At 66.6% G+C, this 57,131-nt stretch carries 49 protein-coding genes (1 of these 49 running past the window's edge); 39 read left to right on the top strand and 10 right to left on the bottom strand.

The features are described 5' to 3' along the window. From H3O04_RS07360 to H3O04_RS07345, 4 genes are all read left to right on the top strand, one after another. On the top strand, positions 1-590 hold the 3' portion of the coding sequence (locus H3O04_RS07360) for a MarR family winged helix-turn-helix transcriptional regulator (protein ID WP_043887672.1). It extends 49 nt beyond the left edge of the window; the window shows 590 of its 639 coding nt (coding positions 50-639); the start codon falls outside the window, past its left edge; its stop codon occupies positions 588-590. Positions 591-618: 28 nt separating this feature from the next. Continuing rightward, the gene (locus H3O04_RS07355; RefSeq protein WP_124555741.1) at positions 619-1,329 is read left to right on the top strand and encodes a glutamine amidotransferase; all 711 of its coding nucleotides are present in this window, start codon (positions 619-621) and stop codon (positions 1,327-1,329) included. Between the two features lie 228 nt (positions 1,330-1,557). Continuing rightward, complete coding sequence (locus tag H3O04_RS07350; protein ID WP_012327592.1) at positions 1,558-2,670, top strand: NADH:flavin oxidoreductase/NADH oxidase; 1,113 nt, start codon at positions 1,558-1,560, stop codon at positions 2,668-2,670. A gap of 177 nt (positions 2,671-2,847) precedes the next feature. Then, complete coding sequence (locus tag H3O04_RS07345; protein WP_011546821.1) at positions 2,848-3,378, top strand: SET domain-containing protein; 531 nt, start codon at positions 2,848-2,850, stop codon at positions 3,376-3,378. Positions 3,379-3,531: 153 nt separating this feature from the next. Here H3O04_RS07345 and H3O04_RS07340 read toward each other — a convergent pair whose 3' ends face one another. Both H3O04_RS07340 and H3O04_RS07335 read right to left on the bottom strand, forming a co-directional pair. Further along, complete coding sequence (locus H3O04_RS07340; protein WP_043887671.1) at positions 3,532-5,016, bottom strand: sensor histidine kinase; 1,485 nt, start codon at positions 5,014-5,016, stop codon at positions 3,532-3,534. A gap of 121 nt (positions 5,017-5,137) precedes the next feature. Further along, positions 5,138-5,830 carry a response regulator gene (locus H3O04_RS07335; RefSeq protein WP_006401494.1) on the bottom strand — a complete coding sequence of 231 codons (693 nt, stop codon included), beginning with the start codon at positions 5,828-5,830 and terminating at the stop codon, positions 5,138-5,140. Positions 5,831-5,952: 122 nt separating this feature from the next. Here H3O04_RS07335 and H3O04_RS07330 point away from each other — a divergent pair, with 122 nt between their 5' ends. Continuing rightward, the gene (locus H3O04_RS07330) at positions 5,953-6,183 is read left to right on the top strand and encodes a DUF3717 domain-containing protein (protein ID WP_006401493.1); all 231 of its coding nucleotides are present in this window, start codon (positions 5,953-5,955) and stop codon (positions 6,181-6,183) included. Positions 6,184-6,282: 99 nt separating this feature from the next. Here H3O04_RS07330 and H3O04_RS07325 read toward each other — a convergent pair whose 3' ends face one another. Beyond that, a complete protein-coding gene (locus tag H3O04_RS07325; protein WP_260430006.1) occupies positions 6,283-6,660 on the bottom strand; it encodes a 4a-hydroxytetrahydrobiopterin dehydratase in 378 nt (125 codons plus the stop codon). Positions 6,661-6,722: 62 nt separating this feature from the next. Continuing rightward, entirely contained in the window at positions 6,723-7,616 is an 894-nt protein-coding gene (gene phhA / locus H3O04_RS07320; protein ID WP_237666213.1) for a phenylalanine 4-monooxygenase, read from the bottom strand. Between the two features lie 138 nt (positions 7,617-7,754). Between phhA and H3O04_RS07315 the strand changes: the two genes are divergently transcribed. Then, a complete protein-coding gene (locus H3O04_RS07315) occupies positions 7,755-8,240 on the top strand; it encodes an Lrp/AsnC family transcriptional regulator (protein ID WP_006408082.1) in 486 nt (161 codons plus the stop codon). A 66-nt stretch (positions 8,241-8,306) separates the two neighbouring features. Here the strand turns inward: H3O04_RS07315 and H3O04_RS07310 are convergent, their stop codons facing one another. Together H3O04_RS07310 and H3O04_RS07305 are read right to left on the bottom strand one after the other, a co-directional pair. Next, positions 8,307-8,840 carry a class IV adenylate cyclase gene (locus H3O04_RS07310; protein WP_202587425.1) on the bottom strand — a complete coding sequence of 178 codons (534 nt, stop codon included), beginning with the start codon at positions 8,838-8,840 and terminating at the stop codon, positions 8,307-8,309. 203 nt (positions 8,841-9,043) lie between these two features. Further along, complete coding sequence (locus tag H3O04_RS07305; protein ID WP_041489277.1) at positions 9,044-9,943, bottom strand: LysR family transcriptional regulator; 900 nt, start codon at positions 9,941-9,943, stop codon at positions 9,044-9,046. Between the two features lie 282 nt (positions 9,944-10,225). On the opposite strand from H3O04_RS07305, the gene H3O04_RS07300 reads away from it, so the two are divergent. From H3O04_RS07300 to H3O04_RS07180, 25 genes are all read left to right on the top strand, one after another. Further along, positions 10,226-11,911 carry a choline dehydrogenase gene (locus H3O04_RS07300; RefSeq protein ID WP_202587424.1) on the top strand — a complete coding sequence of 562 codons (1,686 nt, stop codon included), beginning with the start codon at positions 10,226-10,228 and terminating at the stop codon, positions 11,909-11,911. A 432-nt stretch (positions 11,912-12,343) separates the two neighbouring features. Further along, positions 12,344-13,123, top strand: coding sequence for an ABC transporter ATP-binding protein (locus tag H3O04_RS07295; RefSeq protein WP_006477266.1), 780 nt, complete (start codon positions 12,344-12,346; stop codon positions 13,121-13,123). Then, positions 13,120-13,875 (top strand): ABC transporter ATP-binding protein, encoded by a 756-nt coding sequence (locus H3O04_RS07290; protein WP_200160972.1) that lies wholly within the window; start codon positions 13,120-13,122, stop codon positions 13,873-13,875. The genes H3O04_RS07295 and H3O04_RS07290 overlap by 4 nt, the downstream gene beginning before the upstream one ends. A 77-nt stretch (positions 13,876-13,952) precedes the next feature. Then, on the top strand, positions 13,953-15,152 hold the full coding sequence (locus tag H3O04_RS07285) for an ABC transporter substrate-binding protein (protein ID WP_006496321.1): 1,200 nt from the start codon (positions 13,953-13,955) through the stop codon (positions 15,150-15,152). A 128-nt stretch (positions 15,153-15,280) separates the two neighbouring features. Continuing rightward, a complete protein-coding gene (locus H3O04_RS07280; protein WP_202587423.1) occupies positions 15,281-16,165 on the top strand; it encodes a branched-chain amino acid ABC transporter permease in 885 nt (294 codons plus the stop codon). After that, positions 16,165-17,142 (top strand): branched-chain amino acid ABC transporter permease, encoded by a 978-nt coding sequence (locus H3O04_RS07275; protein WP_023476551.1) that lies wholly within the window; start codon positions 16,165-16,167, stop codon positions 17,140-17,142. The genes H3O04_RS07280 and H3O04_RS07275 overlap by 1 nt, the downstream gene beginning before the upstream one ends. Positions 17,143-18,208: 1,066 nt before the next feature. After that, positions 18,209-19,366: an ABC transporter substrate-binding protein gene (locus H3O04_RS07270; RefSeq protein WP_011546810.1), complete on the top strand. Its 1,158-nt coding sequence runs from the start codon at positions 18,209-18,211 to the stop codon at positions 19,364-19,366. Between the two features lie 200 nt (positions 19,367-19,566). Beyond that, positions 19,567-20,622, top strand: coding sequence for a branched-chain amino acid ABC transporter permease (locus H3O04_RS07265; RefSeq protein WP_006477272.1), 1,056 nt, complete (start codon positions 19,567-19,569; stop codon positions 20,620-20,622). 4 nt (positions 20,623-20,626) lie between these two features. Then, positions 20,627-22,411, top strand: a complete 1,785-nt coding sequence (locus H3O04_RS07260) for a branched-chain amino acid ABC transporter ATP-binding protein/permease (RefSeq protein ID WP_011694017.1) — start codon at positions 20,627-20,629, stop codon at positions 22,409-22,411. Beyond that, positions 22,411-23,166 carry an ABC transporter ATP-binding protein gene (locus tag H3O04_RS07255; protein ID WP_011546807.1) on the top strand — a complete coding sequence of 252 codons (756 nt, stop codon included), beginning with the start codon at positions 22,411-22,413 and terminating at the stop codon, positions 23,164-23,166. The genes H3O04_RS07260 and H3O04_RS07255 overlap by 1 nt, the downstream gene beginning before the upstream one ends. A 533-nt stretch (positions 23,167-23,699) precedes the next feature. Then, positions 23,700-25,679: a tRNA uridine-5-carboxymethylaminomethyl(34) synthesis enzyme MnmG gene (gene mnmG, locus H3O04_RS07250; protein WP_202587422.1), complete on the top strand. Its 1,980-nt coding sequence runs from the start codon at positions 23,700-23,702 to the stop codon at positions 25,677-25,679. Further along, positions 25,676-26,362: a 16S rRNA (guanine(527)-N(7))-methyltransferase RsmG gene (gene rsmG, locus H3O04_RS07245; protein WP_027808854.1), complete on the top strand. Its 687-nt coding sequence runs from the start codon at positions 25,676-25,678 to the stop codon at positions 26,360-26,362. Before mnmG ends, rsmG begins: the two co-directional genes overlap by 4 nt. Positions 26,363-26,413: 51 nt before the next feature. Further along, complete coding sequence (locus H3O04_RS07240) at positions 26,414-27,193, top strand: ParA family protein (protein WP_011546804.1); 780 nt, start codon at positions 26,414-26,416, stop codon at positions 27,191-27,193. Between the two features lie 31 nt (positions 27,194-27,224). Then, positions 27,225-28,118 (top strand): ParB/RepB/Spo0J family partition protein, encoded by an 894-nt coding sequence (locus H3O04_RS07235; RefSeq protein ID WP_011546803.1) that lies wholly within the window; start codon positions 27,225-27,227, stop codon positions 28,116-28,118. 10 nt (positions 28,119-28,128) lie between these two features. Then, positions 28,129-29,259, top strand: a complete 1,131-nt coding sequence (locus H3O04_RS07230; protein ID WP_023476545.1) for an SLC13 family permease — start codon at positions 28,129-28,131, stop codon at positions 29,257-29,259. A gap of 565 nt (positions 29,260-29,824) precedes the next feature. Beyond that, positions 29,825-30,349: an ATP synthase subunit I gene (locus H3O04_RS07225; protein ID WP_006477280.1), complete on the top strand. Its 525-nt coding sequence runs from the start codon at positions 29,825-29,827 to the stop codon at positions 30,347-30,349. 110 nt (positions 30,350-30,459) lie between these two features. Then, positions 30,460-31,311: a F0F1 ATP synthase subunit A gene (gene atpB / locus H3O04_RS07220; protein WP_006477281.1), complete on the top strand. Its 852-nt coding sequence runs from the start codon at positions 30,460-30,462 to the stop codon at positions 31,309-31,311. A 75-nt stretch (positions 31,312-31,386) separates the two neighbouring features. Continuing rightward, complete coding sequence (gene atpE, locus H3O04_RS07215; RefSeq protein WP_006482730.1) at positions 31,387-31,656, top strand: F0F1 ATP synthase subunit C; 270 nt, start codon at positions 31,387-31,389, stop codon at positions 31,654-31,656. A gap of 129 nt (positions 31,657-31,785) precedes the next feature. After that, a complete protein-coding gene (locus H3O04_RS07210; protein ID WP_006477283.1) occupies positions 31,786-32,256 on the top strand; it encodes a F0F1 ATP synthase subunit B in 471 nt (156 codons plus the stop codon). 2 nt (positions 32,257-32,258) lie between these two features. Then, positions 32,259-32,798 carry a F0F1 ATP synthase subunit delta gene (locus tag H3O04_RS07205; protein WP_006477284.1) on the top strand — a complete coding sequence of 180 codons (540 nt, stop codon included), beginning with the start codon at positions 32,259-32,261 and terminating at the stop codon, positions 32,796-32,798. 44 nt (positions 32,799-32,842) lie between these two features. Beyond that, entirely contained in the window at positions 32,843-34,384 is a 1,542-nt protein-coding gene (atpA, locus tag H3O04_RS07200; RefSeq protein ID WP_006477285.1) for a F0F1 ATP synthase subunit alpha, read from the top strand. A 69-nt stretch (positions 34,385-34,453) separates the two neighbouring features. Next, positions 34,454-35,329, top strand: a complete 876-nt coding sequence (gene atpG, locus H3O04_RS07195; protein WP_006482709.1) for a F0F1 ATP synthase subunit gamma — start codon at positions 34,454-34,456, stop codon at positions 35,327-35,329. A 66-nt stretch (positions 35,330-35,395) separates the two neighbouring features. Beyond that, the gene (atpD, locus tag H3O04_RS07190) at positions 35,396-36,790 is read left to right on the top strand and encodes a F0F1 ATP synthase subunit beta (RefSeq protein ID WP_006477287.1); all 1,395 of its coding nucleotides are present in this window, start codon (positions 35,396-35,398) and stop codon (positions 36,788-36,790) included. Positions 36,791-36,910: 120 nt separating this feature from the next. Next, positions 36,911-37,336 carry a F0F1 ATP synthase subunit epsilon gene (locus H3O04_RS07185; RefSeq protein ID WP_006477288.1) on the top strand — a complete coding sequence of 142 codons (426 nt, stop codon included), beginning with the start codon at positions 36,911-36,913 and terminating at the stop codon, positions 37,334-37,336. Positions 37,337-37,599: 263 nt separating this feature from the next. Beyond that, on the top strand, positions 37,600-39,327 hold the full coding sequence (locus H3O04_RS07180; protein ID WP_202587421.1) for an AMP-binding protein: 1,728 nt from the start codon (positions 37,600-37,602) through the stop codon (positions 39,325-39,327). A 295-nt stretch (positions 39,328-39,622) separates the two neighbouring features. On the opposite strand, the gene H3O04_RS07175 is transcribed toward H3O04_RS07180, so the two are convergent. After that, positions 39,623-40,000 (bottom strand): hypothetical protein, encoded by a 378-nt coding sequence (locus H3O04_RS07175; RefSeq protein WP_202587420.1) that lies wholly within the window; start codon positions 39,998-40,000, stop codon positions 39,623-39,625. Positions 40,001-40,026: 26 nt separating this feature from the next. Next, complete coding sequence (locus tag H3O04_RS07170) at positions 40,027-40,839, bottom strand: transporter substrate-binding domain-containing protein (protein WP_012327606.1); 813 nt, start codon at positions 40,837-40,839, stop codon at positions 40,027-40,029. A 149-nt stretch (positions 40,840-40,988) separates the two neighbouring features. Here H3O04_RS07170 and hemE point away from each other — a divergent pair, with 149 nt between their 5' ends. The 4 genes from hemE to H3O04_RS07150 all read left to right on the top strand — a co-directional run bounded on the left by hemE (position 40,989) and on the right by H3O04_RS07150 (position 50,379). Further along, positions 40,989-42,083 (top strand): uroporphyrinogen decarboxylase, encoded by a 1,095-nt coding sequence (gene hemE / locus H3O04_RS07165; RefSeq protein WP_279609113.1) that lies wholly within the window; start codon positions 40,989-40,991, stop codon positions 42,081-42,083. A 451-nt stretch (positions 42,084-42,534) separates the two neighbouring features. Further along, positions 42,535-44,796 (top strand): primosomal protein N', encoded by a 2,262-nt coding sequence (locus tag H3O04_RS07160; protein WP_202587419.1) that lies wholly within the window; start codon positions 42,535-42,537, stop codon positions 44,794-44,796. A gap of 426 nt (positions 44,797-45,222) precedes the next feature. Then, complete coding sequence (putA, locus tag H3O04_RS07155; protein WP_202587418.1) at positions 45,223-49,155, top strand: trifunctional transcriptional regulator/proline dehydrogenase/L-glutamate gamma-semialdehyde dehydrogenase; 3,933 nt, start codon at positions 45,223-45,225, stop codon at positions 49,153-49,155. Positions 49,156-49,239: 84 nt separating this feature from the next. Then, positions 49,240-50,379, top strand: coding sequence for a branched-chain amino acid ABC transporter substrate-binding protein (locus tag H3O04_RS07150; protein WP_011546793.1), 1,140 nt, complete (start codon positions 49,240-49,242; stop codon positions 50,377-50,379). 117 nt (positions 50,380-50,496) lie between these two features. On the opposite strand, the gene H3O04_RS07145 is transcribed toward H3O04_RS07150, so the two are convergent. Next, positions 50,497-52,005 (bottom strand): class I adenylate-forming enzyme family protein, encoded by a 1,509-nt coding sequence (locus tag H3O04_RS07145; RefSeq protein WP_202587417.1) that lies wholly within the window; start codon positions 52,003-52,005, stop codon positions 50,497-50,499. Positions 52,006-52,055: 50 nt separating this feature from the next. After that, a complete protein-coding gene (locus tag H3O04_RS07140; protein WP_202587416.1) occupies positions 52,056-53,708 on the bottom strand; it encodes an acyl-CoA dehydrogenase family protein in 1,653 nt (550 codons plus the stop codon). Positions 53,709-53,838: 130 nt separating this feature from the next. Here H3O04_RS07140 and H3O04_RS07135 point away from each other — a divergent pair, with 130 nt between their 5' ends. From H3O04_RS07135 to H3O04_RS07120, 4 genes are all read left to right on the top strand, one after another. Then, a complete protein-coding gene (locus H3O04_RS07135) occupies positions 53,839-54,507 on the top strand; it encodes a TetR/AcrR family transcriptional regulator (protein ID WP_202587415.1) in 669 nt (222 codons plus the stop codon). A gap of 209 nt (positions 54,508-54,716) precedes the next feature. Further along, positions 54,717-55,871 carry a pyridoxal phosphate-dependent aminotransferase gene (locus H3O04_RS07130; protein WP_202587414.1) on the top strand — a complete coding sequence of 385 codons (1,155 nt, stop codon included), beginning with the start codon at positions 54,717-54,719 and terminating at the stop codon, positions 55,869-55,871. Between the two features lie 48 nt (positions 55,872-55,919). Then, on the top strand, positions 55,920-56,708 hold the full coding sequence (locus H3O04_RS07125) for an ABC transporter substrate-binding protein (protein ID WP_006488477.1): 789 nt from the start codon (positions 55,920-55,922) through the stop codon (positions 56,706-56,708). 15 nt (positions 56,709-56,723) lie between these two features. Next, positions 56,724-57,131, top strand: a 408-nt coding sequence (locus tag H3O04_RS07120) for an FAD-binding oxidoreductase (RefSeq protein ID WP_202587413.1), incomplete at its 3' end; no start/stop codon positions are given.

Here is a 57,131-nt window from a genome sequence, read left to right as displayed (position 1 = left end):
GCCTGCTGCGGTTGAGCACGGCCATGCGGAGCGAGGCATGGGATTGGGCGGAAGGCGCTGGCCTCACGCCGACGCAGGGCGAGATTCTCGTGCTGCTGCTGCAGCGCAAGGGCCCGATGCGGCTCGGCGAAATCGCGCGCGAGACGCAGCTCACCGCGGCCACCACGAGCGATGCGGTCAGCACGCTCGAGACGAAGGGGCTCGTCGAGAAGCGCCGTGCGCTGGACGACGGCCGGGCACTGGCCGTACGCCTGTCGGCACGTGGCCGCACGGCCGCGAAGAAGGCGCTGCAATGGCCTGAATTCCTGACGAAAGCGGTCGGCAAGCTCGGCGCGGACGAGCAGGGCACGCTGTATCGCGCGCTGCTGAAGACGCTGCGCGAGCTGCAGGTGGCCGGCGCGACGCCGCCGCAACGCATGTGTCTCACGTGCACGCATTTCCAGCCGGGCAAGCCGTCGAAAAAGACCGTGCATCACTGCGCGGTGCTCGACATCGCGATGTCGGACAGCGATCTGCGTCTCGACTGCTCGGTGCAGGAAGAAGCCGACGCGGCGACGCAGAAGAAGACCTGGAAGATTTTCGCAGGCTGACGTCCGTCGATCGACCGGGAGGCCGATGATGAACGCTGAAGTCGTGGCGATCCGCCACGTGCATTTCGAGGATCTCGGGAGCTTCGAGCAGGTGCTCGGCGAACGCGGTCGGCGGGTGCGCTATGTCGATGTCGGATCGTCGCGGGTCGAGGTGCTCGACGTGCTTGAGCCGTCGCTGCTCGTCGTGCTCGGCGGGCCGCTCAGCGTGTACGACGACGCGCAGTATCCGACGATCGCGCCGCTCCTGGCGCTCGTGCGCCAGCGCATCGACGCGGGGCTGCCGATCCTCGGCATCTGCCTCGGCGCGCAGTTCATCGCACGGGCGCTCGGGGCGCGCGTCTATCCGGCCGCTCAGCACGAACTCGGCTGGGCGCCGCTGACGCTCACCGACGCCGGCCGCGCGTCGCCGCTGCGTCATCTCGACGGCGCGACGACGTCGATGCTGCACTGGCACGGCGATACGTTCGACCTGCCGGGTGGTGCGATCCATCTCGCATCGACGCCTGCCTGCCGTCACCAGGCCTTCGCGTGGGGGCAGCACGTGCTGGCGCTGCAATGTCATCCCGAGATCCGTACCGATCGCTTCGAACCGTGGCTGATCGCGAATGCCGGCGAAATCGCGGCGACGCCAGGCATCGACGCGCGCCAGTTGCGGGCCGATACCGCGCAGCACGGCCCCGCGCTCGAGACGGCCGCCCGGCACATGTTCGCGGAGTGGCTCGGCAGCGTCGGGCTCTGACGTCGCGGGCCGCGACCGCCCGCTGCAAAGGTCTGACCTGGCCTGCGTCCGTTACGGGCCGACGCCTCGCCGTCGCCGTACGTCGCGCATTCCGCTCATTCCGCGCCTCGCCGGCATCCAGCCCGCGTCGTACCTGACCATCCGCTTACTGCCGATGGCGCCGTCTGCACGCTTCCAGCCTGCGTGCTACGCTCGTCCGCTCTTTCCCTTTCCTGGCGAGCGGCTTCCATGACTGCGCTGTTTTCCCCGTTCACGCTGCGCGGCGTGACCCTTCCGAACCGGATCGTGATTTCCCCGATGTGCCAGTACTCGGCCGAACGCGGCGAAGCGACCGACTGGCACATGATTCACCTCGGCCATCTCGCGCTGTCGGGCGCGGGGCTGCTGTGCATCGAAGCGACCGCGGTGGAACCCGACGGGCGCATCACGCATGGCGACCTCGGTCTGTGGGACGACGTGACCGAAGCCGCGCTGAAGCCGGTGCTGGCCGCGATCCGCAAGCATTCGCCGATCCGCGTCGCGATGCAGCTGTCGCACGCGGGCCGCAAGGCGTCGAGCGCGGCGCCGTGGGAGGGCGGCCAGCTCGTGCCGGTCGCCGACGGCGGCTGGCTGCCGCACGGGCCGTCGGCCGTGCCGCACAAGGACGGCGAGACGCCGCCGCTCGCGCTCGATGCGGCGGGCCTGAACCGCATCCGCGAAGCCTTCGCCGCATCGGCCAGGCGTGCCGCACGGCTCGGCATCGATGCGATCGAAGTGCACGCGGCGCACGGCTACCTGCTGCATCAGTTCCTGTCGCCGCTCGCGAACCGGCGCACCGACGAATACGGCGGCTCGCGCGAAAACCGGATGCGGTTTCCGCTCGAGATCTTCGAGATCGTGCGCGCCGCGTTTCCGGAAGACCGGCCGGTCGGCGTGCGCGTGTCCGCGACCGACTGGGTCGAAGGCGGCTGGGAGCTCGACGATACGATCGCGTTCGCGCACGAACTGAAGCGCCGCGGCTGCGACTGGATCGACGTGTCGTCCGGCGGCGTGTCGCCGCTGCAGAAGATTCCGCTGTCGCCCGGCTACCAGGTGCCGTTCGCGCAGGCCGTGAAGCGGGCGGTCGGCATGCCGACGATCGCGGTCGGCCTGATCAACGAACCCGCGCACGCGAACCGGCTGATCGAGGCCGGCGACGCCGATCTCGTCGCGATGGCGCGCGCGATGCTGTACGACCCGCGCTGGCCGTGGCACGCGGCGGCCGAACTCGGCGCGCAGGTGACGGCGCCGCCACAGTACTGGCGCTCGCAACCGCGCGAGCACAAGGCGCTGTTCGGCGACGTCGCATTCGGCCAGCGCTGAGCACATCGCGCAATATTGCGCGCGATGTTGAACGAAGCAATCTTGAACGTGTAGGATGCGGATGATTCGCCGCATGCCCCGACGCGGCACCGACCGGTGCCGCGTTTTCGTTTTGCGCGGCGCCCGGCCGCGATCGCGGCCGCTTCCATTCAAGTCGTCTTCACAAGGATTGGTTCGATGAGTTCACGCAGGATCGCGGTGCGCCGCTCGGGAGTACACGGCAAGGGCGTGTTCGCCGTGGCGCCGATCAAGGCCGGCGAGCGCGTAGTGGAATACAAGGGCGAACGAATCTCGTGGAAGGAAGCGCTGCGCCGCCATCCGCACGACCCGAGCGAGCCGAACCATACGTTCTACTTCGCACTGGACGAAGGCGGCGTGATCGACGGCAAGATCGACGGCAACAGCGCGCGCTGGATCAACCATTCGTGTGCGCCGAACTGCGAAGCCGAGGAAGTCAAAGGCCGCGTGTACATCCACGCGCTGCGTGACATCGGGCCGGAAGAGGAGCTGTTCTACGACTACGGCCTCGTGATCGACGCGAAGCTGACGAAGAAGCTCAAGCGCGAATACGCGTGCCACTGCGGGGCGGAGTCGTGCCGCGGCACGTTGCTCGCGACATCCGACGAAGGCGGGAAGAAGAAAAAGAAGAAGGACAAGAAGGACGGCAAGCCGGCGTCCGGTTCGAAGGACAAGAAGAACAAGAAGTGATGCAGGCGGCAGCGCATCGCGCGCTGCCGCTGTCGTTTCAGTCGACGGTTGGCGCGTCGTCGCGGCGCGTCATCCGCTTGCCGTCTTTCCGTTCCTGTTCCGGCGGGCGGCCCGGTCGACGGGCCAGCGGTTGCCCGCCGACAATCGCGCTGCTCAGTGCGTCGGCGCCACAGCCGGCGTTTCGCTGGCCGGCTGCGCCGTATGCGCGGCGAGCGGCACCCTCACCACGAAGCGCGAGCCGCCTTCCGATGCATCCTCGTACGACACGGTGCCGCCATGCATCGCGATGATGTCGTGCACGATCGCGAGCCCGAGCCCGGCGCCCGTCTCGACGCCATTGCCGCTTTGCGCGTCGCCGCGGAAGAAGCGCTTGAACAGGTCGGCCTGCTGGTTCGCGGGCACGCCGGGGCCGTTGTCCTCGACGACGATCTCGGCGGCCGGCTGGCTGCCCTCGAGCGAGGCGCGCGCGACGTTCACCGTGATTCGCGCGCCGTCCGGCCGCGCGAGCGGCACGTACTTCAGCGCATTGTCGAGCAGGTTCGCGATCACCTCGCGCAGCAGCACGGGGTTGCCGCGTACGATCAGCTTCTCGTCGCCGCCCGGATCGTCGCTGCGCTGGAAGCCGAGGTCGACATGCGACGCGAGCGCGCGCGGCACCCATTCGGCGCCCGTCTCGAACGCCATCGCCGCGAGATCGACGTCGACGAAGCGCGCGGCCTGTTCGCCCGGCTCGGCACGCGCGAGCGACAGCAACTGGTTGGACAGCCGTACCGCCCGGTCGGCCGCTGCGCGCAGCTCACGCACCGCGGCGAAGGTCTGGTGCGGGTCGCGCGCGACGGCCGCCTGCTCGGCATGCAGCTTCACCGCGGTGAGCGGCGTGCGCAACTGGTGCGCGGCATCGGCGATGAACTTGCGCTGCGCGTCGAGCGCGGTCTTGAGGCGGCCGAGCAGCGCGTTCATCGCGCTCGTCAGCGGCCGGATCTCCAGCGGCACGTCGGTTTCGTCGACCGGCTCCAGCGACGTGTGGGTCTGCCGGTTCAGCGAATCGGCGAGATGCGTGAGCGGACCCAACTGCTGGTTCACGACGCGCCACACGATGCCCCAGCCCGCGAGCAGCAGCAGCAGCAACGGCATCATGATCGCGACCAGGAATTCAGCCGCGATCCGGTAGCGGTGCCGCACCGGCTGCGCGACTTCGACGACCATCGGCTTGCCGCCCTCGACGTCGTCGACGCGCACCTGCGCGACCCGTACCGCGCGGTTGTCGTACTCGGCCTCGAACACGTACGCGTGATGCATGCGCCGCACGTTGATGCCCTGCAGCGGCAGCTTCGGGTCGCCGGCGAGTTCCTGCTCGCCGTCGCTGATCCGGTAGATCAGCGCTTCGGCGGGGTCGGAGAACATCGCCTGCGCGAGCGGCGGCACCGTGAACGGCGCGTCGGGGCCGGCGATCTGGATCTGTTTGGAGATGGCGGTCGCGAGATCCGCGAGCGAGCGGTCGATCACGTGCTGCGTGTATTGCCACGCGAGCCAGTAGGCGATCAGGCCGCTCATCAGCGCGAGCATCGACAGCGGGGCGGCGAGGCGCCGGAGCAGCGAACGGCGCAGGCTGGTGGTCACAGCCGGATCAGGAGACATTTCGACGGGCAAATGGATAAGCGCCGCTCACGGGGAGCGGCGCGGTCGTGCGCCGGGCGGCGACGCGGAAGCCGCACGCATGCGCGTCGGCGGCACGCGGCCGGCCGGCGCGCGGCATTGCTCAGACGCTCGCCGTCTGGCGGATTTCCTGCAGCAGGTAGCCGAAGCCGCGCACCGTGACGATTTCGACGCGGCACTGCTCGAGTTTCTTGCGCACGCGGTGCACGTAGACTTCGATCGCGGTGTCGCCAAGATCGCCGCCGAAGTGCGTGAGGTGATCCTGCAACTGGGCCTTGCTGACGACGCGGCCGTGACGCAGCAGCAGCATCTCGAGCACCGCGAATTCGCGCGGCGACAGTTCGAGCGGCTTGTCGTCGTTGAAGATGCGGCGGTCGACGCCCGACAGGCGGACGCCGCCGAGCGACACTTCCGGACGCGGCATGTCGCTGTGCGGGCCGCTGCGGCGCATCACCGCGCGGATGCGCGCTTCGAGTTCGGCCGGCTCGAACGGCTTGAGCATGTAGTCGTCGGCGCCGGAGTTCAGGCCCTGGATCCGGTCGTTCAGCTCGTCGCGCGCGGTCAGCACGATCACGGGCGTGTGGCGGTTGGTCTGGCGGAAGCGCGTGAGCAGCGTCATCCCGTCGATGCCCGGCAGGCCGAGGTCGAGGATCACGAGTTCGTGGCGGTTCTGTGCCAGCGCCTGTTCGGCAAAAATGCCGTCATGCACCATGTCGACGGTGAAGCCAGCCTGTTCGAGGCTGCTCTGGATACCGCGTGCGATGGGGCGGTCGTCTTCGATCAGAAGGAGTCGCATGAAGTTCGCTCAAGTACAATGGGTTGGCGGTTCAGGCACGCGGACAGCACGAAGCCGTTTCCACAGGGACGCCGCATCGCCTGACATCAAGCATGGCGGCCAGCGAACGATTAAATCCAATCATGTCCGATATTTCGATCCACGACCTCGAAGCCGCGATCAATTTCTGGCGCGCCCGCTCGCCGTCGAGCGGCGACGAACTCAAACTCTGCGAAGAGGCCAGCGCGCTCTCCAAGCCGTATGCGCTGCTGATTGTACAGCGCGAAAGCGCGCTGCAACTGGAAGGATTGGACCCCAAGGCGCGGAAAGCGTACGAGACTTACGTGCGCCTTAAGGATGGCTTGGAAAGCTGAAGGCTTTCGCTGAGTACATCCTAGAAAACGTTCAGCGAAATGAAAAGTTGACGCGCCGCGCACGGAAAGATGCGCGGCGGTAGCGGCGGGACTCGGGATTCAGGCGCCCGGTTGCGCGTGCGCGGCGGCGCCGTCGATGAACCGCGCGAGTTCGATGTCGCGTTCGGTCAGGCCGTCGGCGTCGTGGGTCGACAGCGTGATGTCGACACGGTTGTACACGTTGAACCATTCCGGATGGTGGTTCATCTCCTGCGCCTTGATCGCGACGCGCGTCATGAAGCCGAACGCTTCGTTGAAATCGGCGAAGCGCAGGCGGCGCTGGATCGCGTCGCGGCCCGGCACGGCCGTCCAGTGCGGCAGGTCTTCGAGCCGGGTCTTGCGTTCTTCGGATGTGAGCTTGTGGATCATCTTGCACCTCTCGTTCGGTAACGGCGCCCACGCGCGGCTGCACCGCGCGGCGAGGCCGGCATCGTTCATTGTTTCATAGTTGCGCAAAGGGTGACGGGCGGCCGGCCGACGGCGCTCGGCGCCGCGGTACGTCACGCGTCGGCGTCGTCGGGCCAGCCTTCGCCCGTGCCGCGATGCAGCACGCGGTCGGTGTCGAGCACCGCGCCGGCCGCGAATTCGGGCAGCGCCGCGAGCCGGTCGGCCAGTGCGCGGCCGTCGACGTCCGCGAGCGCGAACAACTGCGCGAAATCGTCGATCACGAAGTAGGTCTTCTGGAATGTGTCGATCCGGTACTTCGTGCGCATCACGCGCTCGAGGTCGAACGCGAGCCGGTTCGGCGCCGCGCTTTCGAGGCTGTACAGGCTTTCGCCCTTGCTCGACACGATCCCGGCGCCGTAGATCGACAGCCCGTTGGTCCCGCGCGGGTCGCGGATCAGCCCGAATTCCACCGTATACCAATAGAGGCGCGCGAGCCGCGCCAGTGCCGCTTCGTCGTCGGCGACCGCGAGCGCGGTGCGGCCGTACGCCTGCATGTAGTCGGCGAACACCGGGTCGATCAGCAGCGGCACGTGGCCGAACAGGTCGTGGAAGCAGTCGGGTTCCTGCAGGTAGTCGAGCTGGTCGGGACGGCGCATCCACCAGGTGACGGGGAAACGCCGGTTCGCGAGGTGCTCGAAGAACACGCGGTCGGGCACGAGGCCCGGCACCGCGACGATTTCCCAACCGGTCGCGGGCTTCAACTGGCGGTTCACGTCCGCGAACGACGGTACGCGATCGGCCGGCAGCTCGATCTTGCCGAGCCCGGCGACGAACGCATCGCACGCGCGGCCGCGCAGCAGGGCCGACTGGCGCGCGTAGAGCTGCTGCCACACCGCGTGGTCGACCTGGCCGTAGCGCTGCAGCGGCTGGTCGATGGTGAAATCGGCGCGGGTTTCGAGGCCCGCATCGAACTGCTCCTGCAGTTTCGCAGTGACGACGGTGGACATGATCAGGCTCTGCACGCTGGGGTTGGAACCATGCAAGTGTAGAGCGGGCTGCGCGCGGATTGGGCGCATAGTTGGCGTTGATTTGCTGACTGATGCGATAATCACGCATCAAACCAAGAATCAATGCGGAGAATGCTCATGCTGGAACTCGATCACTTCGATCTCGCGCTGCTGGACGTGCTGCAGCGCTTCGGGCGCGCGACGCATCAGCAACTGGGCGAGGAGGTGCCGCTGTCGCCGTCGCAGATCGGCCGGCGGCTGCAGCGGCTCGAGGCGGCCGGCGTGATCGAAGGCTACCGCGTGATGTTGCGCCCCGAAAAACTCGGGCTCGGCGTGACCGCGTTCACGAGCCTGAAGCTCAAGCATCACGGCGATTCGATCATCGAACAGTTCCAGCAGCAGATCGACGTGCTGCCCGAAGTGCTCGAATGCCATGCGGTGGTGGGCGATGCCGACTACCTGCTGCGGATCGTCGCGCCGGATCTCAACGCGCTGTCGCAGTTCGTGATGAAGAAGCTGATGCGGGTGCCGGGCGTCGACAGCGTGCGCTCGAACATCGTGCTGACGACCTTCAAGCGCAACGGTGCGCTGCCGCTCGCGCATCTGGCGCCCGGCGCTGCGTGACCGGGAGGCGGCAGCGGCAGGGGCGCTGAAGGCGGGACGCGCAGCGCCGCCTTCTGTGGGGCCGGATCAGGCCGTTTCAGGCTCGGCGTCGGCGTTCAGCAGATCGACGTACGCGACCGCGACGAGATCGTCCTGCGCCACGCCGAGCTTCGCGAACACCTCGTGCGCTTCCGCTTCGCCGCCCGCTTCGTCGTCGTCGGGGCCGAGCACGACCTCGAGCTCGATGAAATCGCCGAGGCCGTCGACGCGGTCGAGGTGGATACGCGTGCGGCCCGTGAGGTACACGTGCCGCTCCTTCGTCACGATCCCGCGCGTGGTCAGCGCGGTCGCGAGCAGCGAATGCATCGCGTCGGGGTTCGTGACCGGGCTGCGCGTGTAGTACGACGCCTTCGGGCCGTCGCGGTCGTCGCGCTGGTAGAAGATCAGCTCGGCGGGCGTGCCGTCCTCGAAGCGGCGCAGCTTGAGCCGGCCGCGCGGCACGTCATAGAAGAAATCCTGCTGGCGGTAGAACAACGGTGCTTCGGTCGCGAGCTGGGCCGCCTGTTCGCGCAGCCGGTCGAATTCGCGGGCGCGGGCTTTGATCTCGATGTTGCGGGCCATGCGGGTCTCCTTCAATCGGGGTCTCGCGGTGTGCGAACGCACAATCTAGCAAAAAGCCTGCGATGGTGGCGTGACGAGCGGACGGGGCGCGGCGACGCGACGCGGGGCGGGCTCGGCGGCGATTTCGCCCGCGATGGCGATCCGCGGCATGCGTGAGGCACCGAAACCCGGTGCGCAACCGGTCACCTCGACATCAGCCACGCTCATATCGCCCACTGCGCTTCGATCAGCCGCAGCGCGGCCGCGATCGCCGGCTCGTCGCGCCGCGCGGCGAGCGTCACGAACGTCAGTTCGGTCGGCACCGTCACGGGTTCGACGATCGTCAGCGCATGCGCGTGCGCTTCGGCCAGCGCGGTCGAATCGCGCGCGAGCGTCAAACCGATTCCCGATTTGACGAGGTCGAGCATCGATTGCTCCTGGTCGACCTCGGCGACCTTCACCGGCTGCGCGCCGGCCGCCGCGAAACGCCGCGACAGCAGCCGGTGGTGCGCGGATGCCGGCGGCGTCCAGATCCACGGCAGCGCGGCGAGCGCGCGCCAGTCGTGCGCGCGCTGCACGCGCTCCTTCCAGCCGGCCGGCGCCAGGACGCGATATTCGAAGCGCGTGAGCGTGACGGTGTGGAACAGCGCGTCGTCGCGCGGCGAGTCCTCTTCGGGGCGGCCGATGTAGTAGCCGACGTCGAGCGCCTGCGCGCGCACCTGTTCGATCACCCAGCCCGACATCCCGTGCCGCAGCGCGGTCTCGATCTGCGGATGGGTCTCGACCAGCGCGCGCAGGAAGCCGCCGAGCCGCAGGAAGCCCGGATCGAGGATCGTGCCGATCCGCAGCCGGCCGCGCACCTCGTGCCGCAGCGCGGCCGCGGCGCGCTGTACGTCGGCGGCCGCGGCGAGCGCGCGTTCCGCATGCGGCAGCAGCGTCTGCCCGTCGCGCGTAAGCGCAAGCCCGCGCGACGTTCGCGTGAACAGCGCGACGCCGAGCGTTTCCTGCAGATGCTTGATCTGCAGGCTGACGGCCGGCTGCGTGACGTGCAGTTGCGCGGCGGCGCGCGTCAGGTTGCCTTCGCGCGCGACCGTCGCGAACGCGCGGAGCAAGGTGAGATCCATCGTCGTGATATGAGCGTGGCTTATAACGCAGTTCAGCATAACTCATTGGATCGGCGGCCGGGCGCGGGAGTACGCTTCATCGGGTCGTCATGGCGCGCGGGGCTGCAGGCGCGGCTCGCGACGCACTATGCTGAAAATGACGCGCGGTATCGCGCCGCGCGGTACACAACAACGCGCTCGCAGGGGCCGGAGTCAGCGCTGGAGCGCTCGTCCGGGTCGACCGCGAAGCATGAGGCCCGAGTCAGTGCCAAAGCACTCACTCGGGTCGACAGGAGACACGCCGTGAGTACTCAACGCACGCTCGAGGGCGAATTCGACTACGTGATCGTCGGCGCGGGCACCGCGGGCTGCGTGCTCGCGAACCGCCTGACCGAGGATCCCGACATCAGCGTGCTGCTGCTCGAAGCGGGCGGCAAGGACGACTATCACTGGATTCATATCCCGGTCGGCTATCTGTACTGCATCGGCAACCCGCGCACCGACTGGTTGTACAAGACGCAGCCCGAAGCGGCGCTCAACGGTCGCGCGCTGTCGTATCCGCGCGGCCGCGTGCTCGGCGGCTGCTCGTCGATCAACGGAATGATCTACATGCGCGGCCAGCGCGAGGACTACGACAACTGGGCGCAGGAAACCGGCGACGCCGGCTGGTCGTGGGACAGCGTGCTGCCGATCTTCAAGCGCAGCGAGGATCATCACGCGGGCGCGAGCGATGCGCACGGCGCGGGCGGCTACTGGCGCGTCGAGAAGCAGCGGCTGCGCTGGGAGATCCTCGAATCGTTCGCGCAGGCCGCGCAGCAGACGGGCATCCCCGCCACCGACGATTTCAACCGCGGCGACAATGCCGGGGTCGGCTACTTCGAAGTGAACCAGAAGCGCGGCGTGCGCTGGAATACGTCGAAGGCGTTCCTGCGGCCCGCGATGGCGCGCCCGAACCTGACCGTGATCACCGGCGCGCATGCGCAACGCGTGATTTTCGACGGGCGGCGCGCGGTGGGTGTCGAGTACCACGGCGGCGGCACCGACTACGTCGCGCGGGCGCGCTCGGAAGTGCTGCTGACGTCGGGCGCGGTGAATTCGCCGCAACTGCTCGAACTGTCGGGTATCGGCGATGGCCGGCGGCTGCAGGCGCTCGGCATCGACGTCGTACAGGATCTGCCGGGCGTCGGCGAAAACCTGCAGGATCACCTGCAATTGCGGATGGCGTTTCGTGTCGACGGCGTGCGCACGCTCAACACGCTGTCCGCGCGCTGGTGGGGCAAGCTGATGATCGGCGCCGAATATGCGCTGCTGCAGCGCGGGCCGATGTCGATGGCGCCATCGCAGTTGGGCGCGTTCGCGAAATCCGATCAGGACGATCCCGCACTCACGCGCCCCGATCTCCAGTACCACGTGCAGCCGCTGTCGCTCGAACGCTTCGGCGAGCCGTTGCACGGCTTCAACGCCTTTACGGCGTCGGTCTGTCATTTGCGGCCGAGCTCGCGCGGCAGCGTGCACGTCACGAGCGCCGATCCGGCCAGCGCACCGGCGATCGCGCCGAACTATCTGTCGACCGACCACGATCGCCACGTCGCCGCGAATGCGCTGCGCCTCACGCGCCGGATCGCCTCCGCACCGGCGCTCGCACGCTATCGCCCCGAGGAAATCCTGCCCGGCCCGCAGTACCGGACCGAGGCCGAACTGATCGATGCAGCCGGCGCCGTCGGCACGACGATCTTCCACCCGGTCGGCACGTGCCGGATGGGGCGCGCCGACGACGCGCGCGCGGTGGTCGACAGCCGGCTGCGCGTGCGCGGCATCGCCGGGTTGCGGATCGTCGATGCGTCGGTGATGCCGTTCATCACGTCGGGCAATACCAATTCGCCGACGCTGATGATCGCCGAGCGCGCGAGCGACATGATTCGTGCCGACCGCCGTGCGGCGCGCGAAGCGATGGCGGTGCGCACCGAAGCCGCTGTGACGGCGGCATGACGACCCGCTGACGCGCACGCCAGCGGGCGGTCATGCGAACGCCCGCTGATTCGCTATGCGAAACAAGCTGCCGTCGTATCCGCTCGAACGGCAAGATCCGTGCAAGCCGCGCCGTCGCGCGGCTTTTTTCATCGCGTGCGTGCCCGGTCCTGCAGCAGGTCAACGCGTGATGATGCACGTGTCAAAAAAGCGCGGTGAATAACCGCGCGCAGTCTCGGCCGATATGGCGGCCAGCCCTATAAGTGCAAATCCCGATGATTGCACTGCACCAACGGCGCGACAATGTTCTGTAATGTGCATACGCGTCGGCGCGGGAGACCACCCTCGAGGCGTACCACGGCGCCCGGGGGCAGCCCGCTGATCCGCTGACCTGTTCGCGGCCGCTTGCGCCAGGCTTCCCGGTGCTTCGCCTGACTTCGTACGGAAGGGAACATGATTCTCGGCGACACGATTCTGGAAACACGCGGACTGACGAAGGAATTCAGGGGCTTCACCGCCGTGAACGGTGTCAACCTGCGTGTGCGGCGCGGTGCGATCCACGCATTGATCGGGCCGAACGGCGCGGGCAAGACCACCTGTTTCAACCTCCTCACCAAATTTCTGACGCCGACGGCCGGCCAGATCGTCTTCAACGGCATCGACATCACCGACGAGCGGCCCGCGCAGGTCGCGCGGCGCGGCATCATCCGCTCGTTCCAGATTTCGGCCGTGTTCCCGCACCTGACCGCGCTGCAGAACGTGCGCATCGGCCTGCAGCGCGCGCTCGGTACCGAATTCCATTTCTGGCGCAGCGAGCGCACGCTGAAGCGGCTCGACGATCGCGCGATGGATCTGCTCACGCAGGTCGGCCTCACCGATTTCGCGCACGTGCCGACCGTCGAGCTGGCCTACGGCCGCAAGCGCGCGCTCGAGATCGCGACGACGCTGGCAATGGAGCCCGAACTGATGCTGCTCGACGAGCCCACGCAAGGGATGGGCCACGAGGACGTCGACCGCGTGACCGCGCTGATCAAGAAGGTCGCGAGCGGCCGCACGATCCTGATGGTGGAACACAACATGAACGTGATCGCGGGGATCTCCGACACGATCACCGTCCTGCAACGCGGCGAGGTGCTGGCCGAAGGCTCGTATGCGGAAGTGTCGAAGAATCCGCTCGTCATCGAGGCCTACATGGGCAGCGCCGACGCGGCGCTCGCGGGGGCGCACGCATGAAGCACAGCGAACGGGAGGAACGCGAATTGAGCGGCGTCGAGAGCGGTACGCCTGCGCTGGAGATCACGGGCCTGGAGGCCTGGTACGGGGAATCCCACATCTTGCACGGTGTCGACCTGACCGTGCATCGCGGCGAGGTCGTCACGCTGCTCGGCCGCAACGGCGCGGGCCGCACGACGACGCTGCGCGCGATCATGGGCCTCACGGGCCGCCGCAGCGGGTCGATCAAGGTCGCGGGCCACGAGACGATCGGCCTTTCGACGCATCGCATCGCGCATTTCGGCATCGGCTACTGCCCGGAGGAGCGCGGGATCTTCTCGAGCCTGTCGTGCGAGGAGAACCTGATGCTGCCGCCGCTGATCGGGCCGCGCGAGCATGCGATGTCGCTCGACGAGATCTACGCGATGTTCCCGAACCTTGCGTCGCGCCGGCAGAGCCAGGGCACGCGGCTGTCCGGCGGCGAGCAGCAGATGCTCGCGGTCGCGCGGATCTTGCGCACCGGCGCGAACCTGCTGCTGCTCGACGAGATCTCCGAAGGCCTCGCGCCGGTGATCGTCCAGGCGCTCGCACGGATGATCGTCGCGCTGAAGGCGCGCGGCTACACGATCGTGATGGTCGAACAGAATTTCCGCTTCGCCGCGCCGCTCGCCGACCGCTTCTACGTGATGGAGCACGGCAGCATCGTCGAGCATTTCCGCGCCTCCGAACTGGAAGGCAAGATGCCGACGCTGCACGACCTGCTCGGGGTGTGACGCCGCCCCGTTTCCCTTGCCGCTAGCCGTGGCGGCCCTCGAACAACCACAACGCATCAGAACAACAGGAGACGTCAATGAAAATGAAGACCCTCGCACAGGCCTGTCTCGCGCTCGCGACCGCCGCGCTCACCGCCGGCGCCGCCCACGCGGCGGATACCGTGAAGATCGGCTTCATCACCGACATGTCGGGGCTTTACGCGGATATCGACGGGCAGGGCGGTCTCGAGGCGATCCGCATGGCGGTCGCGGACTTCGGCGGCAAGGTGCTCGGCAAGCCGATCGAGGTCGTCTATGCCGACCACCAGAACAAGGCCGACATCGCCGCGTCGAAGGCGCGGGAATGGATGGACCGCGGCGGCCTCGATCTGCTGGTCGGCGGCACGAACTCGGCCACCGCGCTGTCGATGAACCAGGTCGCGGCCGAGAAGAAGAAGGTCTACATCAACATCGGCGCGGGCGCCGACACGCTGACCAACGAGCAGTGCACGCCGTACACGGTCCACTACGCGTACGACACGATGGCGCTCGCGAAGGGCACCGGCTCGGCGGTGGTGAAGCAGGGCGGCAAGAGCTGGTTCTTCCTGACGGCCGACTATGCGTTCGGCAAGGCGCTCGAGAAGAACACGTCGGACGTCGTGAAGGCGAACGGCGGCCAGGTGCTCGGCGCGGTGCGTCACCCGTTGTCCGCGTCGGATTTCTCGTCGTTCCTGTTGCAGGCGCAATCGTCGAAGGCGCAGATCCTCGGCCTCGCGAACGCGGGCGGCGACACGATCAACTCGATCAAGGCCGCGAAGGAGTTCGGCATCACGAAGACGATGAAGCTCGCCGCGCTGCTGATGTTCATCGACGACGTGCACAGCCTCGGCCTCGAAACGACGCAGGGCCTCGTGCTGACCGACAGCTGGTACTGGAACCGCGACGCGGCGTCGCGCCAGTGGGCGCAGCGCTACTTCGGCAAGATGAAGAAGATGCCGTCGAGCCTGCAGGCGGCCGACTACTCGTCGGTGACGACCTACCTGAAGGCCGTGCAGGCCGCCGGGACGACCGACTCCGACAAGGTGATGGCCGAGCTGAAGAAGATCAAGATCAGCGACTTCTACGCGAAGGGCTACATCCGTCAGGACGGCAGCATGATCCACGACATGTACCTGATGGAAGTGAAGAAGCCGTCCGAATCGAAGGAGCCGTGGGACTACTACAAGGTGCTCGCGACGATTCCGGGCGAACAGGCGTTCGGCACCAAGCAGGAAACGCGCTGCGCGCTGTGGAAGTAGGTATCGCTTAGCGGCGCGCACGGGCGCGCCGCATGGTGGCGGTTGCAGCGACGTGCCCGCTGCGCCGCCCGCGTGCGCGATGCAGGGAAGTTGCGCACGCAACGAAACTCATTCTGACGGCTAAGTCGATGGACATCTTTGGCATTCCGTTGCCGGCGATGCTGAGCCAGTTGCTGCTCGGGCTCGTCAACGGCTCGTTCTACGCGATCCTGAGCCTCGGGCTCGCGGTGATCTTCGGGCTGCTCAACGTGATCAACTTCGCGCACGGCGCGCTGTTCATGCTGGGTGCGATGCTCGCGTGGATGGGCCTGTCGTATTTCGGGCTGCCGTACTGGGCGATGCTCGTGCTCGCGCCCGTGCTCGTCGGCGCGTTCGGGATCGCGATCGAGCGCTCGATGCTGCGCTGGCTGTACAAGCTCGACCACCTGTACGGGCTGCTGCTCACGTTCGGCCTCACGCTGGTCGTCGAAGGCGTGTTCCGGTCGATCTACGGGTCGTCGGGCCAGCCGTACGACGTGCCGTCGCAGTTGGCCGGCGCGACCAACCTCGGCTTCATGTTCCTGCCGAACTATCGCGCGTGGGTCGTCGTCGCATCGCTCGCGGTGTGCCTCGCCACCTGGTTCGTGATCGAGAAGACACGGCTCGGCGCGTATCTGCGTGCCGGCACCGAGAACCCGAAGCTCGTCGAGGCGTTCGGCGTGAACGTGCCGATGATGATCACGCTCACCTACGGCTTCGGCGTCGCGCTCGCCGCGTTCGCGGGCGTGCTGGCCGCGCCGGTGATCCAGGTGTCGCCGCTGATGGGCCAGCCGATGATCATCACCGTGTTCGCGGTGGTCGTGATCGGCGGGATGGGCTCGATCCTCGGCTCGATCGTCACGGGCCTGCTGCTCGGCGTGATCGAGGGCTTCACGCGCGTGTTCTATCCCGAAGCGTCGGCCACCGTCGTGTTCGTGATCATGGCGATCGTGCTGCTGTTCCGCCCGGCGGGCCTCTTCGGCAAGGAAAAATGATGCAGAGAAAAGTGCTCTACGGCGTGCTGCTCGCCGCACTGCTCGCCGCGCCGTTCATCGGCGCGTATCCGGTGTTCGTGATGAAGGTGCTCGCGTTCGCGCTGTTCGCGGCGGCGTTCAACCTGCTGATCGGCTATACGGGGCTGCTGTCGTTCGGCCATGCGATGTTCCTCGCGACGGCCGGCTATGCGACCGGCTATTCGATGCAGACGCTCGGTTTCACGCCCGAGCTCGGCGTGCTGGCCGGCACCGTCGCCGCGACGGTGCTCGGGCTCGTCGTCGGGCTGTTCGCGATCCGCCGGCAGGGCATCTACTTCGCGATGATCACACTCGCGTTCGCGCAGATGGTCTACTTCATCTATCTGCAGGCGCCGTTCACGCACGGCGAGGACGGCCTGCAGGGCGTGCCCCGCGGTCGCCTGTTCGGGCTGCTCGACCTGTCGAACGACGTCGCGCTGTACTACGTCGTACTGACGGTGGTCGTGGCCGCGTGCGCGTTCATCGTGCGGATCGTCCATTCGCCGTTCGGCCAGGTGCTCGTCGCGATCAAGGAGAACGAGGCGCGCGCGATCTCGCTCGGCTACGACACTGACCGCTTCAAGCTGCTCGCGTTCATCCTGTCGGCCGGGCTCGCGGGGCTGGCCGGCTCGCTGAAGGTGCTGGTGCTCGGCTTCGAGACGCTGTCGGACGCGTACTGGACGATGTCGGGCCTCGTCGTACTGATGACGCTCGTCGGCGGGATGGGCACACTGTTCGGGCCGCTGCTTGGCGCCGCGCTGATCGTGGCGCTGGAAGACCGGCTCGGCGACATCGGCGAATGGCTCGCGTCGACGACGGGCGTCGCGTGGTTCCATTCGCTCGGCGAATCGGCGACGATCGTCACCGGGCTGATCTTCATCGCATGCGTGCTGGCGTTCCGGCGCGGCATCGTCGGCGAGATGGTCGCGCGGATCAAGCCGCTCAGGGCCTCGTCGTGAACCTGCGGCGCGGCGCCCGCGCGTTGATGCGAAGCACCATCCGGCACGCGCTGGAAGGGCGCTGCGGCGGGCTCGGGCCGTCACCGCGCGGCAGATTGGTGCCCCATTTTCGTGCGGCGATGCACCATAGGGGTAAATGCTAAGTTGTCGTGGTGCTTAAGCCTCTTTAAGATTCACCTTAGTTCTGATGCACCGCGAAACGAATTTGCAGGTGGAGAACGAGGAGACAATCGAGGCACAAAGTGCCCGGACCCCAAAGCGCTGTTGGACGGAATCCAACAGCGCTTTTTCATTTGCGTGCACGGATTCCCTCGATGGTGCATCGGCCCGCGTGACGGCCATCTTTCGCGTTTGCGTTCGCACCGTGTCTTTCCGCGCTTCGCCGCGTCCTCCGTTTTTCCGTTCCCGTGATTCGTTTGCAGAGCGCGCGCCATTGCGCACCTGCTGTCCGGGCTTACCCGGTTGGCGTGCGCGAAACGCGTCCGTTACACTCAGCTTTCGCCGACCGAGCGGTCGGGAAAACGGTCGGCAGTTCTCCTACAAGCAGAATGCAGAAGAGGGAGTACGGTTGGATGAGCAGCGCGGGACGATGGTTAGGGGCAGGAAGGGCGGCTGGCGCCGTTCGCTCATCGCGGGGTGGGGCGATGGTCGACGCGGCTTTACCGAGCCGTTTTGCGGCCTGTATGCGTGCTCCGATGCCATTGAATGTCGTTGCGTTCGCATCCGTATCCGCATTCTCATGAGCCGCCGGTTTTCCGACGTTTCATCGCACGCGTGCCCGGCCGCCTCGGGCCGGCACGGCGGGCGTTCCCGCCATCGTTGCGCACGCACCGATTTTCCTCGCGATTCCGCATTTTTTTGCCTGCTTCATCCTGACGACATTGCTGCTGCGCATCGTGATGGTCGAATGACCGTCGCGGCCGGCGCGCGACGCATGGGTGCGGCGTTTCACGGGAAAACGAGCATGGCGCGGATGAACGTGATAATTAATATATTAACTTGTTTGGGAACGGGGAGCCGCCCGAGCGACCGTGGTTTTTTCGAGCAGCGTTTGGAGACAACGTAAATGAAGATGAATCGATGGATGGAGGCCCTGCTTGCCGCGGGTCTCGTGTGTGCGGCGGCCACGGCGTCGGCGCAGGTGAAGATCGGCGTGACGCTGTCGGCCACCGGCCCGGCCGCCTCGCTCGGGATTCCGGAAAAGAACACGATCGCGCTGCTGCCGAAGGAAATCGCGGGCAAGAGCGTGCAGTACATCGTGCTGGACGACGCGTCCGACACGAGCCGCGCGGTGCAGAACGTGCGCAAGCTGATTGACGAGGACCACGTCGACGCGATCATCGGCTCGTCCGTCACGCCGAATTCGCTCGCGATGCTCGATCCCGTGTCGCAGGGCAAGACGCCGGCGATCTCGCTCGCGGCGAGCGCGCAGATCATCGCGCCGATGGACGCGAAGCGCGCATGGATGTTCAAGGTGCCGCAGAACGATCAGCTGATGGCCGACGCGATCGCCGGCTACATGGCCAAGCACGGCGTGAAGACGGTCGGCTTCATCGGCTTCGCCGATGCGTACGGCGACAGCTGGTACAAGACATTCGACGCGGCGGCCGCGAAGAACGGGCTGAAGCTCGTGTCGAACGAGCGCTACAACCGGACCGACGCATCGGTGATGGGGCAGGTGCTGAAGCTGCTGGGCGCGAACCCGGATGCGGTGCTGATCGCCGGCTCCGGCACGCCGGCGGCGCTGCCGGCCAAGACGCTGAAGGAGCGCGGCTACAAGGGCAAGGTGTACCAGACGCACGGCGTCGCGAACAACGATTTCCTGCGTGTGTGCGGCAAGGATTGCGAAGGCGAGATCCTGCCGGCCGGCCCCGTGCTCGTGACCGACCAGCTGCCCGACTCGAATCCGGTGAAGAAGCCGGCGCTCGGCTATAAGGCCGCGTACGAGAAGGCCTACGGCGCGGGTTCGTTGTCGACGTTCGGCGGCCATGCGTGGGATGCGGGCCTGCTGCTGCAGCGGGCGATCCCGGAGGCGCTGAAGAAGGGCCAGCCGGGCACCGAGGCGTTCCGCGAAGCGCTGCGCGCGTCGCTCGAAAGCGTGAAGGATCTGCCGGTCTCGCACGGCGTGATCAACATGACGGCGACCGATCACAATGGCTTCGACACGCGTGCGCGCGTGATGGTGCAGATCGTCGACGGCAAGTGGAAGCTGCAGGCCGAGTAAGCATCACGTGAAACCGGCACACGCGGCGCGAACGGCGCCGCGTGTGCCGTCGGCAGGGTGGTGCGCCTCATGGCCACCGCCGTGCCGCCTGGAACCACCGGGGCCCGCCGCATGACGCGCGACGTGCCGATCGCGTCGCGCGAGCCCCGACCGTTTCCGCCTTTCGTTTCTCCGCAGCCTTCTCTCGATACACGAAACGTATGGATCTCTCGATTGCGGCGATCCTCGCGCAAGACGGCATCACGACCGGCGCCATTTATGCATTGTTGTCGCTGGCGCTCGTGCTGGTGTTTTCCGTCACGCGGGTGATCTTCATTCCCCAGGGCGAGTTCGTCGCCTACGGTGCGCTGACGCTCGCCGCGTTGCAGGCGCAGAAATTCCCCGCCACCTGCTGGCTGCTGTTCGTGATGGGCATCGCGTGCTTCCTGCTCGAAGTCGGCGGCCTGATCCGGCATCGCGAACGACGCCATCAGCTCGGCCGCACGCTCGCGACGCTCGGCAGCCGCTACATCCTGCTGCCGCTCGCGGTGTTCGCGATCACGCGCAGCTTCGCCGCGCAGCCGATGCCGATGCTCGCGCAGATCGCGCTGACGCTCGCGATCGTCGTGCCGATGGGGCCGTTCGTCTACCGGCTCGTGTACCAGCCGATCGCCGAAGGCACGACGCTGCTGCTGCTGATCGTGTCGGTGGCCGTCCATTTCGCGATGGTCGGCCTCGGCCTCGTGATGTTCGGCGCGGAAGGCTCGCGCACCAACGGGTTCTCGGACGCGTCGCTCGCGATCGGCAGCATGACGGTGTCGGTGCAGAGCGTCCTGGTCGTCGTCACGGCGCTGGTGCTGATCGGCGCGCTCTACGTGTACTTCGGCCGCACGATCGCCGGCAAGGCGCTGCGCGCGACCTCGGTGAACCGGCTCGGTGCGCGGCTCGTCGGCATCGGCACGACCGAAGCCGGACGGCTCGCGTTCACGTTCGCGGCGGGGCTCGGCGTGCTGTCGGGGATCCTCGTCGGCCCGCTGACGACGATCTACTACGACTCGGGCTTCCTGATCGGCCTGAAGGGCTTCGTCGGCGCGATCATCGGCGGGCTCGTCAGCTATCCGCTCGCGGCCGCCGGCTCGCTGCTCGTCGGCGTGCTCGAATCGTATTCGTCGTTCTGGGCGAGCGCCTACAAGGAGGTGATCGTGTTCACGCTGATCATTCCGGTGCTGCTGTGGCGAAGCTTCGTGACGCCGCATGCGGAAGAGGAAGAGGAGTGACGCGATGAAGACGATGGTACGCAACAAGACCTTCTGGCTGTTTCTCGTGGTGCTGTTCGCGCTGCCGGTGCTGCCCGGCGCGCTCCAGGTACCGGAGTACTGGATCACGCTGCTCAACTACATCGGCCTGTATGCGATCGTCGCGATCGGGCTCGTGCTGTTGACGGGCGTCGGCGGGATGACGAGTTTCGGGCAGGCCGCGTTCGTCGGCATCGGCGCGTATGCGACCGCCTTCCTGACGACACGCTACGGCGTGTCGCCGTGGCTCGCGCTGATCGTCGGCGTCGTGCTGACGGCGCTCGTCGCGCTCGTGCTTGGCGCCGTGACGATGCGGCTGTCCGGACACTTCCTGCCGCTCGGTACGATCGCGTGGGGCCTCGCGCTGTTCTACCTGTTCGGCAACCTCGAACTGCTCGGCAAGTACGACGGGATCAACGGGATTCCGGCGCTGAACCTGTTCGGCATCGTGCTCGAGAGCGGCCGCAGCCTGTATTTCCTGATCTGGGCCGTGGTGCTGGCCGCGATCGTGTCGGTACAGAATCTGCTGAACAGCCGCCCGGGCCGCGCGATCCGCGCGCTGCGCGGCGGCGGCGTGATGGCCGAGGCGATGGGCGTGAACACCGCGTGGATGCGCGTCGTGATCTTCGTCTACGCGGCCGTGCTCGCGGCGGTATCGGGCTTCCTGTACGCGCACCTGCAACGCGCGGTGAACCCGACGCCGTTCGGCCTGAACCACGGGATCGAATTCCTGTTCATGGCCGTGGTGGGCGGCGTGTCGCACGTGTGGGGCGCGGTGCTCGGCGCCGCGATCCTGACCGTGCTGCAGGACTACCTGCAGACGCTGCTGCCGAAGCTGCTCGGTTCGGAAGGCAACTTCGAGATCATCGTGTTCGGCGTGTTGATGGTGCTGCTGCTGCAGTACGCGCGCCAGGGCGTATGGCCGTTCGTCGCGAGGCTGTTCCCGCGCGGACCGCGCGCGCATGTGCCGGAGCAGGCCGACCCGCTGCCGCAGCGCGCGAAACCCGTGGCCGGCGAGCCGCTGCTCGTCGTCGACAACGCACGCAAGCAGTTCGGCGGGCTGGTGGCCGTCAACGACGTCAGCTTCGACGTGAAAGCGGGGCAGATCATCGGGCTGATCGGCCCGAACGGCGCGGGCAAGTCGACCACGTTCAACCTCGTGACCGGTGTGCTGAGGCCCACTGGCGGTGCGATCACGTTCCGTGGCGAGCGCATCGACGGGCTGACGTCGCGTCAGATCGTGCGCCGCGGCATCGGTCGCACGTTCCAGCACGTGAAGCTGTTGCCGGCGATGACGGTGCTCGAGAACGTCGCGATCGGCGCCCACCTGCGCGGCCATACCGGCGTGTGGCGCAGCATCGCGCGGCTCAACGCGCACGAGGAAGCGCAGTTGCTGGCCGAAGCCGCGCGCCAGATCCGCCGCGTCGGGCTCGAGAAGCACATGTACGACGAAGCAGGCAGTCTCGCGCTCGGCCAGCAGCGGATTCTCGAAATCGCGCGGGCGCTGTGCTGCGATCCGACGCTGCTGCTGCTCGACGAACCGGCCGCGGGGCTGCGTTACCAGGAGAAGCAGCAACTCGCCGACCTGCTGCGGCGGCTGAAGGCCGAAGGCATGAGCGTGTTGCTCGTGGAACACGACATGGATTTCGTGATGAATCTCACCGACCGACTGGTGGTGATGGAATTCGGCACGCGGATCGCGGAAGGGCTGCCGCAGGATGTGCAGCAGGACCCGGCCGTGCTGGAAGCGTATCTGGGCGGGGTGGAGTGATGACGGACACGACGATGCCGATTCTCGAAGTGCGCGGGCTGGCGGTGCGGTACGGGAAGGTCGAGGCGCTGCACGGGGCTGCCATCAAGGTCGGGGCGGGGCAGATCGTCAGCGTGATCGGCCCGAATGGCGCCGGTAAATCGACGCTGCTGAACGCGATCATGGGGGCGCTGCCGGTAACGGGGCATGCGTCGGGCGCGGTCGTGTATCGCGGCAACGACGTCGGCGCGTTGCCGGTCGAGCAGCGTGTCGCGCGCGGCATGTGCCTCGTACCGGAGAAGCGCGAGCTGTTCAGCACGATGACGGTCGAAGACAACCTCGTGCTGGGCGCGTATCGGCGCAAGCAGGCGGGGGAATCGAACTTCCTCGATCAGCTCGATCACGTGTTCGCGCTGTTTCCGCGGCTGAAGGAACGCCGCAGGCAGGCGGCCGGCACACTGTCCGGCGGCGAGCGGCAGATGCTGGCGGTCGGACGTGCGCTGATGGGCAAGCCCGACCTGCTGATGCTCGACGAGCCGAGCCTCGGGCTGGCGCCGCTGATCGTGAAGGAGATCTTTCATATCATCAGCGCGTTGCGCGGCACCGGTGTTGCGACGCTGTTGATCGAGCAGAACGCGCGGGCGGCGCTGCAGATCTCCGACTACGGCTATGTGCTGGAGACGGGCGAGTTTGCGCTGGAAGGGCCGGCAGCCGAGCTTGCGCAGAATCCGCAGGTGATCGAGACGTATCTCGGGTTGGCGAAGAAGACGGCTTGATTGGTGACGCGGTGGGCGGGAAACGCGCGGCGTGTTTCACGTGAAACACGCCGTTTTTGTTTGTGAGCCACGAGTGTCGAGGCTTCGACGGTTCAAGGCCGGGGATAAGCCGTGCGGGAACAATCGGAAGCGCTGTGCGGTGCCGGCTGTTGGGCCCCGCACGCTGGGCGATGCACCGCATCTCGGTGGATAAGTGCCCGGACAATCGACAGAAATGCGGTGTGGATGAGGGGCACAGGGCATCGCGTTCGCCTGTTGTGCCGGGCACAGGCGCCGGATCGAGTCAGGCGTTCCACACCTGCTGGGTGGCTAGTACCCCGGTTTTTGCACAGGCGCGAAGATGTGCATTGAACCGCGCGAAGCATTGCCACGGCGGCTCGGAACGACAAATCCGTTCGCCCACAGCGAAAAAAACGCGCAAATGCACAGGCCCTACCATTCGGATGGCCTTCGAGTGAAAAGCGAACCCGCTATAATTCGGCCCATACATTTCTCTGATAGGTTCGTGCGCAGCTCTGCGTACGGAATCCACCATGCTTTTTCCCACAGAATTTGACGTCATCGTCGTCGGTGGCGGCCATGCCGGCACGGAAGCCGCGCTGGCGTCGGCCCGTATGGGCGCGAAGACACTGCTGCTGACCCACAACATCGAAACGCTTGGGCAGATGAGCTGCAATCCGTCGATCGGCGGCATTGGCAAGGGCCATCTGGTCAAGGAAGTCGACGCACTCGGCGGCGCAATGGCCGCCGCGACGGACGAAAGCGGTATTCAGTTCCGAATCCTCAATTCGTCGAAAGGCCCGGCCGTGCGCGCGACACGTGCACAGGCCGATCGCATCCTGTACAAGGCGGCGATCCGCCATCGGCTCGAAAATCAGCCGAACCTGTGGCTGTTCCAGCAGGCGGTCGACGATCTGATGGTCGAAGGCGACCGCGTGGTCGGCGCCGTCACGCAGATCGGCATCCGCTTCCGCGCTCGCGCGGTCGTGCTGACGGCCGGTACGTTCCTCGACGGCAAGATCCACGTCGGCCTGAACAACTACACGGGCGGTCGCGCGGGCGATCCGGCGGCCGTATCGCTGTCGTCGCGCCTGAAGGAGCTGAAGCTGCCGCAGGGCCGGCTGAAGACCGGTACGCCACCGCGTATCGACGGCCGCACGATCGACTTCTCGAAGCTGGACGAGCAGCCGGGCGACCTCGATCCGATCCCCGTGTTCTCGTTCCTGGGCCGCGCGGAGCAGCATCCGCAGCAACTGCCGTGCTGGGTCACGCATACGAACGAGCGCACGCACGACATCATTCGCGGCGGTCTCGACCGTTCGCCTATGTATACAGGCGTGATCGAAGGCGTCGGGCCGCGCTATTGTCCGTCGATCGAGGACAAGATCCACCGGTTCGCCTCGAAGGAATCGCACCAGATCTTCCTCGAGCCGGAAGGGCTGACGACCCACGAGTTCTACCCGAACGGGATCTCGACCAGCCTGCCGTTCGATGTCCAACTCGAACTCGTGCATTCGATGCGCGGCCTCGAGAACGCGCACATCCTGCGCCCCGGCTACGCGATCGAGTACGACTACTTCGACCCGCGTGCGCTGAAGGCATCGCTCGAGACGAAGGCGATCAACGGGCTGTTCTTTGCGGGCCAGATCAACGGCACGACCGGCTACGAAGAAGCGGCGGCGCAGGGACTGTTGGCCGGCCTCAATGCGGGCCGCTACGTGCAGGAGAAGGATGCGTGGTGCCCGCGTCGCGACCAGGCCTATCTGGGCGTGCTGGTCGACGATCTCGTCACGCGCGGCGTGGCCGAGCCGTACCGGATGTTCACGAGCCGCGCCGAGTATCGCCTGAGCCTGCGCGAAGACAATGCCGACATGCGCTTGACTGAAATCGGCCGCGAGCTGGGGCTCGTCGACGACGCGCGTTGGGACGCATTCAGCCGGAAGCGCGACGCTGTTTCACGTGAAACCGAACGCCTGAAGTCGACCTGGGTCACGCCGAAGACGCTGCCGGCGGAAGAGGCGACGGCGTTGCTCGGCAAGGCGATCGATCATGAGTACAGCCTCGCCGAACTGTTGCGTCGGCCTGGCGTGAGCTACGACGGCGTGTGCGGACTGAAGGGCGGCGAGTGCGGCCCCGCAGAGCCGTTGGCGGACGATCCGGTGCTGCTCGAGCAGATCAAGGAGCAGGTCGAGATCGGCATCAAGTATCAGGGCTATATCGAGCGCCAGGCATCGGAAATCGAGCGCAACGACGCGAACGAGAACACGCGCCTGCCGGACGGTATCGACTACCGCGAAGTCCGCGGTCTGTCGTTCGAGGTGAGCCAGAAGCTCAACGAATTCCGGCCGGAAACGATCGGGCAGGCGTCGCGTATCTCGGGCGTCACGCCGGCGGCAATCTCGCTGCTGATGGTGCACCTGAAGCGTCGCGGTCTGGGCCGCCGTAACGGCACGGCCGTGGAGGCCGCAGAGGCTGCGGAGCAGGGGGGCGGCACCGTCCCGACGCAACAATGACGGCGCGTCGCGCGCCGGCGGTTAATCGGGACGTACTGGAAGGGATGCTCGTCGAAGGTACGGCGGCGCTCGACCTCACGCTGACGGATACACAACGCAACCAATTGCTCGACTATGTCGCGCTGCTCGGCAAGTGGAACGCGGTCTACAACCTGACCGCGATCCGCGACCCGAAGCAGATGCTGATCCAGCACATCCTCGATTCGCTTTCCATCGTCCCGCATCTGCGCGGCCGTACGTCGGCGCGCGTGCTCGACGTCGGCTCGGGCGGCGGGCTGCCCGGTATCGTGCTCGCGATCGTCGAGCCGGGCTGGCAGGTCACGCTGAACGATATCGTGCAGAAGAAGTCTGCCTTCCAGACGCAGATGCGCGCGGAGCTGAAGCTCGCGAACCTGTCGGTCGTCACCGGGCGGGTCGAATCGCTGCAGCCGGGTGTCGAAGTGCCGGAAAAATTCGACATGATCGTATCCCGCGCTTTCGCGGATCTATCCGACTTCGTTAAACTTGCTCGACATCTGGTCGCGCCGGGCGGTTCGATCTGGGCGATGAAGGGCGTTCACCCGGACGACGAGATTGCGCGGTTGCCGGAAGGCAGCCGAGTCACGCAGACGATCCGGCTGGCGGTGCCGATGCTCGATGCGGAGCGGCATCTGTTCGAAGTGGCCGTCGACGACGCGAATTGAAGGCGCGCGGTAGCGCGCCGTTTGTTTGAAGGTAAAGGGAACACACCAACGATGGCAAAGATCTTCTGCGTTGCGAACCAGAAGGGGGGCGTCGGCAAGACGACGACATCGGTCAATCTCGCCGCAAGCCTTGCAGCGCAGGAGCAACGAGTCCTGTTGATCGATCTCGACCCGCAGGGCAACGCGACGATGGGCAGCGGGATCGACAAGGCCGCCTGCGAAGCGACCGTGTACGAGGTGCTGGTCGACGGCGTGTCGGTGGCCGATGCGCGCGTGCGTCCGGAAGGCGTCACCTACGACGTGCTTCCCGCGAACCGCGAGCTGTCCGGCGCGGAGATCGAACTGATCAGCATCGACAACCGCGAGCGCCGCCTGAAGGCCGCGCTCGAGCGCGTGGCCGATGACTACGATTTCGTGCTGATCGATTGCCCGCCGACGCTGTCGCTGCTGACGCTGAACGGCCTGTGCGCGGCGCATGGCGTCGTGATCCCGATGCAGTGCGAGTACTTCGCGCTGGAAGGGTTGTCGGACCTCGTCAATACGATCAAGCAGGTTCACGCGAACATGAACCGCGACCTGAAGATCATCGGCTTGCTGCGCGTGATGTTCGATCCGCGCATCACGCTGCAGCAGCAAGTCTCCGATCAACTGAAAGCGCACTTCGGCGACAAGGTGTTCGACGCGGTGATTCCGCGCAACGTGCGCCTGGCGGAAGCGCCGAGTTACGGGTTGCCGGGCGTCGTGTTCGACCGCAGTTCGCGCGGCGCGCAAGCGTATATCCAGTTCGGTGCCGAGATGATCGAGCGCGTGCGCGCGTTCGAGGTGTCGTGATCCGGACATGAGCGAAGCGAGGAAGAAAGACATGAACGCGGTACCAAAGAAGAAGGGCTTGGGACGTGGCCTCGAAGCGCTGCTCGGCGGCAGCGCCGATATCACCGAAGCGGTGAAGATCGAAGGCGCACCGAACACGCTCGCGCTCGGCAAGCTGCAAGCCGGCAAGTACCAGCCGCGCACGCGGATGGACGAGGGCAGCCTGCAGGAGCTCGCGGCCAGCATTCGCGCGCAGGGCGTGATGCAGCCGATCCTGGTACGGCCCATTTCATCAGACAAATACGAGATCATCGCGGGTGAGCGGCGTTTCCGTGCGGCGCGCCTGGCTGGCCTCGATGAAGTGCCGGTGCTCGTGAAGGACGTATCCGATCAGGCCGCCGCCGCGATGGCGCTGATCGAGAACATCCAGCGCGAGGACCTGAATCCGCTCGAAGAGGCGCACGGCATCCAGCGCCTGCTGGACGAGTTCGGTTTCACGCACGAACAGGCGGCCGAATCGGTCGGCCGTTCGCGCAGCGCGGTATCGAACCTGCTGCGCCTGCTGAACCTCGCATCGCCGGTGCAGACGATGCTGCTGGCCGGCGATCTCGACATGGGGCACGCACGCGCGCTGCTCGCGGTCGACGCGGCCACGCAGATCACGCTCGCGCATCAGGTGGTCAACAAGCGCATGTCGGTGCGCGAGACCGAGAAGCTCGTCTCGCACACGACGAAGGAAGCGCCGGCCGTGAAGGCGCGTGCGAAGGACGATGGCGGCCGCGATACGCGTCGCCTCGAAGAGGAGTTGTCCGACCTGCTCGCGTCGACGGTGAAGATCAAGCTCGGCCGCCGCGGGCGAGGGCAGGTGCTGATCGACTTCGGCAACCTCGATGCGCTCGAGGGCATTCTCGCGCGACTGCGCGGCAACGTCGCAACAGAAGAATAACGGGGCAGGTATGGAGGAAACGGGGGCACCGGCACCGCGCCGGTGGCTCGGCTGGCTTGCGCAGGAACCGGTACTGTCGGTGCTCGCGCTTGGGCTGATCGTGCTGCAATGGGTGCGTCCGCAACCATTTTCGGTACTGGCCGATCGCGTCGACTGGCAGACGGTCGCGACGCTCGCGGGCCTGCTGATGCTGACCAAGGCGCTCGAGCTGTCCGGCTGCCTGATGTGGCTCGCGCATCGCATCGTGCATCACGTGCATTCCGAACGCGGGCTCGCGATGCTGCTCGTCGGCTTCGCCGCCGTGCTGTCGATGTGGCTCACCAACGACGTCGCCTTGTTCGTCGTCGTGCCGTTGATGGTGTCGCTGCGCGCGCTGACACCGCTGCCGTTCCGGCGGCTCGTGATCGTCGTCGCGCTGGCCGTCAACGCGGGGTCCGTCGCGACACCGCTCGGTAATCCGCAGAATCTTTTCCTGTGGCAGTTGAGCGGCGTGTCGTTCGGTCGTTTCGTGGTCACGCTCGGACCGCTCGCCCTCGCGCTGATGGCGCTGCTGCTCGTGCTGACCGCGTTGATGTTTCGCGCGAAGCCGCTCGACTTGTCGGGCGACGCCGCCGCGTTGCCCGTACAACGCATGCACGCGCTGATCGCGGCCGTGCTGTTCGCCGCGTTCGTGCTGCTCGCCGATGCGCATCATCCGCTGCCGGGCCTCGTCGGTGTCGCCATCGTGCTGTTCGCCGTCAAACGTGATGCAGTCCTGAAGATCGACTGGCTGCTGTTGCTGATCTTCGTGCTGATGTTCGTCGTGCTGCGCAGCGCGGCTGCGCTGCCCGTCGTGCACGACGCGATCGCGCACGCGCAACTCGATTCGCCGCTGCGCGTCTATGCCGCTGGCGCCGTGCTGTCACAGGTGATCAGCAACGTGCCGGCCGCGATCCTGCTGTCGGAGTTCACGCACGACTGGCGCGCGCTTGCGTTCGGCGTATCGGTCGGCGGCTTCGGTTTCGCGATCGGCTCGCTCGCGAACCTGATCGCGGTGCGCCTCGCGAAGGAGCCGCGCATGTGGCTGCCGTTCCACCTCGTTTCGATTCCGTTCGCGCTGGCGAGCGCGGCGCTCGGTGCGTGGTTGCTCATGCACGGTTGAGCGAGCCGGTGCGTGCGGCACAGGCATGCCGCTCGGGTGACGGGCAGGGCGCACAGCGTGCGCAGTGATCGGGATTGTTGATAAGTGCTGCAACTCACAGTCGAACATCTGTGGCGGCGCGACAACTGATTGGATGAATCGATGCGCGAACATCCGGCGAATTTCGCGCGTCGCGCGTGATGGCTCGGTCACCGCGCGTGGCTTGTTCCGCCGCGTTGCGCCGAGCCATTCGAATGGGCTCGCTTGCAGCCCGTTCCCCGCGGCGATCGCACCGCTTCCGCCAAGCCCGCATCAGGCATCGTTTCCCCGCCATTTACCCCGACACCGGACTTTTTCGCGCAAGAAATACCGGTGCGAAAAACCGACCTTACAACTGTCATCGTACGTCGTCGAATCGGGCGTTTTTTCACATCATGAGGCGTCGTTTTATGCAGGTTTTTGTCGCGTCTAAAGCCTTGAATCACTTGCAACTATCGCTTACAATCGCCCGGATTTGTTAGCTAGGCACCCCTGAAAGCTTTCAGAAAGCTTGGGGTCGGTTTGAAGGATTCTGCGGAAGATTGCGATGGCGGGTCAGGCGCCGGACGACAGGCACGATGATCAGCGCACGCAACGCACCGCTTCGGCGGTTGGCGCGCGGCGTGAATCCGACGATGACTGGGATGTCGAGCAGCAAGATAACAACATCGTTCCGCTGACGCGGGCCGAGGCCGAAAGGCTGTTCGGTCCGAACGTGAGCAAGCCCTCGCGCGTGACCCCCTACAAGGTGGTGTTCGCGCAAGTGGTCCTGTCCCTGGTTGCAACGCTGGCGTGGTGGCTGTTTTCGAAGTCGCCGGGCGCCGCTGCGCAATCCGCGTTTCTGGGCGGAGCGATCGGCTGGGTGCCCAGTGCGGTATTCGTGGCACGACTGAAGGCAGGTGGCTCGGCCACCGTGATGAGCTGGGTGATGGGCGAAGCCCTGAAACTGGCTCTGACGATCGGGATGTTCACCGCGGTGGCGTTCGGCTGGGCCGGCGTGCACTGGGTGCCGTTCCTCGTCACGTACCTCGTCGTGCTGAAGACGTACTGGATCGCGCTGGCCTGGCGGTAAGGAACAAGCAGCGTGCGGTTTCGACAACGAACCGCACCGGCCCGTTCCCGCAATAGCGTGTTGCGGAACGGGGCAAAACGATTTTCGACAATTTGGGTGGCATTAACGATATGGCAGCTAGCGAAGGCACGCGCGGTCCGGATCCGTCCGAGTACATTGCGCACCACTTGCAGAATTTCTCCACCTCGCATCAGACGTCGATTTTCGACATTCACGTCTGGAATCTCGACACGCTGTTCTGGTCGATCGTTTGCGGCATCGTGACGATCGTCCTGCTGCGTCTGGCCGCCCGCAAGGCGACGTCGGGCGTGCCGGGCCGTTTCCAGTGCGCGATCGAGATGCTCGTCGAAATGGTCGAAGACCAGTCGAAGGCCATCGTCCACGGCAATCGTACCTTCATCGCGCCGCTCGCCCTCACGGTGTTCGTGTGGGTCGCGCTGATGAACTCCCTCGACTTCCTCCCGGTCGACCTGCCGGGCCGCGTGATCGGCCTGCTCGGTCTGTCGGACGTGATTTCCCACCATCGCATCGTCCCGACGGCCGACCTGAACGGCACGCTCGGCATCGCGCTCGGCGTGTTCGTCCTGATGATCTACTACAGCATCAAGATCAAGGGCGCGGGCGGCTTTGCGCATGAGCTGCTGTCGGCGCCGTTCGGCGGCCACCCGGCGCTGTGGATCCCGAACCTCGCGCTCAACATCGTCGAATACGTTGCAAAGACCGTTTCGCTCGGCATGCGGCTGTTCGGCAACATGTACGCGGGTGAGCTGTTGTTCCTGTTGATCGCCCTGCTCGGCAGCATGTGGAGCTTCGGTGGCGACGCAACGTTCCTCGGCTTCGTTGGTCATGTGATCGCGGGTAGCGTCTGGGCAATCTTCCACATTCTGATTGTTCTGTTGCAGGCATTCATTTTCATGATGCTGACGCTGGTGTATCTCGGCCAGGCGCACGACACGCACTAAGCGTGGCGTGCAACAAAGAGTCTTCGTTTTAGTTTTTTAAATCTCAGTTCCAAGTCTTTTCACAAAGGAGTGATCATGCAAGCTTACATCGCCAACATCCAGGGTCTGACCGCCATCGGTATCGGCATCATCATCGGCCTGGGTGCAATCGGCGCCTGTATCGGTATCGCGCTGATGGGTGGCAAGTACATCGAAGCCTGCGCACGTCAGCCGGAACTCATCAACCCGCTGCAAACGAAGATGTTCCTGCTGGCTGGTCTGATCGACGCTGCATTCCTGATCGGCGTTGGTGTCGCAATGCTGTTCGCGTTCGCGAACCCGCTCCTGTCGAAGCTCGCAGGCTAAGGTTCCTCGGAAATATGCGTCCGGCGTAAGCCGGCGCAGGGCGGAACGGAGACTTGGGGCGCTGATCGAATGCAACTCGATGAGCGCCTTACCGTTTCATTTTTCCGGAATAGCAGATAAGGAAACACCGTGAATCTCAACGCAACTCTGTTTGCGCAAATGGTCGTGTTCCTGGTCCTCGCGTGGTTCACGATGAAATTCGTGTGGCCGCCGTTGATCAACGCCCTCGACGAACGTTCGAAGAAGATCGCCGACGGCCTCGCCGCCGCGGAGAAGGGCAAGGCGGAACTCGACGCAGCGCACAAGCGCGTGGACCAGGAACTCGCGCAGGCCCGCAACGACGGCCAGCAGCGCATCGCCGACGCTGAAAAGCGTGCCCAGGCGGTCGCCGAGGAAATCAAGGCCAACGCCCAGGCTGAAGCCGCCCGCATCGTCGCCCAGGCGAAGGCGGAAGCAGAACAGCAAATCGTGAAGGCGCGCGAAGCGCTGCGTGGCGAAGTCGCCGCGCTGGCCGTGAAGGGCGCCGAGCAGATCCTGAAGCGCGAAGTCGATCAAACGGCCCACGCCCAACTGCTGAATCAACTGAAAGCCGAGCTCTGATCATGGCCGAACTTGCAACCATCGCCCGCCCTTACGCAGAAGCGCTGTTCCGCGTGGCCGAGGGCGGTGACATCGCCGCCTGGTCCACGCTCGTGCAAGAGCTGGCCCAGGTTGCGCGTCTGCCGGAAGTACTGTCGGTCGCGTCGAGCCCGAAGGTGACGCGCACGCAAGTAGCCGAGTTGCTGCTTGCTGCGGTGAAGTCGCCCGTCGCGGCCGGCGCCGAAGCGAAGAACTTCGTGCAGATGCTGGTCGACAATCATCGCATCGCGCTGCTGCCGGAAATTGCCGAGCAGTTCGAGGCGCTCAAGAACGAACGTGAAGGCGCAGCCGACGCCGAGATCGTGAGCGCGTTCCCGCTGAACGGCGCGGATCTCGACAGTCTCGTCTCGGGCCTCGAACGCAAGTTCAAGCGCAAGCTGAAACCGACGGTCGAAGTCGATTCGTCGCTGATCGGCGGCGTGCGCGTGACGGTCGGCGACGAAGTGCTCGACACCTCGGTTCGCGCGCGCCTCGCATCGATGCAGGCTGCCTTGACCGCCTGAGCGCCACGCCGGCACGCAACAGAATTGACTATCAGGAGCGAATAATGCAACTCAATCCCTCTGAGATCAGCGAGCTGATCAAGAGCCGGATCCAGGGCCTTGAAGCGAGCGCAGACGTTCGCAACCAGGGCACCGTGATCTCCGTGACCGACGGTATCGTGCGTATCCACGGCCTGTCGGACGTGATGCAGGGCGAAATGCTCGAGTTTCCGGGCAACACGTTCGGTCTCGCGCTGAACCTCGAGCGCGACTCGGTCGGCGCGGTGATTCTCGGCGAATACGAACACATCTCGGAAGGCGACATCGTCAAGACGACGGGCCGCATTCTCGAAGTCCCGGTTGGCCCGGAACTCGTCGGCCGCGTGGTCGACGCGCTCGGCAACCCGATCGACGGCAAGGGCCCGGTCAACGCGAAGCTGACCGACGCGATCGAAAAGATCGCCCCGGGCGTGATCTGGCGTAAGTCGGTGTCGCAGCCGGTGCAGACGGGCATCAAGTCGATCGACGCGATGGTGCCGATCGGCCGTGGCCAGCGTGAGCTGATCATCGGCGACCGTCAGTGCGGCAAGACCGCGGTGGCGCTCGACGCGATCATCAACCAGAAGGGCAAGGACCTGATCTGTATCTACGTCGCGATCGGCCAGAAGGCTTCGTCGATCATGAACGTGGTTCGCAAGCTCGAAGAAACGGGCGCGATGGAATACACGATCGTCGTCGCCGCTTCGGCATCGGATTCGGCTGCCATGCAGTACCTGGCACCGTACGCCGGCTGCACGATGGGCGAATACTTCCGCGACCGTGGTCAAGACGCGCTGATCATCTATGACGACTTGACCAAGCAGGCCTGGGCATACCGTCAGATCTCGCTGCTGCTGCGCCGCCCGCCGGGCCGTGAAGCGTACCCGGGCGACGTGTTCTATCTGCACTCGCGTCTGCTGGAGCGTGCGGCTCGCGTGTCGGAAGAGTACGTCGAGAAGTTCACGAACGGCGAAGTGAAGGGCAAGAGCGGCTCGCTGACGGCACTGCCGGTCATCGAAACGCAGGCTGGCGACGTGACCGCGTTCGTTCCGACGAACGTGATCTCGATTACCGACGGCCAGATCTTCCTGGAAACCGACCTGTTCAATGCAGGCATCCGCCCGGCAATCAACGCCGGCGTGTCGGTGTCGCGCGTCGGTGGCGCCGCGCAGACGAAGGTCGTGAAGAAGCTGTCGGGCGGTATCCGTACCGACCTCGCGCAGTACCGTGAACTGGCCGCATTCGCGCAGTTCGCATCGGACCTCGACGAAGCGACCCGCAAGCAGCTCGAGCGCGGCCGCCGCGTGACGGAACTGCTGAAGCAGCCGCAGTACCAGCCGCTGCAGGTCTGGGAACTGGCCGTGTCGCTGTACGCCGCGAACAACGGCTACCTCGACGATCTCGACGTCAAGCAAGTGCTGCCGTTCGAGAAGGGCCTGCGCGACAACCTGAAGACCAGCCACGCTGACCTCATCAAGCGCATCGAAGACACCAAGGATCTCTCGAAGGACGACGAAGGCGCGCTGCGCTCGGCGATCGAAGCCTTCAAGAAGTCCGGTGCCTATTGATCCGCGAGTGACACACTGAGGCCGCGCGGGTGCTGATGCGCCCGCGCCGCTTCGGTCAAGGAGCAAGCTATGGCTGGAATGAAGGAAATTCGCGGCAAGATCAAGAGCGTGCAGAACACGCGCAAGATCACGAAGGCGATGGAGATGGTGGCTGCATCGAAGATGCGTCGCGCGCAGGAACGCATGCGCGCCGCTCGTCCGTATGCAGACAAGGTCCGTGCCATCGCCGCGCACATGAGCCGTGCGAACCCCGAGTACCGTCACCCGTTCATGGTGGCGAACGACGGCGCGCAGACGGCCGGCATCATCCTCGTCACGACGGACAAGGGTCTGTGCGGTGGTCTGAACACCAACGTGCTGCGTGCGACGGTGCAGAAGTTCAAGGAGCTGGAAGAGAAGGGCCAGAAGGTCGAAGCCACCGCGATCGGCGGCAAGGGCCTCGGGTTCCTGAACCGCTTCGGCGCGAAGGTGATGTCGCAGGTCGTGCACCTCGGCGACACCCCGCACTTGGACAAGCTGATCGGCGCCGTGAAGACGCAGCTCGATCTGTACTCGGAAGGCAAGCTGTCGGCGGTTTATATCGCTTACACGCGCTTCGTCAACACGATGAAGCAGGAAGCCGTGATCGAGCAGCTGCTGCCGCTGTCGTCGGACCACTTCGAAGCCGATGACGGTACGCCGGCGACGTCGTGGGACTACATCTACGAGCCGGACGCGCAGGCAGTCGTCGACGAACTGCTCGTGCGTTACGTCGAGGCGCTGGTGTACCAGGCCGTCGCAGAAAACATGGCGTCCGAGCAATCGGCGCGCATGGTCGCGATGAAGGCCGCGTCTGACAACGCGAAGACGGTGATCAGCGAACTGCAGCTCGTATACAACAAGAGCCGTCAGGCCGCGATCACGAAAGAACTGTCGGAGATCGTCGGCGGCGCAGCCGCTGTTTAAGCGCGCGCCCGGGACGACAACTGCGCCTTTGCGCGAGTAAAGAATCAGGTATTTAAAGGAAAAGCGATGAGTACTGCTGCTTTGGTAGAAGGCAAGATCGTACAGTGCATCGGCGCCGTTATCGACGTGGAATTCCCGCGCGACAGCATGCCGAAGATCTACGACGCGCTCATTCTCGATGGCTCGGAACTGACGCTCGAAGTCCAGCAGCAGCTGGGTGACGGCGTGGTCCGTACCATTTGTCTGGGTGCATCCGACGGCCTGCGCCGCGGCCTGACCGTGAAGAACACGGCGAAGCCGATCTCGGTGCCGGTCGGCAAGCCGACCCTCGGCCGAATCATGGACGTGCTCGGCCGTCCGATCGACGAAGCCGGCCCGATCGAGAGCGACGTGACGCGTTCGATCCACCAGAAGGCACCGGCGTTCGACGAACTGTCGCCGTCGACCGAACTGCTCGAAACGGGTATCAAGGTCATCGACCTGATCTGCCCGTTCGCAAAGGGCGGCAAGGTTGGCCTGTTCGGTGGTGCTGGCGTGGGCAAGACCGTCAACATGATGGAGCTCATCAACAACATCGCGAAGGAACACGGCGGTTACTCCGTGTTCGCGGGCGTGGGCGAGCGTACCCGTGAAGGGAACGACTTCTACCACGAAATGAAGGACTCGAACGTTCTCGACAAGGTCGCGCTGGTGTACGGCCAGATGAACGAGCCGCCGGGCAACCGTCTGCGCGTCGCGCTGACCGGCCTGACGATGGCCGAGCACTTCCGTGACGAAGGCCTCGACGTGCTGTTCTTCGTCGACAACATCTACCGTTTCACGCTGGCCGGTACCGAAGTGTCGGCACTGCTCGGTCGTATGCCGTCGGCAGTGGGCTATCAGCCGACGCTGGCTGAAGAAATGGGCAAGCTGCAAGAGCGCATCACGTCGACCAAGAAGGGCTCGATTACGTCGGTTCAGGCCGTGTACGTCCCTGCGGACGACTTGACCGATCCGTCGCCGGCAACCACCTTCGGCCACCTGGACGCAACCGTCGTTCTGTCGCGTGACATCGCTTCGCTGGGTATCTACCCGGCGGTCGACCCGCTCGACTCGACGTCGCGCCAGATCGACCCGAACGTGATCGGTGAAGAGCACTACTCGATCACCCGTCGCGTTCAGCAGACGCTGCAGCGCTACAAGGAACTGCGCGACATCATCGCGATTCTGGGCATGGACGAACTGTCGCCGGAAGACAAGCTGTCGGTCGCACGTGCGCGTAAGATCCAGCGTTTCCTGTCGCAGCCGTTCCACGTCGCTGAAGTGTTCACGGGCTCGCCGGGCAAGTACGTGCCGCTGAAGGAAACGATCCGTGGCTTCAAGATGATCGTCGACGGCGAGTGCGACCACCTGCCGGAACAGGCGTTCTACATGGTCGGCACGATCGACGAAGCCTTCGAAAAGGCCAAGAAGATCCAGTAAGGGCTGAGTGAGTCGCAAGCCGGCGAGTGCCGGCCGGAACGATGAGTCAGTGATGACTTGTATTCCGGCCGCCTGCGCCGGCCGCAATACGCTCAACCCGTGGATGAGATTGGAGTCGATATGGCAACCATCAAAGTAGACGTCGTCAGCGCGGAAGAGCAGATCTTCTCGGGCGAGGCGAAATTCGTCGCGCTGCCGGGCGAAACGGGTGAGCTGGGCATTCTGCCGGGTCACACGCCGCTCATTACCCGGATTCGTCCGGGTGCGGTGCGCATCGAGGTCGAGGGCGGCAACGACGAATTCGTGTTCGTCGCAGGCGGCATTCTCGAAGTGCAGCCGGGCGCCGTGACGGTGCTCGCCGATACCGCGATCCGCGGCAAGGACCTCGACGCGGCGAAAGCCGAGGAAGCACGCAAGCGTGCCGAGGAAACGCTGCAGAACGCGAAGTCGGATCTCGACCTCGCGAAAGCGCAATCCGAGCTCGCGACCGCGATGGCGCAGCTCGAGGCGATCCAGCGTCTGGCGAAGATCCGCAGCCGGCACTGAGCCGCGCCGCGTATCCCGCGAAAGAAAGCAGCCTTCGGGCTGCTTTTTTTTCGCCCGCGTTTCGCCTGCATTTCGTCCATCTTTTTGCGGGCCGGATCGTATCGGCCGGTCGTGCTATTTCACCCGTCCGCCGCGATTCGATGTCAGAGTATCGTCAGCGGAGCGCGGCATCATCCGCGGTGAGGCCGGCCGTCGCGATCGTTGCGGCGGAGGCGCGCAGCAGGCGTGCGCGGCCGATCAGACAAAAACGGACGGAGACATCGATGGCAGCAGACCTTGGCAAGGGGGCGCTGATCGCGCCCGAAAACGGACTGTCGTACGTGCGCGGCGCGACCGACGTGCCGCTATCCGACGCGACGATCGGCCGGTTCCTGCTCGACACGGCCGGCCGCTTCCCCGACCGCCCGGCGGTCGTGTTCCGCGAGCAGCAGGTGCGCTGGACCTGGCGCGCGTTCGCGAACGAGGTCGATGTGCTGGCCGCAGGCCTCGCCGCGCTCGGGATCGTGAAGGGCGACTGCGTCGGCATCTGGTCGCCGAACCGCAGCGAATGGCTGCTCACGCAGTTCGCGACTGCGCGAATCGGCGCGGTGCTCGTCAACATCAACCCGGCCTACCGGCTGTCGGAACTCGAATACGCGTTGAACAAGGTCGGCTGCAAGGCCGTGATCGCGGCCGAGCGCTTCAAGAGCTCCGCGTACGTCGAGATGCTGCAGACCCTCGCGCCGGAGCTTGCGACCGCGACGCCGGGCGATCTGCATGCGGCGCGCGTGCCGAAACTGCGCACGATCGTGTCGATGGGCGAGGTGGCGCCTGCCGGCATGTTCCGCTTCGCGGACGTGATGGCGCGCGGCCGCCGGGCCGTCGATCCGGCGCTGCTCGATGCGATCGGCGCGGCGCTCACGGCCAACGATCCGATCAATATCCAGTTCACGAGCGGCACGACCGGCAGCCCGAAGGGCGCGACGCTCACGCACCGCAACGTCGTCAACAACGCGCGCTCGATCGCGATGGCGATGCGTTTCACCGAACAGGATTCGCTCTGCATCCCGGTGCCGCTCTATCACTGCTTCGGGATGGTGCTGGCCGTGCTCGCCTGCGTGTCGACGGGCGCCGCGATGGTGTTCCCCGGCGAAGCGTTCGACCCGGTGGCGACGCTCGCGGCGGTGGCCGAGGAGCGCTGCACCGCGCTGCATGGCGTGCCGACGATGTTCATCGCCGAGCTCGATCATCCGGCCTTCACGACATTCGACCTGTCGACGCTGCGCACCGGGATCATGGCCGGCTCGCCGTGCCCGATCGAGACGATGAAGCGCGTCGTGTCGCAGATGCATCTTTCTGAAATCACGATCGCGTACGGGATGACGGAGACGAGCCCCGTGTCGTTCCAGAGCTCGACCGACGATCCGCTGGAAAAGCGCACGACGACGGTCGGCCGCATCCAGCCGCATCTCGAAGTGAAGATCGTCGATCCGAGCGGCGACATCGTGCCGGTCGGCGCGACGGGCGAGCTGTGCACGAAGGGCTATTCGGTGATGCTCGGCTACTGGGACGACGACGCGAAGACGCGCGAGGTGCTGGTCGACGGCTGGATGCATACGGGCGACCTCGCGACGCTCGACGCGGACGGCTACTGCAACATCGTCGGCCGCCTGAAGGACATGGTGATTCGCGGCGGCGAGAACGTCTATCCGCGCGAGATCGAGGAATTCCTGTTCCGCCATCCGAAGATCCAGAGCGCGCAGGTATTCGGCGTGCCCGATGCAAAGTACGGCGAGGAGCTGTGCGCGTGGATCGTGCTGCGCGCGGACGAGCAGATGACCGAGGACGACGTGCGCGCGTTCTGCACCGGGCAGATCGCACACTACAAGATTCCGCGCTATATCCGCTTCGTCGACGAGCTGCCGATGACGGTGACGGGCAAGGTGCAGAAGTTCGTGATGCGCGAGCGGATGATCGAGGAGCTGAAGCTCGACGTGCAGAAGACTGCGTGAAGCGGGACGGTGCGCGAAAATGCCGGAAAAACGTGGCGGCCTGCGGGTCGCTACGTTTTCGATGGACGAAAAAAAGCGGGCTTATTAGCCCGCTAAAAACCACACGCTACGGGGTTAGCGCGAGGAGACCAAAGATGAAACCGAATCCGGCGGGGGGCCGGAAACGACTCCAACAGGGATGCCCCTCGGAAGGGCTTCGGTACGTGACCGACTGGCTCGCAGCGCTTCGCGTCCGCTCACACTTGGCACACGAGACCGCATCCGTGTTGAAACCGTTGAGGCCATTGTGGGCGAATTAATGACCCGTCGCGGTAACAAAGTGTTTCAGGTTGTAACGCCCGCCAGATAAGGCTTTCCGGGATTTTTTGCTGTTTTCGGGGTCCTGAAAAAGGTCATTTTTACCCATATTTTCCGCCGCGTTTTCAAGGTATGCGCACGATGCGTTTTTCATGCGTATCGGGCGCGATGAATTGCCGATTTTCACGCGAGAAAGTGCACGGCACGATCGATACCGCGCATGACGATTCATTCGTCGGAAAGATTTTGAAACGTGATCGGAATGCGGGGAAGTCGGCCATTCGGCCAATTCGTCGGGTTTTGCGCCGCTGGAAGGCCCGGCGCAGCGGCGGCAATGTGTAACGGCGTGCGCGGCCGCCGCGGGGTCGGTGCCCATGATCGGCCGCCGCGGCGCGGGTCAGCTTACTTCAGCCACTTGTCCGAAATCGCCTGATATTCACCGGTGGACAGCGCGAGATGCAGCCACTGGTCGACGTACTGCTGGAACGCGACGTCGCCGCGCGGCACCATGTACGCCTTCTCGCCGAACTGGAACGGCTTGTCCGGATGCACCGAGCAAAGGCCCGGATTCAGCTTTTGCTGCAGCAGCGTCTCGGACGCATCCGTCACCATCACGTCGGCCTTGCCCGCGAGGATCTGCTTGAAGATCGTCACGTTGTCCGGGAAGACGGTCAGGTTCGCGTGCGTGAAGAACTGCTTCGCGAAGCGCTCGTTGGTGCCGCCCGGATTCACGATCACGCGCGTCTCGGGCCGGTCGATCTGCGCGACGGTCTGGTACTTGTCGGCATCCGCGCAGCGCACGATCGGCGTCTTGCCGTCGACGACGTACGGCTGCGTGAAGAACACGCGCTTCTGGCGCTCGAGCGTCGTCGATACGCCGCCTACCGCGATGTCGCATTTCGCGACGAAGTCGTTGGTGAGGTTCGACCAGCTCGTCTTCACGTAGTCGGTCTTCACGCCGAGCGATTTCGCGAGCGATTCCGCCATGTCGATGTCGATGCCCTCGAAGCGGCCATCCGCGCGATAGTACGAATACGGCTTGTAGTCGCCCGTCGTGCACACGCGCAGCGCGCCGCGCGCGAGCACGTCGTCGAGCCGCGAGCCGGCGGCAGCGGCGCTCGCGGGCGCCGCCGTGGTCGTGCCCTGCGCGTGCGCGGCGGCGCAGCAAAACGCGGCGGCGGCAGCGAGCGTGGCAAGCGTGGCGAATGTCTTCATCGGTCTCCTCCTTCGTTCGGTTGGATATGAGCGTCCGATCATAACGGAGCCATCGCGCGCGTCATATGGCCGCCATCGCATCGGCATGCGCAGCCCGATCGCGGCTGTCCGGTAAAATGCCGCTTTGCCTTCGCATCGTCGCTCCTACCGTGGCCCATAACCTGCTCAACGACACCTTCCTGCGTGCGCTTCTGCGCGAGCCGACCGACTACACGCCGATCTGGCTGATGCGCCAGGCCGGCCGCTACCTGCCCGAATACAACGCGACGCGCGCGCGCGCCGGCAGCTTCCTCGGCCTCGCGAAGAATCCCGACTACGCGACCGAAGTGACGTTGCAGCCGCTCGAGCGCTTTCCGCTCGACGCGGCGATCCTGTTCTCGGACATCCTGACGATTCCCGACGCGATGGGGCTCGGCCTCGACTTCCAGGTCGGCGAAGGGCCGAAGTTCGCGCATCCGGTGCGCACCGAGGCCGACGTCGCGAAGCTCGCGGTGCCGGACATCGAGGAGACGCTCGGCTACGTGACGGGCGCCGTGCGCGAGATCCGCCGCGCGCTCACCGACGGCCAGGGCCGGCAGCGCGTGCCGCTGATCGGCTTCTCGGGCAGCCCGTGGACGCTCGCGTGCTACATGGTCGAAGGCGGCGGCTCGGACGATTTCCGCACGGTGAAGTCGATGGCGTATTCGCGCCCCGACCTGATGCACCGAATTCTCGACGTGAACGCGCAGGCGGTGGCCGCGTACCTGAACGCGCAGATCGAAGCGGGCGCGCAGGCCGTGATGATCTTCGATACGTGGGGCGGCGCGCTGGCCGACGGCGCGTACCAGCGCTTTTCTCTCGACTACATCCGCCGCGTGGTGTCGCAGCTCAAGCGCGAGCACGACGGCGAGCGCGTGCCGGTGATCACGTTCACGAAGGGCGGCGGGCTGTGGCTCGAGGAGATCGCGGCGACCGGCGTCGATGCGGTCGGGCTCGACTGGACGGTCAACCTCGGCGCCGCGCGCGAGCGCGTCGCGGGGCGCGTGGCACTGCAGGGCAACCTCGACCCGACGATCCTGTTTGCGCCGCCGGCCGCGGTGCGCGAACAGGCGCGCGCGGTGCTCGACAGCTACGGCAACCATCCGGGCCACGTGTTCAACCTCGGGCACGGCATCTCGCAATTCACGTCGCCCGACCACGTCGCCGAACTCGTCGACGAAGTACATACCCACAGCCGCGCGATCCGTAGCGGAGCGGCGGGCTGAACGCAAGCGCCGTCATGCTGCGCTGCGGCATGACGATGTTTCGTTTCTGAAACTAAACAGGACGCAACCCCGCTCCCGTTGCCGATTCGGTGCTTGTCAAGACTTGACTTATACACATTTTCCACGTTGCAGCGCGGTAGAGCCCCGTATCGGTCAATTTGTCTCGCTATGGTTCGGTAATTTGAATAGCAGCCTTATGGAATAAGGCTTCCCGGGACACCTCGGCAAGCGGCGAAAAACAGCGGAAAGCGCGGCCCCGCGCGCGTTGCGGCCGTTGAGGGGCGAGTTCTCAACAAAGTTATCCACAGGCTGGGCAGGGTATACGGCGATTCCTAATGCGAATCCAAAACTTAGCGCCGAATCTGAAGTTTTACTTTAAGTTCGCCGTCACGATGCGGGCGCGGATGCTGGCCGTCCGTCGCCTGCGTGCCGCTGCTGCCGGAGCGTGTGGATGAGCGGTACCTACCTGCGCGTGGCGCTCGACCATCCGCTCGCGACCCTGTTCGACTACCGCTGCGACGTGCAGCCGGCGCCCGGGCCCGGCACGCTCGTGCAAGTGCCGTTCGGCAAGCGGCAGGCCGTCGGGCTCGTTTGCGAAGTCACCACTCACACCGATGTTCCGCCGTCGCGGCTGCGTGCGGTCGACGCGATCTGTACGGAGCTGCCGCCGCTGTCGCCGGACTGGCTCGCGCTCGTGTCGTTCGCCGCCGACTATTATCAGCGCGGGCGCGGAGAAGTCGCGTTGCCGGCGCTGCCGCAGGCGCTGCGCGACGCTGGGCGCTGGGGGCGGCTGCTCGCGCCGGAAGTGCGCTACCGGCCGACCGAAGCCGGCCGCGCGGCGCTGCCCGATGCGTTGCCCGCGCGCGGCGCCGCGCTGCGCCGGCTCGCGCAGGCGCTGGTCGATACCGGCTCGCTGACGCTGCCGGACGCGCGCGCGCTGCATCCGAAGGCGGCCGCGACGCTCGACGACTGGGCGGCGCGCGGCTGGGTGGACGTCGAGGAGATCGGCTGGGCCGATGCGCCTGTGGCCAACCCTGTGGATAACCTGTCGACAAGCAGTGGACGCGCTGTGCCGCCGGCGTTGACGGACCAGCAGGCCGAGGCGCTCGACGCGATTCGCGCGGCGCAAGGCTTCGCGCCGTTCCTGCTGCACGGCGTGACGGGCAGCGGCAAGACCGAGGTCTATCTGCATGCGCTTGCGTCGCTGCTCGACGCGCGGCCAGACGCGCAGGCGCTCGTGCTCGTACCCGAAATCAACCTGACGCCGCAGTTCGAGGCCGCGTTTCGCGCACGTTTCGCGGGGGCGCTCGCCGACGACGCGATCGTCACGTTGCACAGCGGGCTCGCCGAAGGCGAACGGGCGCGCAACTGGCTCGCCGCGCACACGGGCCGGGCGCGAATCGTGCTGGGCACGCGCCTCGCGGTGCTCGCGTCGATGCCGACGCTCGCGCTGATCGTCGTCGACGAGGAGCACGAGCCCGCGTACAAGCAGCAGGAAGGGCTGCGCTATTCGGCGCGCGACCTGGCCGTGTGGCGCGCGAAGCAGCTCGGCATCACCGTCGTGCTCGGCTCGGCCACGCCGTCGCTCGAAAGCTGGTGGCAGGCCGAGCAGGGGCGTTACACGCGGCTCACGCTGTCGCGCCGCGCGGTGGCCGACGCGACGCTGCCGACCGTGCGGCTGATCGATCTCGAAGAGGAGCGGCGGCGCGGGCGCGCGTCGATGGGCGGGCTGTCGGGGCCGCTCGTCGCGGCGCTGAAGGCGCGGCTCGAACGCGGCGAACAGAGTCTCGTGTTCCTGAACCGGCGCGGTTACGCGCCCCAGCTCGCGTGCGACGCATGCGGCTGGGTGGCCGGCTGCCCGCGTTGCAGCGCGTACGTCGTGCTGCACAAGCCCGAGCATGCGCTGCGCTGCCATCACTGCGGCTGGGAAGCGCGCATTCCGCGTTCGTGCCCCGAGTGCGGAAACGTCGACATCGCGCCGCTCGGGCGCGGCACGCAGCGCATCGAGGAGGCGCTCGCCGAGGCCGTGCCGGGCGCGCGGATTCTGCGGATCGATGCCGACAGCACGCGCCGCAAGGGCAGCGCACAGGCGCTTTTTTCCGACGTGCACGCGGGCGAAGTCGACATCCTGGTCGGCACGCAGATGATCGCGAAAGGGCACGACTTCCAGCGTGTGTCGCTCGTCGGCGTGCTCAATGCCGATACCGCGCTGTTCTCGCACGACTTCCGCGCGAGCGAGAGGCTGTTCGCGCAGTTGATGCAGGTGAGCGGCCGCGCGGGGCGCGCCGGACTGCCGGGCGAGGTGATGGTGCAGACGCGCTACCCGCGTCACGCGCTGTATCACGCGCTCGGGCGGCAGGACTACGTGGGCTTCGCGAATTCGACGCTCGCCGAGCGCCGCGACGCGCACCTGCCGCCGTTCGTCTACCAGGCGCTGCTGCGCGCCGAAGGGCGCACGCTCGACGCGGCGCTCGCGTTCCTGCTGCAGGCCGCGGCCGCGTTGCCCGGGCTGCCGGGCGCCGATCGCGTGACCGTGTACGACGCGGTGCCGATGACGATCGTCAAGGTCGCGAATGTCCACCGCGCGCAGCTGCTGCTCGAAAGCGCGTCGCGGGCGGCGCTGCAGCACGCGCTGCGCGCATGGCAGCCGGAACTGCGCGCGCTGAAGGGCGTGCTGCGGTGGAGCGTCGAGGTCGATCCGCTGGATATCTGAGCGGCGCCGGCGCGGCCGTCGCGCGGCGTTGCGGGATATCCGGCACTCGGGTTGCCGCCGGCTACCCGAACCCTCATCCGCCGCATTGCCCGACCCGAACACCTAGGCGCCAGTGCCCAATCCCCTCCGTCGCCTACCCGACACCGGCACCGCACCGCGTCCCACCCCAGTGCAACCCGTTTCCGGCCGCGTCCGCGCAGGCGGAAGGTTGCACACGCGTGCCGAATCGTCCCGATCAGGGAAAACACCGATCCTCAAACCACGGGCAACCCCTAGGTTGCAACCACATAAGTGGCTGATTATATTGACTAACTTATGGGTGCAACCTATCTCTCAATTTGGTTGCACCTTTTTATTGCGTGCCGTAGGATTTCGCGCATCCTCTTACACCACATTGCCGGCCTCGCACCGGCGCACGAACCCACCATGGCAAGCACGACTCTCGGCGTCAAAGTCGACGACCTTCTCCGCTCGCGCCTGAAAGACGCGGCGGCGCGTCTCGAGCGCACTCCCCACTGGCTGATCAAGCAGGCGATCTTCGCGTATCTCGAGCGGATCGAGCACGGCCAGCTGCCGCCTGAGCTGTCGGGCCACAGCGGCGTGACGGAGCTCGCCGATGGTCAGGCCACGGACGGCGACGACGACAACTCGCCGCATCCGTTCCTCGAGTTCGCGCAGAACGTGCAGCCGCAGTCGGTGCTGCGCGCGGCGATCACCGCCGCGTACCGCCGCCCGGAACCGGAGTGCGTGCCGTTCCTGCTCGGCCAGGCGCGCCTGCCCGCGAACCTGCAGGCGGACGTACAGGCGCTCGCGACGAAGCTGGTCGAGGCGCTGCGCGAGAAGAGCTCGGGCGGCGGCGTCGAAGGGCTGATCCACGAGTTCTCGCTGTCGAGCCAGGAAGGCGTCGCGCTGATGTGCCTCGCCGAAGCGCTGCTGCGCATTCCCGATCGCGCGACGCGCGATGCGCTGATCCGCGACAAGATCAGCAAGGGCGACTGGCGCTCGCACGTCGGCCACGCGCCGTCGCTGTTCGTGAACGCGGCGACCTGGGGGCTGATGATCACCGGCAAGCTCGTGACGACCAACAGCGAAGCGGGCCTGTCGTCGGCGCTCACGCGCCTGATCGGCCGCGGCGGCGAGCCGCTGATCCGCAAGGGTGTCGACATGGCGATGCGCCTGATGGGCGAGCAGTTCGTCACCGGCGAAACGATTTCCGAGGCGCTCGCGAACAGCCGCAAGTACGAAGCGCGCGGCTTCCGCTACTCGTACGACATGCTCGGCGAAGCGGCGACGACCGAAGAGGACGCGCAGCGCTACTACGCATCGTACGAACAGGCGATCCACGCGATCGGCAAGGCGGCCGGCGGCCGCGGCATCTACGAAGGCCCGGGCATCTCGATCAAGCTGTCGGCGCTGCATGCGCGCTACTCACGCTCGCAGCAGGACCGCACGATGAGCGAGCTGCTGCCGCGCGTGCGTGCGCTCGCGCTGCTCGCGCGCCGCTACGACATCGGCCTGAACATCGACGCGGAAGAGGCCGACCGTCTCGAACTGTCGCTCGACCTGCTCGAGGCGCTGTGCTTCGATTCGGAGCTCGCGGGCTGGAACGGCATCGGCTTCGTCGTGCAGGGCTACCAGAAGCGCTGCCCGTTCGTGATCGACTACCTGATCGATCTCGCGCGCCGCAGCCGTCACCGCCTGATGATCCGCCTCGTGAAGGGCGCGTACTGGGACAGCGAGATCAAGCGGGCGCAGGTCGACGGCCTCGAAGGCTATCCGGTCTACACGCGCAAGATCTACACCGACGTGTCGTACCTCGCGTGCGCGAAGAAGCTGCTCGGAGCGCCGGACGCCGTGTACCCGCAATTCGCGACGCACAACGCGCACACGCTGGCCGCGATCTATCACCTGGCCGGCCAGAACTACTACCCGGGCCAGTACGAATTCCAGTGCCTGCACGGGATGGGCGAGCCGCTGTACGAGGAAGTCACGGGCCGCGACAAGCTGAATCGTCCGTGCCGCGTGTACGCACCGGTCGGCACGCACGAGACGCTGCTCGCGTACCTCGTGCGCCGTTTGCTGGAAAACGGCGCGAACACGTCGTTCGTGAACCGCATTGCGGATAAAACCGTGCCGGTGAAGGAGCTGGTCGCCGATCCGGTCGACGAGGCGTCGAAGGTCGTGCCGCTCGGCGCGCCGCACGTGAAGATTCCGCTGCCGCGCAACCTGTACGGCGACGAGCGCCCCAACTCGATGGGCCTCGACCTGTCGAACGAACACCGCCTCGCGTCGCTGTCGTCCGCGCTGCTCGCGAGCGCGCACCATCCGTGGCGCGCGGCGCCGATGCTCGCCGACGACGCGCTCGCCGACGCGCCGGCGCACGACGTGCGCAACCCGGCCGACCAGCGCGACGTGGTTGGCACGGTCAGCGAAGCGACGTCCGAGCACGTGAGCGCGGCGCTCGCGCATGCGGTGGCCGCCGCGCCGATCTGGCAGGCGACGCCGGTCGACGCACGCGCCGATTGCCTGGTGCGCGCCGCTGACCTCCTCGAAGCGCAGATGCACACGCTGATGGGCCTGATCGTGCGCGAAGCCGGCAAGTCGCTGCCGAACGCGATCGCCGAAATCCGCGAAGCAGTCGACTTCCTGCGCTATTACGCGGCGCAGATCCGCGGCGAATTCTCGAACGACACGCACCGTCCGCTCGGCCCCGTGGTCTGTATCAGCCCGTGGAACTTCCCGCTCGCGATCTTCATGGGCCAGGTGGCCGCGGCGCTCGCCGCCGGCAACACGGTGCTCGCGAAGCCGGCCGAACAGACGCCGCTGATCGCCGCGCAGGCCGTGCGCCTCTTGCGCGAGGCCGGCGTGCCGGCCGGCGCGGTGCAACTGCTGCCGGGCACCGGCGAGACCGTCGGCGCGGCGCTGGTCGCCGATCCGCGCACCCGGGCGGTGATGTTCACCGGTTCGACCGAAGTCGCGCGCCTGATCAACAAGACGCTCGCCGCGCGCCTCGACCCGGACGGCAAGCCGATTCCGCTGATCGCCGAAACGGGCGGCCAGAACGCGATGATCGTCGACTCGTCGGCGCTCGCGGAGCAGGTCGTCGCGGACGTGATGCAGTCGTCGTTCGACTCGGCCGGTCAACGGTGTTCGGCGCTGCGCGTTCTGTGTCTGCAGGACGACGTCGCGGACCGCACGCTGACGATGCTCAAGGGCGCGATGCACGAGCTGGCGCTCGGCAACCCGGACCGGCTGTCGACCGACGTCGGCCCGGTGATCGACGCCGAAGCGAAGCAGACGATCGACACGCACGTCGCGGCGATGAAGGACAAGGGCCACGCGGTCACGCAACTGCCGATGCCCGACGCGTGCGCGCACGGCACGTTCGTGCCGCCGACGCTGATCGAGATCGGCAGCATCGACGAGCTGAAGCGTGAAGTGTTCGGCCCCGTGCTGCACGTGGTGCGCTACCGCCGCAGCCAGCTCGACAAGCTGCTCGAGCAGATTCGCGCGACCGGCTACGGGCTGACGCTCGGCATTCACACGCGGATCGACGAGACGATCGCGCACGTGATCTCGAATGCGCACGTGGGCAACATCTACGTGAACCGCAACGTGATCGGCGCGGTGGTCGGCGTGCAGCCGTTCGGCGGCGAAGGGCTGTCGGGCACGGGCCCGAAGGCCGGCGGCGCGCTGTACCTGCAGCGCCTGCTCGCGACGCGTCCGTCGGGCCTGCCGCGCTCGCTCGCGCAGTCGCTGGTGGCGGACGGCGCGACCGAAAGCGATGCGCGCGGCAACCCGGCGGCGGCGCTCACGACGCTGCGCGACTGGCTGATCGAGCAGCGCGAGCCGGCGCTGGCCGCGCGTTGCGACGGCTACCTCGCCCAGGTGCCGGCCGGCGCGACCGCGGTGCTGAGCGGCCCGACGGGCGAGCGAAACACGTATACACTCGGCCCGCGCGGCACGGTGCTGTGTGTCGCGGCGACGCCGGGCGGCGCGCGTGCGCAGTTCGCGGCGGTGCTGGCGACCGGCAACCGTGCGTTGTTCGCCGGCGCGGCGGGCGAGGCGCTGGTCGCGGCGCTGCCGGCGTCGCTGAAGGCGCACGCGGCCGTGCGCAAGCAGGCCGACGCGCCGTTCGACGCGGTGCTGTTCGAAGGCGACAGCGACGAACTGCAGACGCTCGTGAAGGACGTCGCGCAGCGCCCGGGCCCGATCGTGTCGGTGCAGGGCGTGTCGGCGGGCGCGTTCGAGAACGGCGATGCGGAAGACTACGCGCTCGAGCGGCTGCTGACGGAACGCTCGGTGAGCGTGAATACGGCCGCGGCGGGCGGCAATGCGAATTTGATGACGATCGGCTGATCATCCTTGCCGTTCGGATCAAACAAAGGAAGCGGCCAGGCGATCCCGAAGCCGCTTCATTTACCCTGGTACCAAGGAGATGCTATGCAACACACGATGAAAAAGGTGGCAGGCGCGACGTTCGTCGCGGTCATGTCGCTGGCGGGGACGGCTCATGCGGATGACGTGAAGATTGGTTACGCAGGGCCGATGACGGGCGCGCAGGCGCACTACGGCAAGGATATGCAGAACGGGATCGTGCTCGCGCTGGAAGACTTCAACGCGACGAACCCGAAGATCGGCGGCAAGGCCGTGAAGTTCGTGCTCGACACGCAGGACGACCAGGCTGACCCGCGCACGGGTACGACGGTTGCGCAGAAGCTGGTCGACGACGGCATCAAGGGCATGCTCGGCCACTTCAACTCGGGCACGACGATTCCGGCTTCGCGCATCTACGCGAACGCGGGCATTCCGGAAATCGCGATGGCGACGGCGCCGGAATACACGCAGCAGGGTTACAAGACGACCTTCCGCATGATGACGTCCGACACGCAGCAGGGCTCGGTGGCCGGCACGTTCGCGTCGAAGGATCTCGGCATGAAGAAGATCGCGATCGTCGACGACCGCACGGCCTACGGCCAGGGTCTCGCCGACCAGTTCGAGAAGGCCGCGAAGGCCGGCGGCGCGACGATCGTCGACCGCGAATTCACGAACGACAAGGCCGTCGACTTCAAGGCGATTCTCACGAAGCTGAAGGCAGCGAAGCCGGACCTCGTCTACTACGGCGGCGCGGATTCGCAGGCAGCGCCGATGGTCAAGCAGATGAAGACGCTCGGCATCACCGCCCCGCTGATGAGCGGCGAAATGGTGAAGACGCCGACGTTCCTGAAGATCGCGGGCAACGCGGCCGAAGGCACGATCGCATCGCTGGCCGGCCTCCCGCTGGAAGAAATGCCGGGCGGCAAGGCTTACGCCGACAAGTACAAGAAGCGTTTCGGCGAAGACGTGCAGACGTACTCGCCGTACGCGTACGACGGCGCGATGGCGATGCTGAATGCGATGAAGAAGGCCGATTCGACCGATCCGGCGAAGTACCTGCCGGTGCTCGCGAAGACCGACATGGCCGGTGTGACGTCGACGCACGTCGCGTACGACGCGAAGGGCGACCTGAAGAACGGCGGCATCACGATGTACAAGGTCGAGAAGGGCGACTGGAAGCCGCTGAAGAGCATCGGCGGCAAGTAAGCAGCCTGATGTGATGTGACGCGCGGGCGGCGGTGTAACGCGTCGCCCCGCGCCTCATGCGAAAAAGCCACCGGACCCGATGGGTTCGGTGGCTTTTTTATCGACGCGAACCGGCGGCTAGTCCCCCCGCACCCGCAGCAGAAACTTCTGCAGCTTACCGGTCGGCGTGCGCGGCAGCGCCTGCGCGAACGTGAACTCGCGCGGAATCTTGTACGCGGCGAGCCGCTCGCCGCAGAACGTGCGCAGCGCATCCGCATCGCGCGCCGCGTTCGCCCGCATCACGACGTGCGCGACGACCGTCTCGCCCCAGTCCGGATGCGGCACGCCGACGACGGCCGCCTCGGCGATGTCCGGGTGCGCGCCGAGCACGTCCTCCACCTCCTTCGAATAGACGTTCTCGCCGCCGGTGACGATCATGTCCTTCAGCCGGTCGACGATGAACAGGTAGCCATCCTGATCGATCCGCGCGATGTCGCCGGTGCGATACCAGCCGTCCGGCGCGAACGCGGCGCGCGTCGCGGCCGCGTCGTCGAGATAGCCGAGCATCATGCAATCGGTCTTCAGCCAGATCTCGCCGGTCTCGCCCGGCTGCGCATCGACGCCGTCCATCCGCACGACCCGCAGGTCGACGCCCGGGCCGCCCTGGCGGCCGATCGAGCCGGCCTTCGCGATCTGCTCGTCCGGATACAGCGTCGTGCCGGCCGGGCCGGTTTCCGTCATCCCGTACACCTGGAAGAACGCGTGGCTGCGATACGCTTGCGCGAGCCGTTCGGCCTGCGCGGCGCCGATCGGGCCGCCGCCGTACAGCCACGCGCGCACGCTCGACAGGTCGAATGCCGCGAAGCCGTCGATCGTGTCGAGCGGCAGCGTGTACGACACCGGCGCACCGAAATACAGCGTCACGCGCTCGCGCTCCACGGTCTGCAGGAAGCGCAGCGGATGGTATTCGCGCAGCAGCACGACGGTGCCGCCCGCGACCAGCGTGCCGCCGAACCAGTTGTTCAGCGGCGACGAATGCCAGATCGGCATCGCCATCAGCGTGCGCTCGTTGCGGCCGATCCCGGTCGCGAGCGCCGCCTGCATCGCGGCGAGCGTCACCGTGCGATGACTGTGCACGCAACCCTTCGGGCGGCCGGTCGTGCCGGACGTGTAGAGGATTTGCGCGACGTCGTCGTCGGCCGGCTCGATGCCCGGGAGGCCGTCCATCGTCGCGCACATCGTGTCGAAGTTCGGCACGCCGTCGAGTTCGCCCTCGGTCACGAGCCGCCGCGCCGGATGCACGATCCTCTCGACCACCGGCGCGAGCGCCACGTCGAACAGCAGCGCGGTGCTGCCGCTGTGTTCGAGCACGTAGTCGACTTCCGGCGCCTGCAGCTTGTGGTTGATGGGCACGAACGCCGCGCCGAGCCGCCATGCGCCGAACATCAGGTCGACGAAAGCCGGCGTGTTGAAGCACATCGCCGCGACACGATCGCCGGCCGCGACGCCGAGCGCGCTCAGCACGGCCGCCGCGCGGTGCGAACGCTCGCGCGCGGCCGCATACGTGATCGTCGCGGATTCGCTGACGAGGAACGGCTTGTCGGGCGTCGCACGGGCGGCGCGGTCGAGGGCGGCGACGAGGTTCATCGAGGCTCCGGGCGGGCGAACGAACGCGAATTCGGGTGAACGGGCCGGCGTCAGGCCGGGTATGCGCGCTGCAGCAGCGCGGCGACGTCGATCGCGTGCGGATCGAAGCCGCCCGCGATACGGCCCCAGTCGGGCGCGCCGAGCCGCGTCGCGACGAACGCGTCGGCGACGACCGCCGGCGCATCGCGGCGCAGCAGGCACGCCTGCGCGACGACCGCGAGCCGCTGCGCGAACACGCGGCCCGACGCTTCGAGCGTGTCGGCCGGGGCGGCGAGTATCGCGCACAATCCGTCGAGCGCGGCACGAATGCGCGGCTCGCCCGCGCCGAGGTCGGCCAGTTCGTCGAACAGCGCGGTGGCCGCGTCGGGCTCGCGCGATACGGCGCGCAGCACGTCGAGGCACATCACGTTGCCGGAGCCTTCCCAGATCGAGTTGACGGGCGCCTCGCGGAACAGGCGCGCGATCGGGCCGTCGTCGACGTAACCGTTGCCGCCGAACACTTCCATCACCTCGCCGGTCAGCTCGACCGCGCGCTTGCAGACCCAGAATTTCGCGGCGGGCGTGACGATCCGCTTCCACGCGCGTTCGCGGGGCGAGTCGTCGCGTTCGAACGCGTCGGCGAGCCGCATCGCGAGCGACAGCGCCGCTTCGCTCTCCAGCGCGAGATCGGCGAGCACGGTGCGCATTAGCGGCTGCTCGGCGAGCGCGCGGCCGAACGCATGGCGCTGGCGCGTGTACGCGATCGCCTGCACGACGCCCTGGCGCAGCATCGCCGCGCTGCCGAGCACGCAGTTCAGCCGCGTGGTGGTGGCCATTTCGATGATGGTGGGAATGCCGCGGCCTTCGTCGCCGAGCATGATGCCCCACGCGTCGTTCAGCTCGATCTCGCTGCTCGAGTTGCTGCGGTTGCCGACCTTGTTCTTCAGCCGCTGGATCTCGACGGCGTTCTTCGTGCCGTCCGGCCGCCAGCGCGGCACGTAGAAGCACGACGGGCTGCCGGCCTCGGTGCGTGCGACGACGAGGTGCGCATCGCACATCGGCGCGGAGAAGAACCACTTGTGGCCGCGCAGCCGGTATTCGCCGCCGCGCCCGCCCGCGCCGACCGGCGTGGCGAGCGTCGTATTCGCACGCACGTCGGAGCCGCCCTGTTTCTCGGTCATGCCCATGCCGAACCAGATCGCGCGCTTGTCGGCGACCGGCACGTCGCGCGGATCGTAGTCGTCGCTGTAGAGCTTGTCGCGCAGCAGGTCCCACAGTGCCGGCTCCTTCTGCAGTACGGGGATCGCGGCCTGCGTCATCGTGGCCGGGCACAGCGTGCCGGCCTCGATCTGGCCATGCAGGTAGAAGCCGGCGGCCGTCGCGGCCCAGCGGCCGCGGCGCGACTCGCGGAACGCGAGCGACACGAAGCCTTCGTGGCGGTACTGGCCGAGCAGCGCGTGCCAGGCGGGATGGAAGTCGACGCGGTCGATGCGCCGGCCGCGCCGGTCGAACGTGTGCAGTTCCGGCGTGTGCTGGTTCGCTTCGTCGGCGAGTCGCGCGGTGTCGGCGCTGCCGAGCCGCGCGCCGTACGCGTCGAGCTGTGGCACGGCCCAGTCGGCGCCGGCCCGGGCAAGTGCGTCGCGCAGCGCGAGATCCGTCGCGAAGAGGTTATAGTCGACGAGTTCGTCGAACTGGTTCGTGACGGCGTGAGTCGAGTCGGTCATCGCGGTTGTCTCCGGTTTGTCTCCGGTCTCATGCTGCGCGGTCAGCCGGCGTCATGCCGCGCGGAGGGCGCTTCGGCGCGGTGCCGGCTTCCGGTAAAACGTATTCCCTGCTGAATTCAGAGTAGCAAATATGCCGCCGCGACATGTTCAGGTTCCGGCGCCGCCCGGCTCGCCGGCGGCGCAACCCGCGCCCGCGTTGCGCCGCCGGCCGCGCCAGTCGCGTGCGCAGGCGAGTTCCGACGCGCTGCAACAGGCGTTCGTTCAGCTTTTGCTCGAACGTGGCTACGCGAAGGCGACGATCCGCGAGATCGCGGCCGTCGCGGGCGTCAGCATCGGCACCTTCTACGAGTATTTCGGCGACAAGCAGAGCCTCGCGGCGCTCTGCATCCACCGCCGCGTGCTGGCGCTGGCCGACCGGCTGCGCGACACGGTGCAGCGGTTGCGCGGCGCGCCCCGGGCCGAACTCGCCGTCGCGCTGGTCGACCTCCAGGTCGATACGATCGCCGCCGACGCGGCGCTGTGGGGCGCGCTGTTCGCGCTGGAGCGGCAGGTGTCGCCGCTCGCCGCCTATCGCCGGCATTACGACGCCTATGTCGCGCTGTGGCGCGACGCGCTGGCCCACGCGGCCGATCCGCCTGCGGCCGCGCGGCTCGACGGGCTCGCACGGATGGCCCACACGATCTGCTATGGCGGCCTGTCGCAGGCGCTGCTGACGCTCGGGCCGACGCTCGATTTCGCCGCGCAGCGCCGCGAACTGCGGGCCGTGCTGCTCGCGTACCTCGTGGCGGCGGGCGCGTAGCCTTCTTCGGGGAAATGCCTGATTCGCATATCAGGCGCGCAGGCTGGCCTTGCCGCCAGGCCCTTCTCCGGGCGAGCCATGAGAAAAATGCATGGCCGCCATGACGAACTTTCGATTGTCCGCCGATATTGGCTCGGGCTAAATCATGCGGCAGATGCAGGCCCGCACATGTCGCGCGGCCCGCCCGAAGGACATCAGGAGGAGAAGTCATGCGAAGCGCCACCGCGCCCCGTTCGAAACTGCCCGACGTCGGGACGACGATCTTCACGGTGATCGGCCAACTGGCTGCTCAACACGACGCGCTGAACCTGTCGCAGGGCGCGCCCAATTTCGCGCCCGATCCGGCGCTCGTCGAAGGCGTCGCGCGCGCGATGCGCGACGGTCACAACCAGTACGCGCCGATGGCCGGCGTGATCGCGCTGCGCGAGCGGCTCGCCGAGAAGACCGAGGCGCTGTACGGCGCGCGCTACGACCCGGCGACCGAGATCACGGTGATCGCGAGCGCGAGCGAAGGGCTTTACGCGGCGATCAGCGCGCTCGTGCATCCCGGCGACGAGGTGATCTATTTCGAGCCGTCGTTCGACAGCTATGCGCCGATCGTGCGGTTGCAGGGCGCGACGCCGGTCGCGATCAAGCTGTCGCCCGAGCATTTCCGCGTGAACTGGGACGAGGTGGCCGCGGCCATCACGCCACGCACGCGGATGATCATCGTCAACACGCCGCACAACCCAACCGCGACGGTGTTCTCCGCCGACGATCTGGCGCGCCTCGCGCAGCTCACGCGCGATACGGACATCGTCGTGCTGTCCGACGAAGTGTACGAGCACGTCGTATTCGACGGCGCGAAGCACCAGAGCGTCGCGCGCCACCGCGAGCTGGCCGAGCGCAGCGTGATCGTGTCGTCGTTCGGCAAGTCGTTCCACGTGACCGGCTGGCGGGTCGGCCATTGCCTCGCACCGGCCGAGCTGATGGACGAGATCCGCAAGGTGCACCAGTTCATGGTGTTCTCGGCCGACACGCCGATGCAGGTCGCGTTCGCGGAGATCCTCGCGCGGCCGGACAGCTATCTCGGCCTGTCGGCGTTCTACCAGGCCAAGCGCGACCTGCTCGCGCGCGAGCTGGCTGATTCGCGTTTCGAGCTGCTGCCGAGCGAAGGCTCGTTCTTCATGCTCGCGCGCTTTCGCCACTTCTCGGACGAAAGCGACAGCGATTTCGTGCTGCACCTGATCCGCGACGCGCGTGTCGCGACGATTCCGCTGTCGGCGTTCTATACCGATGGCACCGACGCCGGCGTGATCCGGCTCAGTTTTTCGAAGGACGACGCGACGCTGGTCGAAGGCGCGCGGCGGCTGCGTTCGCTGTAGGACAACCGGCGGCGGAGACGTCGCATCGACCAGACCCAGGAGATCACGATGAAACACACGGCTACCTTGAAACTCGCGTTCGCACTCGCGTGCGCAATCGGCTCCGGCGCGGCGCTCGCCGATGCGCCGACGCTGCGCTTCGGTCTCGAAGCGCAATACCCGCCGTTCGAATCGAAGGCGCCGAACGGCGACCTGCAGGGCTTCGACATCGACGTCGGCAATGCCGTCTGCCAGACGGCGAAGCTGTCGTGCAAATGGGTCGAGACATCGTTCGACGGGCTGATTCCGGCGCTGAAGGGCCGCAAGTTCGACGCGATCAACTCGGCGATGAACGCGACCGAGCAACGGCGCCAGGCAATCGACTTCACCACGATCATCTATCGCGTGCCGACCCAGCTGATCGCGCGCACCGGCAGCGGGCTGCTGCCGACGCCCGAATCGCTGAAGGGCAAGCGCGTGGGCGTGCTGCAGGCGTCGATCCAGGAAACCTTCGCGAAGGCGCACTGGGAGCCGGCCGGCGTCGCGATCGTCGCGTACCAGGACCAGAACCAGGCGTATGCGGATCTGGTCGCGGGCCGCCTCGACGCGACGCTCGTGCTCGCGCCGTCGGGCCAGCGCGGCTTCCTGTCGCGCCCGGACGGCAAGGGCTTCTCGTTCGTCGGCCAGCCGGTGCACGACGACAAGATCCTCGGCAGCGGCATCGCGTTCGGCCTGCGCAAGGGCGACGACGCGCTGAAGGCGAAGCTTGATGCGGCGATCGACAAGCTGAAGGCGGACGGCACGGTGAAGTCGCTCGGGCTGAAGTATTTCGGCGATATCGACATCTCGACGAAGTAAGCGGGGCCGCGCACGATGCCGACCTCGAACCGGACCGCGGGCAGCGCACCGGACGGCAGGCCGCTGCCGGACGAGGCCGTCGATGCCGTGCTCGCCGCCGAACTGGGCGACGCACTCGTCACGCGCGCGGCCGATATCGATCCGCGTTACTTCACCGCGTACAACGAGCCGGCCGGCGTGCGGCCGCGCGCGCTGGTGCGCCCGTGCAGCGTCGACGACGTGTCGCGCACGCTCGCGCTGTGCTCGCGGCTCGGCCAGCCGGTCGTGCCGCAAGGCGGGCTGACCGGGCTCGCGCGCGGGGCGGTCGCGCTGGGCGGCGAGGTCGTGCTGTCGATGGAGCGCTTCGCGGGCATCGAAGCGCTCGACGCGGCGGCCGGCACGATCACCGTGCGCGCGGGCACACCGCTGCAGACGGTGCAGGAG

The organism is Burkholderia sp. KCJ3K979 (assembly GCF_016759955.1).
Taxonomy (GTDB): Bacteria; Pseudomonadota; Gammaproteobacteria; order Burkholderiales; family Burkholderiaceae; genus Burkholderia; species Burkholderia orbicola.
Note: the sequence above shows the minus strand (reverse complement) of the source record. Positions and strands in the feature narration are given on the sequence as shown.

What these genes read in the sequence shown, in the direction of transcription:
- H3O04_RS07355 (WP_124555741.1), top strand. Translation starts at nt 619, where the DNA reads ATGAACGCTGAAGTCGTGGCGATCCGCCACGTGCATTTCGAGGATCTC.
- H3O04_RS07350 (WP_012327592.1), top strand. Translation starts at nt 1,558, where the DNA reads ATGACTGCGCTGTTTTCCCCGTTCACGCTGCGCGGCGTGACCCTTCCG.
- H3O04_RS07345 (WP_011546821.1), top strand. Translation starts at nt 2,848, where the DNA reads ATGAGTTCACGCAGGATCGCGGTGCGCCGCTCGGGAGTACACGGCAAG.
- H3O04_RS07340 (WP_043887671.1), bottom strand. Translation starts at nt 5,016, where the DNA reads ATGTCTCCTGATCCGGCTGTGACCACCAGCCTGCGCCGTTCGCTGCTC.
- H3O04_RS07335 (WP_006401494.1), bottom strand. Translation starts at nt 5,830, where the DNA reads ATGCGACTCCTTCTGATCGAAGACGACCGCCCCATCGCACGCGGTATC.
- H3O04_RS07330 (WP_006401493.1), top strand. Translation starts at nt 5,953, where the DNA reads ATGTCCGATATTTCGATCCACGACCTCGAAGCCGCGATCAATTTCTGG.
- H3O04_RS07325 (WP_260430006.1), bottom strand. Translation starts at nt 6,660, where the DNA reads ATGAACGATGCCGGCCTCGCCGCGCGGTGCAGCCGCGCGTGGGCGCCG.
- phhA (WP_237666213.1), bottom strand. Translation starts at nt 7,616, where the DNA reads ATGTCCACCGTCGTCACTGCGAAACTGCAGGAGCAGTTCGATGCGGGC.
- H3O04_RS07315 (WP_006408082.1), top strand. Translation starts at nt 7,755, where the DNA reads ATGCTGGAACTCGATCACTTCGATCTCGCGCTGCTGGACGTGCTGCAG.
- H3O04_RS07310 (WP_202587425.1), bottom strand. Translation starts at nt 8,840, where the DNA reads ATGGCCCGCAACATCGAGATCAAAGCCCGCGCCCGCGAATTCGACCGG.
- H3O04_RS07305 (WP_041489277.1), bottom strand. Translation starts at nt 9,943, where the DNA reads ATGGATCTCACCTTGCTCCGCGCGTTCGCGACGGTCGCGCGCGAAGGC.
- H3O04_RS07295 (WP_006477266.1), top strand. Translation starts at nt 12,344, where the DNA reads ATGATTCTCGGCGACACGATTCTGGAAACACGCGGACTGACGAAGGAA.
- H3O04_RS07290 (WP_200160972.1), top strand. Translation starts at nt 13,120, where the DNA reads ATGAAGCACAGCGAACGGGAGGAACGCGAATTGAGCGGCGTCGAGAGC.
- H3O04_RS07285 (WP_006496321.1), top strand. Translation starts at nt 13,953, where the DNA reads ATGAAAATGAAGACCCTCGCACAGGCCTGTCTCGCGCTCGCGACCGCC.
- H3O04_RS07280 (WP_202587423.1), top strand. Translation starts at nt 15,281, where the DNA reads ATGGACATCTTTGGCATTCCGTTGCCGGCGATGCTGAGCCAGTTGCTG.
- H3O04_RS07275 (WP_023476551.1), top strand. Translation starts at nt 16,165, where the DNA reads ATGCAGAGAAAAGTGCTCTACGGCGTGCTGCTCGCCGCACTGCTCGCC.
- H3O04_RS07270 (WP_011546810.1), top strand. Translation starts at nt 18,209, where the DNA reads ATGAAGATGAATCGATGGATGGAGGCCCTGCTTGCCGCGGGTCTCGTG.
- H3O04_RS07265 (WP_006477272.1), top strand. Translation starts at nt 19,567, where the DNA reads ATGGATCTCTCGATTGCGGCGATCCTCGCGCAAGACGGCATCACGACC.
- H3O04_RS07260 (WP_011694017.1), top strand. Translation starts at nt 20,627, where the DNA reads ATGAAGACGATGGTACGCAACAAGACCTTCTGGCTGTTTCTCGTGGTG.
- H3O04_RS07255 (WP_011546807.1), top strand. Translation starts at nt 22,411, where the DNA reads ATGACGGACACGACGATGCCGATTCTCGAAGTGCGCGGGCTGGCGGTG.
- mnmG (WP_202587422.1), top strand. Translation starts at nt 23,700, where the DNA reads ATGCTTTTTCCCACAGAATTTGACGTCATCGTCGTCGGTGGCGGCCAT.
- rsmG (WP_027808854.1), top strand. Translation starts at nt 25,676, where the DNA reads ATGACGGCGCGTCGCGCGCCGGCGGTTAATCGGGACGTACTGGAAGGG.
- H3O04_RS07240 (WP_011546804.1), top strand. Translation starts at nt 26,414, where the DNA reads ATGGCAAAGATCTTCTGCGTTGCGAACCAGAAGGGGGGCGTCGGCAAG.
- H3O04_RS07235 (WP_011546803.1), top strand. Translation starts at nt 27,225, where the DNA reads ATGAACGCGGTACCAAAGAAGAAGGGCTTGGGACGTGGCCTCGAAGCG.
- H3O04_RS07230 (WP_023476545.1), top strand. Translation starts at nt 28,129, where the DNA reads ATGGAGGAAACGGGGGCACCGGCACCGCGCCGGTGGCTCGGCTGGCTT.
- H3O04_RS07225 (WP_006477280.1), top strand. Translation starts at nt 29,825, where the DNA reads ATGGCGGGTCAGGCGCCGGACGACAGGCACGATGATCAGCGCACGCAA.
- atpB (WP_006477281.1), top strand. Translation starts at nt 30,460, where the DNA reads ATGGCAGCTAGCGAAGGCACGCGCGGTCCGGATCCGTCCGAGTACATT.
- atpE (WP_006482730.1), top strand. Translation starts at nt 31,387, where the DNA reads ATGCAAGCTTACATCGCCAACATCCAGGGTCTGACCGCCATCGGTATC.
- H3O04_RS07205 (WP_006477284.1), top strand. Translation starts at nt 32,259, where the DNA reads ATGGCCGAACTTGCAACCATCGCCCGCCCTTACGCAGAAGCGCTGTTC.
- atpA (WP_006477285.1), top strand. Translation starts at nt 32,843, where the DNA reads ATGCAACTCAATCCCTCTGAGATCAGCGAGCTGATCAAGAGCCGGATC.
- atpG (WP_006482709.1), top strand. Translation starts at nt 34,454, where the DNA reads ATGGCTGGAATGAAGGAAATTCGCGGCAAGATCAAGAGCGTGCAGAAC.
- atpD (WP_006477287.1), top strand. Translation starts at nt 35,396, where the DNA reads ATGAGTACTGCTGCTTTGGTAGAAGGCAAGATCGTACAGTGCATCGGC.
- H3O04_RS07185 (WP_006477288.1), top strand. Translation starts at nt 36,911, where the DNA reads ATGGCAACCATCAAAGTAGACGTCGTCAGCGCGGAAGAGCAGATCTTC.
- H3O04_RS07180 (WP_202587421.1), top strand. Translation starts at nt 37,600, where the DNA reads ATGGCAGCAGACCTTGGCAAGGGGGCGCTGATCGCGCCCGAAAACGGA.
- H3O04_RS07175 (WP_202587420.1), bottom strand. Translation starts at nt 40,000, where the DNA reads ATGGGCACCGACCCCGCGGCGGCCGCGCACGCCGTTACACATTGCCGC.
- H3O04_RS07170 (WP_012327606.1), bottom strand. Translation starts at nt 40,839, where the DNA reads ATGAAGACATTCGCCACGCTTGCCACGCTCGCTGCCGCCGCCGCGTTT.
- H3O04_RS07160 (WP_202587419.1), top strand. Translation starts at nt 42,535, where the DNA reads ATGAGCGGTACCTACCTGCGCGTGGCGCTCGACCATCCGCTCGCGACC.
- putA (WP_202587418.1), top strand. Translation starts at nt 45,223, where the DNA reads ATGGCAAGCACGACTCTCGGCGTCAAAGTCGACGACCTTCTCCGCTCG.
- H3O04_RS07150 (WP_011546793.1), top strand. Translation starts at nt 49,240, where the DNA reads ATGCAACACACGATGAAAAAGGTGGCAGGCGCGACGTTCGTCGCGGTC.
- H3O04_RS07145 (WP_202587417.1), bottom strand. Translation starts at nt 52,005, where the DNA reads ATGAACCTCGTCGCCGCCCTCGACCGCGCCGCCCGTGCGACGCCCGAC.
- H3O04_RS07140 (WP_202587416.1), bottom strand. Translation starts at nt 53,708, where the DNA reads ATGACCGACTCGACTCACGCCGTCACGAACCAGTTCGACGAACTCGTC.
- H3O04_RS07135 (WP_202587415.1), top strand. Translation starts at nt 53,839, where the DNA reads ATGCCGCCGCGACATGTTCAGGTTCCGGCGCCGCCCGGCTCGCCGGCG.
- H3O04_RS07130 (WP_202587414.1), top strand. Translation starts at nt 54,717, where the DNA reads ATGCGAAGCGCCACCGCGCCCCGTTCGAAACTGCCCGACGTCGGGACG.
- H3O04_RS07125 (WP_006488477.1), top strand. Translation starts at nt 55,920, where the DNA reads ATGAAACACACGGCTACCTTGAAACTCGCGTTCGCACTCGCGTGCGCA.